Annotated in this window: 54 protein-coding genes and 1 pseudogene; 25 read left to right on the plus strand and 30 right to left on the minus strand. The window is 64.0% G+C overall.

Annotated features, from left to right (window positions below):
• Window positions 1-83 precede the first annotated feature (83 nt).
• A complete protein-coding gene (locus HYH07_RS15450; RefSeq protein WP_220003268.1) occupies window positions 84-1130 on the plus strand; it encodes an AraC family transcriptional regulator in 1047 nt (348 codons plus the stop codon).
• Between the two features lie 202 nt (window positions 1131-1332).
• On the opposite strand, the gene hemN is transcribed toward HYH07_RS15450, so the two are convergent.
• Window positions 1333-2685 (minus strand): oxygen-independent coproporphyrinogen III oxidase, encoded by a 1353-nt coding sequence (gene hemN, locus HYH07_RS15455; protein ID WP_220003269.1) that lies wholly within the window; start codon window positions 2683-2685, stop codon window positions 1333-1335.
• Window positions 2686-2842: 157 nt separating this feature from the next.
• Between hemN and HYH07_RS15460 the strand changes: the two genes are divergently transcribed.
• Together HYH07_RS15460 and HYH07_RS15465 are read left to right on the plus strand one after the other, a co-directional pair.
• The gene (locus HYH07_RS15460; RefSeq protein WP_220003270.1) at window positions 2843-3049 is read left to right on the plus strand and encodes a hypothetical protein; all 207 of its coding nucleotides are present in this window, start codon (window positions 2843-2845) and stop codon (window positions 3047-3049) included.
• A 146-nt stretch (window positions 3050-3195) separates the two neighbouring features.
• A pseudogene (locus HYH07_RS15465) lies at window positions 3196-3318 on the plus strand (nitrite reductase, copper-containing); the annotation flags it as partial.
• An 82-nt stretch (window positions 3319-3400) separates the two neighbouring features.
• Here the strand turns inward: HYH07_RS15465 and HYH07_RS15470 are convergent.
• The 3 genes from HYH07_RS15470 to HYH07_RS15480 form a co-directional block, all read right to left on the minus strand.
• Window positions 3401-3868: an N-acetyltransferase gene (locus HYH07_RS15470; RefSeq protein ID WP_228749560.1), complete on the minus strand. Its 468-nt coding sequence runs from the start codon at window positions 3866-3868 to the stop codon at window positions 3401-3403.
• Between the two features lie 190 nt (window positions 3869-4058).
• Window positions 4059-4709 carry a 3-oxoacid CoA-transferase subunit B gene (locus tag HYH07_RS15475; RefSeq protein ID WP_057757348.1) on the minus strand — a complete coding sequence of 217 codons (651 nt, stop codon included), beginning with the start codon at window positions 4707-4709 and terminating at the stop codon, window positions 4059-4061.
• A gap of 24 nt (window positions 4710-4733) precedes the next feature.
• Window positions 4734-5441, minus strand: a complete 708-nt coding sequence (locus tag HYH07_RS15480; RefSeq protein ID WP_057757346.1) for a CoA transferase subunit A — start codon at window positions 5439-5441, stop codon at window positions 4734-4736.
• 299 nt (window positions 5442-5740) lie between these two features.
• Between HYH07_RS15480 and HYH07_RS15485 the strand changes: the two genes are divergently transcribed.
• Window positions 5741-7630: an AsmA family protein gene (locus tag HYH07_RS15485; RefSeq protein ID WP_220003329.1), complete on the plus strand. Its 1890-nt coding sequence runs from the start codon at window positions 5741-5743 to the stop codon at window positions 7628-7630.
• 87 nt (window positions 7631-7717) lie between these two features.
• Here HYH07_RS15485 and dctA read toward each other — a convergent pair whose 3' ends face one another.
• Together dctA and HYH07_RS15495 are read right to left on the minus strand one after the other, a co-directional pair.
• Window positions 7718-9103: a C4-dicarboxylate transporter DctA gene (gene dctA / locus HYH07_RS15490; protein ID WP_220003271.1), complete on the minus strand. Its 1386-nt coding sequence runs from the start codon at window positions 9101-9103 to the stop codon at window positions 7718-7720.
• A gap of 50 nt (window positions 9104-9153) precedes the next feature.
• Window positions 9154-10227 (minus strand): 4-oxalomesaconate tautomerase, encoded by a 1074-nt coding sequence (locus HYH07_RS15495; RefSeq protein WP_220003272.1) that lies wholly within the window; start codon window positions 10225-10227, stop codon window positions 9154-9156.
• 119 nt (window positions 10228-10346) lie between these two features.
• On the opposite strand from HYH07_RS15495, the gene HYH07_RS15500 reads away from it, so the two are divergent.
• The 4 genes from HYH07_RS15500 to HYH07_RS15515 all read left to right on the plus strand — a co-directional run bounded on the left by HYH07_RS15500 (window position 10347) and on the right by HYH07_RS15515 (window position 14891).
• Window positions 10347-11321, plus strand: a complete 975-nt coding sequence (locus HYH07_RS15500; RefSeq protein WP_220003273.1) for a LysR family transcriptional regulator — start codon at window positions 10347-10349, stop codon at window positions 11319-11321.
• Window positions 11322-11688: 367 nt separating this feature from the next.
• Window positions 11689-13074: an ABC transporter substrate-binding protein gene (locus HYH07_RS15505; protein WP_220003274.1), complete on the plus strand. Its 1386-nt coding sequence runs from the start codon at window positions 11689-11691 to the stop codon at window positions 13072-13074.
• A gap of 96 nt (window positions 13075-13170) precedes the next feature.
• Window positions 13171-14043 carry a carbohydrate ABC transporter permease gene (locus tag HYH07_RS15510; protein ID WP_220003275.1) on the plus strand — a complete coding sequence of 291 codons (873 nt, stop codon included), beginning with the start codon at window positions 13171-13173 and terminating at the stop codon, window positions 14041-14043.
• Window positions 14040-14891: a carbohydrate ABC transporter permease gene (locus HYH07_RS15515; RefSeq protein WP_057757332.1), complete on the plus strand. Its 852-nt coding sequence runs from the start codon at window positions 14040-14042 to the stop codon at window positions 14889-14891. Before HYH07_RS15510 ends, HYH07_RS15515 begins: the two co-directional genes overlap by 4 nt.
• Here the strand turns inward: HYH07_RS15515 and HYH07_RS15520 are convergent.
• From HYH07_RS15520 to HYH07_RS15545, 6 genes are all read right to left on the minus strand, one after another.
• Entirely contained in the window at window positions 14888-15388 is a 501-nt protein-coding gene (locus HYH07_RS15520; protein WP_220003276.1) for a DUF6622 family protein, read from the minus strand. The genes HYH07_RS15515 and HYH07_RS15520 overlap by 4 nt on opposite strands.
• 13 nt (window positions 15389-15401) lie before the next feature.
• Window positions 15402-16214: an ABC transporter permease gene (locus HYH07_RS15525; RefSeq protein WP_220003277.1), complete on the minus strand. Its 813-nt coding sequence runs from the start codon at window positions 16212-16214 to the stop codon at window positions 15402-15404.
• A gap of 1 nt (window position 16215) precedes the next feature.
• The gene (locus HYH07_RS15530) at window positions 16216-17127 is read right to left on the minus strand and encodes an ABC transporter permease (protein WP_220003278.1); all 912 of its coding nucleotides are present in this window, start codon (window positions 17125-17127) and stop codon (window positions 16216-16218) included.
• Window positions 17124-18293: an ABC transporter ATP-binding protein gene (locus HYH07_RS15535; RefSeq protein WP_220003279.1), complete on the minus strand. Its 1170-nt coding sequence runs from the start codon at window positions 18291-18293 to the stop codon at window positions 17124-17126. The genes HYH07_RS15530 and HYH07_RS15535 overlap by 4 nt, the downstream gene beginning before the upstream one ends.
• Window positions 18294-18464: 171 nt before the next feature.
• Complete coding sequence (locus HYH07_RS15540) at window positions 18465-19934, minus strand: glycerol-3-phosphate dehydrogenase (protein WP_220003280.1); 1470 nt, start codon at window positions 19932-19934, stop codon at window positions 18465-18467.
• 38 nt (window positions 19935-19972) lie between these two features.
• Window positions 19973-22651, minus strand: a complete 2679-nt coding sequence (locus tag HYH07_RS15545) for an EAL domain-containing protein (protein ID WP_220003281.1) — start codon at window positions 22649-22651, stop codon at window positions 19973-19975.
• Window positions 22652-22859: 208 nt separating this feature from the next.
• Here HYH07_RS15545 and HYH07_RS15550 point away from each other — a divergent pair, with 208 nt between their 5' ends.
• Window positions 22860-23963 carry an NAD(P)/FAD-dependent oxidoreductase gene (locus HYH07_RS15550; protein ID WP_220003282.1) on the plus strand — a complete coding sequence of 368 codons (1104 nt, stop codon included), beginning with the start codon at window positions 22860-22862 and terminating at the stop codon, window positions 23961-23963.
• 300 nt (window positions 23964-24263) lie between these two features.
• Here HYH07_RS15550 and HYH07_RS15555 read toward each other — a convergent pair whose 3' ends face one another.
• Window positions 24264-24446 (minus strand): YdcH family protein, encoded by a 183-nt coding sequence (locus HYH07_RS15555; RefSeq protein ID WP_057757317.1) that lies wholly within the window; start codon window positions 24444-24446, stop codon window positions 24264-24266.
• Window positions 24447-24775: 329 nt separating this feature from the next.
• On the opposite strand from HYH07_RS15555, the gene HYH07_RS15560 reads away from it, so the two are divergent.
• The 3 genes from HYH07_RS15560 (at window position 24776) to HYH07_RS15570 (ending at window position 25634) form a co-directional block, all read left to right on the plus strand.
• A complete protein-coding gene (locus HYH07_RS15560) occupies window positions 24776-24982 on the plus strand; it encodes a YdcH family protein (protein WP_018641547.1) in 207 nt (68 codons plus the stop codon).
• A 170-nt stretch (window positions 24983-25152) separates the two neighbouring features.
• Window positions 25153-25359: a hypothetical protein gene (locus HYH07_RS15565; protein ID WP_057757315.1), complete on the plus strand. Its 207-nt coding sequence runs from the start codon at window positions 25153-25155 to the stop codon at window positions 25357-25359.
• A 23-nt stretch (window positions 25360-25382) separates the two neighbouring features.
• On the plus strand, window positions 25383-25634 hold the full coding sequence (locus HYH07_RS15570; RefSeq protein WP_220003283.1) for a hypothetical protein: 252 nt from the start codon (window positions 25383-25385) through the stop codon (window positions 25632-25634).
• A gap of 81 nt (window positions 25635-25715) precedes the next feature.
• On the opposite strand, the gene HYH07_RS15575 is transcribed toward HYH07_RS15570, so the two are convergent.
• Window positions 25716-26426 carry a GGDEF domain-containing protein gene (locus HYH07_RS15575; RefSeq protein ID WP_220003284.1) on the minus strand — a complete coding sequence of 237 codons (711 nt, stop codon included), beginning with the start codon at window positions 26424-26426 and terminating at the stop codon, window positions 25716-25718.
• Window positions 26427-26567: 141 nt separating this feature from the next.
• On the opposite strand from HYH07_RS15575, the gene purE reads away from it, so the two are divergent.
• Both purE and HYH07_RS15585 read left to right on the plus strand, forming a co-directional pair.
• Window positions 26568-27056, plus strand: coding sequence for a 5-(carboxyamino)imidazole ribonucleotide mutase (gene purE / locus HYH07_RS15580; protein ID WP_057757311.1), 489 nt, complete (start codon window positions 26568-26570; stop codon window positions 27054-27056).
• The gene (locus tag HYH07_RS15585; protein WP_057757309.1) at window positions 27053-28159 is read left to right on the plus strand and encodes a 5-(carboxyamino)imidazole ribonucleotide synthase; all 1107 of its coding nucleotides are present in this window, start codon (window positions 27053-27055) and stop codon (window positions 28157-28159) included. The genes purE and HYH07_RS15585 overlap by 4 nt, the downstream gene beginning before the upstream one ends.
• A 30-nt stretch (window positions 28160-28189) precedes the next feature.
• Here HYH07_RS15585 and aqpZ read toward each other — a convergent pair whose 3' ends face one another.
• Window positions 28190-28912, minus strand: a complete 723-nt coding sequence (gene aqpZ, locus HYH07_RS15590; protein ID WP_220003285.1) for an aquaporin Z — start codon at window positions 28910-28912, stop codon at window positions 28190-28192.
• Window positions 28913-29173: 261 nt separating this feature from the next.
• Here aqpZ and rpsU point away from each other — a divergent pair, with 261 nt between their 5' ends.
• Together rpsU and HYH07_RS15600 are read left to right on the plus strand one after the other, a co-directional pair.
• Window positions 29174-29470: a 30S ribosomal protein S21 gene (gene rpsU / locus HYH07_RS15595; protein ID WP_027545547.1), complete on the plus strand. Its 297-nt coding sequence runs from the start codon at window positions 29174-29176 to the stop codon at window positions 29468-29470.
• A 226-nt stretch (window positions 29471-29696) separates the two neighbouring features.
• Window positions 29697-30347 carry a tetratricopeptide repeat protein gene (locus tag HYH07_RS15600; protein WP_220003286.1) on the plus strand — a complete coding sequence of 217 codons (651 nt, stop codon included), beginning with the start codon at window positions 29697-29699 and terminating at the stop codon, window positions 30345-30347.
• Between the two features lie 132 nt (window positions 30348-30479).
• Here HYH07_RS15600 and HYH07_RS15605 read toward each other — a convergent pair whose 3' ends face one another.
• From HYH07_RS15605 to HYH07_RS15650, 10 genes are all read right to left on the minus strand, one after another.
• Window positions 30480-31445: a hypothetical protein gene (locus HYH07_RS15605; RefSeq protein WP_220003287.1), complete on the minus strand. Its 966-nt coding sequence runs from the start codon at window positions 31443-31445 to the stop codon at window positions 30480-30482.
• 93 nt (window positions 31446-31538) lie between these two features.
• The gene (locus tag HYH07_RS15610; RefSeq protein ID WP_220003288.1) at window positions 31539-31823 is read right to left on the minus strand and encodes a cupin domain-containing protein; all 285 of its coding nucleotides are present in this window, start codon (window positions 31821-31823) and stop codon (window positions 31539-31541) included.
• A 27-nt stretch (window positions 31824-31850) separates the two neighbouring features.
• Complete coding sequence (locus HYH07_RS15615) at window positions 31851-32948, minus strand: calcium:proton antiporter (RefSeq protein WP_220003289.1); 1098 nt, start codon at window positions 32946-32948, stop codon at window positions 31851-31853.
• Window positions 32949-33009: 61 nt separating this feature from the next.
• Complete coding sequence (locus HYH07_RS15620; protein ID WP_220003290.1) at window positions 33010-33810, minus strand: alpha/beta hydrolase; 801 nt, start codon at window positions 33808-33810, stop codon at window positions 33010-33012.
• Window positions 33811-33832: 22 nt separating this feature from the next.
• Window positions 33833-34003, minus strand: a complete 171-nt coding sequence (locus HYH07_RS15625) for a hypothetical protein (RefSeq protein ID WP_220003291.1) — start codon at window positions 34001-34003, stop codon at window positions 33833-33835.
• Between the two features lie 14 nt (window positions 34004-34017).
• Window positions 34018-35415: an NAD(P)(+) transhydrogenase (Re/Si-specific) subunit beta gene (locus tag HYH07_RS15630; protein ID WP_220003292.1), complete on the minus strand. Its 1398-nt coding sequence runs from the start codon at window positions 35413-35415 to the stop codon at window positions 34018-34020.
• A 39-nt stretch (window positions 35416-35454) separates the two neighbouring features.
• The gene (locus tag HYH07_RS15635; RefSeq protein ID WP_014492434.1) at window positions 35455-35772 is read right to left on the minus strand and encodes a proton-translocating transhydrogenase family protein; all 318 of its coding nucleotides are present in this window, start codon (window positions 35770-35772) and stop codon (window positions 35455-35457) included.
• An 11-nt stretch (window positions 35773-35783) separates the two neighbouring features.
• Window positions 35784-36911 carry a Re/Si-specific NAD(P)(+) transhydrogenase subunit alpha gene (locus HYH07_RS15640; RefSeq protein WP_220003293.1) on the minus strand — a complete coding sequence of 376 codons (1128 nt, stop codon included), beginning with the start codon at window positions 36909-36911 and terminating at the stop codon, window positions 35784-35786.
• A 137-nt stretch (window positions 36912-37048) separates the two neighbouring features.
• Window positions 37049-37201 (minus strand): aa3-type cytochrome c oxidase subunit IV, encoded by a 153-nt coding sequence (locus tag HYH07_RS15645; RefSeq protein WP_018317799.1) that lies wholly within the window; start codon window positions 37199-37201, stop codon window positions 37049-37051.
• 137 nt (window positions 37202-37338) lie between these two features.
• Window positions 37339-39249, minus strand: a complete 1911-nt coding sequence (locus HYH07_RS15650; RefSeq protein ID WP_220003294.1) for a M3 family oligoendopeptidase — start codon at window positions 39247-39249, stop codon at window positions 37339-37341.
• A 127-nt stretch (window positions 39250-39376) separates the two neighbouring features.
• On the opposite strand from HYH07_RS15650, the gene HYH07_RS15655 reads away from it, so the two are divergent.
• The 3 genes from HYH07_RS15655 to HYH07_RS15665 all read left to right on the plus strand — a co-directional run bounded on the left by HYH07_RS15655 (window position 39377) and on the right by HYH07_RS15665 (window position 45307).
• A complete protein-coding gene (locus HYH07_RS15655; protein WP_220003295.1) occupies window positions 39377-40873 on the plus strand; it encodes a sigma-54 dependent transcriptional regulator in 1497 nt (498 codons plus the stop codon).
• 347 nt (window positions 40874-41220) lie between these two features.
• Window positions 41221-43416: a murein L,D-transpeptidase gene (locus tag HYH07_RS15660; RefSeq protein ID WP_220003296.1), complete on the plus strand. Its 2196-nt coding sequence runs from the start codon at window positions 41221-41223 to the stop codon at window positions 43414-43416.
• Between the two features lie 271 nt (window positions 43417-43687).
• The gene (locus HYH07_RS15665) at window positions 43688-45307 is read left to right on the plus strand and encodes a DUF882 domain-containing protein (RefSeq protein ID WP_220003297.1); all 1620 of its coding nucleotides are present in this window, start codon (window positions 43688-43690) and stop codon (window positions 45305-45307) included.
• A gap of 128 nt (window positions 45308-45435) precedes the next feature.
• Here the strand turns inward: HYH07_RS15665 and HYH07_RS15670 are convergent, their stop codons facing one another.
• Both HYH07_RS15670 and HYH07_RS15675 read right to left on the minus strand, forming a co-directional pair.
• Window positions 45436-45708, minus strand: a complete 273-nt coding sequence (locus tag HYH07_RS15670; RefSeq protein ID WP_008546273.1) for a DUF2312 domain-containing protein — start codon at window positions 45706-45708, stop codon at window positions 45436-45438.
• Between the two features lie 198 nt (window positions 45709-45906).
• Entirely contained in the window at window positions 45907-46212 is a 306-nt protein-coding gene (locus HYH07_RS15675) for a DUF1244 domain-containing protein (RefSeq protein WP_220003298.1), read from the minus strand.
• A gap of 166 nt (window positions 46213-46378) precedes the next feature.
• On the opposite strand from HYH07_RS15675, the gene HYH07_RS15680 reads away from it, so the two are divergent.
• Together HYH07_RS15680 and pyk are read left to right on the plus strand one after the other, a co-directional pair.
• Window positions 46379-46978, plus strand: a complete 600-nt coding sequence (locus HYH07_RS15680) for a DUF1036 domain-containing protein (RefSeq protein ID WP_220003299.1) — start codon at window positions 46379-46381, stop codon at window positions 46976-46978.
• Window positions 46975-48411 (plus strand): pyruvate kinase, encoded by a 1437-nt coding sequence (gene pyk, locus HYH07_RS15685; protein ID WP_220003300.1) that lies wholly within the window; start codon window positions 46975-46977, stop codon window positions 48409-48411. Before HYH07_RS15680 ends, pyk begins: the two co-directional genes overlap by 4 nt.
• A gap of 130 nt (window positions 48412-48541) precedes the next feature.
• Here the strand turns inward: pyk and HYH07_RS15690 are convergent, their stop codons facing one another.
• Window positions 48542-49222, minus strand: a complete 681-nt coding sequence (locus tag HYH07_RS15690) for a TetR/AcrR family transcriptional regulator (RefSeq protein ID WP_200469738.1) — start codon at window positions 49220-49222, stop codon at window positions 48542-48544.
• 256 nt (window positions 49223-49478) lie between these two features.
• Between HYH07_RS15690 and HYH07_RS15695 the strand changes: the two genes are divergently transcribed.
• Window positions 49479-50453, plus strand: coding sequence for a phosphatase PAP2 family protein (locus HYH07_RS15695; protein WP_220003301.1), 975 nt, complete (start codon window positions 49479-49481; stop codon window positions 50451-50453).
• A gap of 463 nt (window positions 50454-50916) precedes the next feature.
• Here the strand turns inward: HYH07_RS15695 and HYH07_RS15700 are convergent, their stop codons facing one another.
• A complete protein-coding gene (locus HYH07_RS15700) occupies window positions 50917-51081 on the minus strand; it encodes a Flp family type IVb pilin (protein WP_194466236.1) in 165 nt (54 codons plus the stop codon).
• A 311-nt stretch (window positions 51082-51392) separates the two neighbouring features.
• Between HYH07_RS15700 and HYH07_RS15705 the strand changes: the two genes are divergently transcribed.
• The 3 genes from HYH07_RS15705 to HYH07_RS15715 all read left to right on the plus strand — a co-directional run bounded on the left by HYH07_RS15705 (window position 51393) and on the right by HYH07_RS15715 (window position 54921).
• Window positions 51393-52892, plus strand: coding sequence for a hypothetical protein (locus tag HYH07_RS15705; protein WP_220003302.1), 1500 nt, complete (start codon window positions 51393-51395; stop codon window positions 52890-52892).
• Window positions 52893-52902: 10 nt separating this feature from the next.
• On the plus strand, window positions 52903-54369 hold the full coding sequence (locus HYH07_RS15710; protein ID WP_220003303.1) for a hypothetical protein: 1467 nt from the start codon (window positions 52903-52905) through the stop codon (window positions 54367-54369).
• Between the two features lie 228 nt (window positions 54370-54597).
• A complete protein-coding gene (locus HYH07_RS15715) occupies window positions 54598-54921 on the plus strand; it encodes a hypothetical protein (RefSeq protein WP_220003304.1) in 324 nt (107 codons plus the stop codon).
• An 11-nt stretch (window positions 54922-54932) separates the two neighbouring features.
• Here HYH07_RS15715 and HYH07_RS15720 read toward each other — a convergent pair whose 3' ends face one another.
• Window positions 54933-56138 (minus strand): ABC transporter substrate-binding protein, encoded by a 1206-nt coding sequence (locus HYH07_RS15720; RefSeq protein ID WP_220003305.1) that lies wholly within the window; start codon window positions 56136-56138, stop codon window positions 54933-54935.
• Between the last annotated feature and the right edge of the window lie 28 nt (window positions 56139-56166).

A 56166-nucleotide genomic window follows, 5' to 3' on the forward strand; every position in this document is an offset into this window, starting at 1 on the left:
ATTCGGTTCCCGGATTTGACGGATAGGGACAGAAACTTTACATTTCGGGACATCCGCGGGAATGGCTGACAGGACACGGTCGCATGACCGACCTCATTCGCAGCGCAGGCTTGAGCTGTTACCCGGAGGTGGCCCGGTCGGTCGGGCTCGACCCCAGGCAGATGATGCGGAAGGTCAGGTTGCCGCTGGCCATCCTGGACGAGCCCGATACACCCATTGCGGTCCCGGCCCTGCGTCGCCTGCTCGAGATATCGGCAGCGGAATCCGGTGCTGAAGATTTCGGCTTACGGCTGGCCGAGCGCGGCGGCCTCACCAATTTCGGCGCGGTCGGCCTGATCGTGCGCGAACAGGCGACGGTCGGCGAGGCGATCGAGGCTCTCTCCCGCTTCATCCCTATCCATCACGACGGCATGAAGCTCGAAATCGTCACGGACGAGCAGACCCTGACGATCATCTTGCATCTGCGCGGGCGGCAGCCGACCGCGCCGCGCCAATCGATCGACATGGCGCTCGGCAGCGTCCATCGCATCATTCAGTCGCTGTTCGGCAGCGATTGGCAGCCGCAGGAAGTGCATCTGCGCTACCCGCCGCCGCATGACCGCAAGCGCTACCGCGACTTCTTCGGCTGCCGCGTGATCTTCAACGCGGACGAGGACGCGATCGTGATGTCGGCGCACGACATGGAGCGCCGGATCCCGAGCGCGCATCCCCTCGTCGCCAGCTACTTGCGCAAGCGAATCGAGGCGATGGAAAGCCGGCCCGCAGGCTGGGAGGAGAAAGTCGACGAGGTCGTGCGCGGCCTGCTCGCGAGCGGCGACTGCACGGTCGAACGCGTCGCCGAGCATCTGGCCTGCACCCGCCGCACCATCCACCGCCACCTCGCCGCATCAGGCACCAGCTTCTCTGCCATCCTTGATGCGCAACGCGCCGACCTCGTGATCAAGCTGATCGAGGACTCCGGCCGGCCGCTGGCGGATATCGCCGCGCAACTGGGCTTCTCCGCGCAGAGCGCCATGGCACGCTGGTTTCGCGGTCGCTTCGGCTGCACCATCACCGAGTGGCGCAAGGGCGTGCGGCCGCCAATGAAGCCGGCCGATGGACCGTCAGCCGGATCGATCGGAAGGGCATGACAGCCTCCGTTCCGATCGAACGATAGCGGAGCGCGCGGCGGTCTCTTTGTTGAAGCACAAGCTGACGCAAGGTCCATCAGACCGTCATTCCGTGGCGCGCCCCTTGGCGCGAGCCCGGGATCCATTTTTCCACGTCACGCGCTGCTGCGATGGATTCCGGGCTCGCGCTTCGCGCGCACCGGAATGACGAGAGGAGAGACGCTTACACCGCCCGGCTGTGCAGCTGCTTGCCCGGATCCAGGTAGGCATCGAATGCGGCCGCGACGCTGCGGACCAGAAAGCGCGAATCGTTCGCGACCGCGAGACGGTCGCCATCCATTCTCACCACGCCGTCCGAGATCAGCGACTTCAACCGCGACGCCGATCGCAGCATCGCCTTTGGCTCAGCGCCATGGCGCGCGCAGATGTCGCCGAGATCGGCGCCGAACTCGCACATGATGCGCTCGATGATGTCAGCACGCAGCCGGTCGTCGTCGTTGAGTCCATAGCCCTTCGCGGTGGCGAGGCGACCGCTGGCGATGCTCTGCTGATAGGCGCCGATCTGCACCTCGTTCTGGACGTAACCCTGTGGCAGATGTCCGATGGCGCTGGCGCCGAAGCCGAGCAGCACCTCGCCCTGGTCGGTGGTATAGCCTTGGAAGTTGCGCCGCAGCGTCCCCTGCTCGTAGGCCACGGCCATGGCATCGCCAGGTTTCGCGAAATGGTCGAGGCCGATCTGCACATAGCCGGCCTCGTTCAGCGCGTTGGCGATGGCGCAGGCCTGGTCGTGGCGTGCGAGGCCATCAGGCAAATGGGTCTCGTTGATCATGCGCTGGTGCCTCTTGAAGCCCGGCACATGTGCATAGCCGAACACCGAAAAGCGGTCGGGGGCGAGCGCGAGCGCGCGACGCACCGTATCCAGGCAGGATGCGATGGTCTGGTGCGGCAGGCCGTAGATCAGATCGAAATTGATTCCCCCGATACCGGCCTGCCGGAGCATGTCGACGACGGAGGCGGTCTGCTCATAACTCTGCCCACGGTTGATCGCGCGCTGCACGACGGGATCAAAGCTCTGCACGCCGAGGCTGACGCGGTTGACGCCGGAGAGCCGCATGGCCTCGACCATCTCTGACGTCAGCGTCCGCGGGTCGACCTCGACCGCGATCTCGGCCGAGGGCAGCACGAAGAAGGCGTGGCGCATCGCCGCCATCAATTCCGCGAGGGCCTCCGGTGCCATGATCGTCGGCGTACCACCGCCGAAATGAATGTGCTCGACCTTGATGCGGCGGCCGATGCTATCGGCGACCAGGGCGACCTCGCCGAGGAGTGTCCGTTGATAGGCCGCGAGGAGCTCGTCGCGGCGGACGATCTGGGTATGGCAACCGCAATACCAGCACATCTCGCGGCAGAACGGCACGTGCAGATACAGCGATGCACTGGCGCCCGAGGGGACCTCGGACAGCCATCGCGCGTAGGTGTCGGCACCGATCTCCGCCGAGAAGTGCGGCGCGGTCGGGTAGCTCGTGTAGCGCGGCAATCGCTCTTCGCCATAGCTCGCCGCGAGGTCGGTCCTCATGTTTTACCCATTGGTAGATTAATGCTGCACGCGGTCGCGGCAGACCTGGATGGTAAAGAATGACCCGTTTTCCACGAGACCACCTTGCGCTCGCTCAAAGTCACGGCGCCGGATCGCAGTCATTGTGGCATTGATCATCACTCCTGGGAGACTGGCCATGGCGTCGTTTACGCTCGATCTCGTTCTCTGGCTCGCCGGTATCCGCCGCCACATCCCGCGCTTCGACGATTTCCGTCCCGTCCCCGTCGCGCCCGCCGCTGGCGCAAATCGTCTCGTGCCCATGCTGGTCATCATAGCAGCCGTGCTCGCCGCGCTGTCGCTCGCAGTCTGGGGCACCGTCTGGATCGCAATCGAGCTTCTCTAATCCATGCATCCGGCTACGCGGTTCGGCTCCGTTAAGGGATTCACCGGAGCCGAATCCGGCAAAAGCTTGTCGCAGCACAAACACGTGCCGCAACAGGCGCACACTGCATCCGTCATCAAACGCTTTTCAGATGAAGGATGCTTCCGATGTTTACCCGCAGAGCCGCATTGATCAGCGCCGCCGCGACCGCCCTGATGCTGGCAACTCCCGCCTTCGCCGCCAGCGATCTCAACCTGCCCCGGCAGAAGGTAGAGCTGGTCCCCCCGCCCTCCGACTCGCCGGGCGAAGCCTTCACCGACACCGAAGAAGTGATGAAGAAGCTCATCCCCTCGCACGTCGTGCGCGGCTTGCTCAAATCATCCGCGCTAACATCCGAAAGCCCGGCGCACCAATGATCGCCTCGAAAGCGGGATCGCGCTTCTCGTCCGCGAACGCAAAGCCTGCCTTGGTGTAAGCGCGCTCGGCCGGTTCATTGCCGATCAGGAACGATATCGTCGCGCGGCGGAAGCCGGCTGCCTTTCCCTTTGCCAGCGCGGATTCGATCAATGCCTGGACGAGGCCGCGGCCGCGATAGGCGGGATCGGTCGCGACGTGCTCGATCATCCAATCGCCTTCGCCGCCCTGGACCCAGCAATTGCGGATATAGACGCCGCGTCGGCGGATCGCCTCCAGCTCCGGCGCGGTTAGCCCGGTCGCCGCGCCGACCTCCTCGATTGCAGCCCACGCCGCAGGGCCGGTGCCGGCCGCAGGCACGGCACAGAGCGCAGCGGCAGCTTGGCCATCGCATTCAGCGACGAGAAAATTTGAATAGTGCCACATTGACACGGCCTGCGCGGTCGCGATGCGCGCGATGAAATCGCGGCACTGCTGCTCCGGCCAGCCGAGGGCAATATCGAACCAGCCGCGCGGCCGGTAGCCGCGCTGCGATAGCAGGATAGTTCTGGCGATGAAATCGGCGTCGTCGGGACGCGCAGACCGGATCGTCAGGCGCGCCCCCTTCGCGAAGACCTTACGTGTTCGTCAGCGCGACGCGGAATTCGGCTTCGGTCTTGGCCTTGACCTCGTCGAGCGTGACGCCGTCGGCGAGCTCGATCAGCGCCATGCCGCCGTCACCGTGCTTGTCGATGGTGAAGACGGCCAAGTCAGTCACGACCATGTCTACGACGCGCTCGCCGGTCAGCGGCAGATTGCACTTCTTCAAGAGCTTCGGGCCATCCTTGGCGGAATGCTCCATCACCACGACGACGCGCTTGACGCCGGCGACGAGGTCCATCGCGCCGCCCATGCCCTTGACCATCTTGCCGGGGATCATCCAGTTGGCGAGATCGCCGTTCTGGGCCACCTGCATGGCGCCGAGGATCGACAGATCCATGTGGCCGCCGCGGATCATGCCGAAGGAATCCGCGCTCGAGAAATACGAGGTCGAAGGCAGCTCGCTCACGGTCTGCTTGCCGGCGTTGATGAGATCGGCGTCCACCTCGTCCTCATAGGGGAACGGGCCCATGCCGAGCATGCCGTTCTCGCTCTGCAGGCTGACGTCGACGCCATCAGGAATGTAGTTCGAGACCAGCGTCGGGATGCCGATGCCGAGATTGACGTAATAACCGTCGCGCAACTCCTTGGCGGCACGAGCGGCCATCTGTTCACGGGTCCAGGCCATATGACTCTCCTAAGGGGTTGCGAGTTAAGCCGCGGGCCGCGGACGGGTGTTGCGGAATTCGATGCGCTTCTTGGCCGTGCCGACCTCGACGATGCGCTTCACGAAAATGCCGGGCGTGTGGATGTGATCGGGGTTGAGTTCACCGGCGGGAACCAGGTGCTCGACCTCGGCCACGGTAATCTTCGCGGCGGTCGCCATCATCGGGTTAAAATTGCGCGCGGTCTTGCGATAGATCAGGTTGCCGGCGGTGTCGCCCTTCCAGGCGTGCACGATGGCGAGGTCGGCGAACAGGCCGCGCTCCATCAGATACTTCTCGCCGTCGAACTCCTTTACTTCCTTGCCTTCGGCGATCAGCGTGCCGACGCCGGTCTTGGTGTAGAACGCCGGGATGCCGGCGCCGCCGGCGCGGATGCGCTCGGCAAGCGTGCCCTGCGGGTTGAATTCGAGTTCCAGCTCGCCCGCGAGGAATTGCTGAGCGAACAGCTTGTTCTCGCCGACATAGGACGAGATCATCTTCTTGATCTGGCGGGTCTCCAGCAGGCGAGAGAGTCCGATGCCGTCGACGCCGGCATTGTTCGAGACGACCGTCAGACCCTTCACGCCGGAGTCGCGGATCGCATCCGACAGCGATTCGGCGATGCCGCAGAGGCCGAAGCCGCCGGACATGATCATCATGTTGTCCTTGAGAACGCCCTCGAGCGCCGACTTAGCGTCGGGATAGACCTTGTTCATGCAAAACCCTCGACTTAAACCTGAGAGGCGTCGCGCCCGCCCTTGTTGGTGGCGATTATTAGGCGAAATCGTCCGAAGCCGTCAATGATACGGGGTTCTCCGTTCCGAGAGGCGGTGCTAGAAGCTGCCCACGCCGTGGGCAGAACCGTCCGCGGCCTTGAAAGCGACAAGAAAACCCATCAAGTTGCGGCACTTAACATAACAGGACTTGGACAGGATCTTGGGCGCGGGGCGCGCAGGTTTCCCGGCCCGCCTTAACTAGCTCAAACGACCAACCCGATCAGGACATGCCATTGACCATGGCCCAAGGAATGAAGCGCCTCGGGACGCCGATTGCGGCGCTGCTCGGCGTCGTGCTGGTCGCCCTGATCGCGACCTCCTGGCTCATCAACCGCGACGCGCTGCGCAAGGCGGTCGAAGCGCAGATCCGCGACGTCACCGGGCTCGAGCTCAGCGTGGCGGGTAACATCGACATTTCCGTGCTGCCGGCGAGCTACATCTCCTTCCATGACGTCGGCCTCAAGGGCGGCGGCACCACCGATCCCGCGCTCCATGTCGACGTGCTCACCGCCAACCTTCGGCTGCTGCCGCTGCTGCTGCAACGGTTCGAGATCGCCGACTTGACGCTGCTGCGGCCGCATATCCATGTCAGCCTGAAGCCGGACGGCGAGAGCAACTGGACACCGTTCATCCAGACCATTGCGCGGACGATGAAGCCCGGCGTCGACAACAAGGTCTCATTTTCCGAGATCAGGATCCAGGATGGCCTGCTCGACTATCTGGACGTCGCCACCAATGCCACCGAGAAGTTTGAGGACATCGACCTGTCGCTGGCCTGGCCCTCGATCTCGCGCTCCTTCGCCGCAACCGGGCAGTTCGACTGGCGCGGCGAACGCGTCGACGGCTCGATCAGCTTTGCCGATTTCGTCGCGGCGCTCTCGGGCGAGCGCTCCGGCCTGAGGGCGCGGATCGCAAGTAACCCGCTCAAGCTCGCTTTCGACGGCAGCGTCGCCAATCGCACCAGCCCGATGATGGAGGGCACGCTCACCATCGACAGCCCGTCCTTGCGCAACGCGCTGCGCTGGACCGGCCAGCCGCAGCCCGGCAGCGGGGGCTTCGGCCGCTTCGCGCTGAAGGCCCGCGCCAATGTCGTTGGCGCCTCAATCGCGCTGACCAACGTCAATGTCGAGCTCGACGGCAACGCCGCCGAAGGCGTCATGACCTATGTCAATAACGGCCGGCAGACTCTGCAGGCGACGCTCGCTGCCGACGCGCTCGACTTCACGCCTTATATCTCCACCTTCCGCCTGCTCGCGAGCGGCGCGCGCGATTGGAACAGGCAGCTGTTCGATCTCAACGGATTGTCGAGCACCGACCTCGACATGCGCCTCTCGGCGGCGAAGCTGACGGTCGGCCCGACCAAGCTCGGCCGCACCGCGATCGGTGCCAATTTGCGCAACGGCACGCTGGCGCTCTCGGTCGGCGAGGCCCAGGTCTATGGCGGCATCGCCAAGGGCTCGTTCGGCATCTCGCGCGCTGACACGGTTGCCGACATCAAGGCGCAATTCCAGTTCACCGACGTCGACCTTCAGGCCTGCGCTACCGAACTGTTCGGCCTCAACAAGCTGTCCGGCCGCGGCAACGTCAACGTGTCTCTCGTCGCCTCCGGCTCGAGCCCGTTTGGCCTCGTGCAGTCGCTCGACGGCACCGCCAGCGTGACCGGGCACGACGGCGCCATCTCCGGCTTCAACGCCGAGCAGCTCCTGAAGCGGCTCGAGCGCCGGCCGCTGTCCGGCGGCGGCAATTTCCGCAACGGCTCGACGCCTTACGACAACCTCACCATCGCAGTGAAATTCGCCGACGGGATCGCCACGGCCGAGGACATCCGCATCGAGGGACCTGCGGCGAAGATCACGCTGACCGGCACCGCGTCGGTGCCGACGCGCGAATACGATATGAAGGGTGTGGCGAGCCTGAACACGACATCGGGCTTTCAACTGCCCTTCATGGTGCAGGGTCCGTGGGACGATCCGCTGATCTTCCCCGACCCCGAAGCCCTGATCCGGCAGTCGCCAGCGGCATCTCCGTTCCTCGACCTCCTGAAGCAACGCATCACCGGCGGCAAGCGGCAGGCGCCGGAGGGTTCGCCGACGGCGGAGAACGCCAAGGAAAACGCGAAGTCCAACTAAAGCGCGATGCGATCGGGATGAATCGTGATCGCGCTTTACGCCGCCGGGCTGCCTTTGAACAGGACGACCGGTTCATCCGAGGCGACATCAAGCGGCGGATTTCGCCGTCGAAATCCAACTCTCGTTCTCCTGTATCCCTTTTGCTCCCCCCATCGCGGAGCCGACCGCGACGTCGAGAGTGCCGCGCTGCCCGAGTTCACGGGCCAACACCTCACGATCACAGGCGTTTTCCCACAGCGAAACGGTGATGGCCGCGACGCAGTTGCTGATCATGCTTGTCAGTGCCCGCGCCTCCGACATGAAGCGGTCGATGCCGACGAGCAGCGCTACGCCGGTCACAGGCAAATCCGGCATGACGGTGAGAGTTGCGACAAGCGCGACGAAGCCACTGCCGGTGACGCCGGCCGCCCCTTTGGACGTCAGCAGCATCAGTCCGAGCATCGCCGCGATCTGTCCCCAGGACAGATGGATGTCGCAGGCCTGCGCGATGAAGATCGACGCCAGGGTGAGATAAATGGCGCTGCCGTCCAGATTGAAGGAGTAGCCCATCGGCAGCACAAGCCCCGACACCCCTTTCCGGCACCCGAGCTGCTCCAGCTTGCGCAACGCGCCAGGCAGCGCTGGCTCCGACGATGACGTGCCGAGCACGATCAGCAGCTCTTCCTTGAAGTAGCGGATGGTCCTCCACAGGCTGAAGCCATTCAGCCGCGCCAGCGTCCCGAGCACGACGACCACGAAGACGGAGCAGGCGACATAGAATGTCAGGATCAGCAGCCCAAGTGAGCCGATCGAGCGGATGCCATAGCGGCCCACCGTGAACGCCATGGCGCCAAAAGCACCGAGCGGAGCGAGCTTCATGATGAAGCCGAAGGAGACAAACAGAACCTGTGAGAACGATTCAATCGCCTTCGTCACGACGGCACCGCCGTCGCCGGCACGGCTCAGGCCAAAGGCGATCAGGATGGAGACCAGCAGGACCGGCAGCACTTCGCCGTCGGCGAAGGCGCCAAAGAACGAATGCGGGATGATGTGCAGCATGAAATCGGCGAACCCGGTCGCGGTTGCCTGCTTGGTGAATTTCGCAGCCACCGACGGATCCAGCGTATTGACGGACACATGCATGCCCGTGCCAGGCTGGATCAGCAACACCGCGATCAGCCCTGCGAGCAAGGCGAGCACGGTCAGCAGGTAGAACAGCGCCATGGATTTCACCAGGGTGCGGCCGACCTCCCGGGAATCGCTGATGCTGTTGATGCCGCTCACGATGGTGCAGAATACGATCGGCGCGATCATCATCTTGACGAGCTTGACGAAGCCGTCTCCGAGGGGCTTCAGCGCGGCACCAAATTCAGGCCAGAGATGGCCCGTGAGCACGCCCAGCGTCAGGCCGATCAGCACCTGGACATAGAGAATCCGGTAGAATGGCTTTCGCGGCTCGGCGTTCGCGGGCTCAGCCAGCGCTTGCATCTGCATTCTCGTTTCTCCCTTGGTCTGATTCTTGAAGTTCTAAGAGCAGTCCGGCGTCAGGCCGCCAGCACCGACTGAGGCAGGTGCGCTCGGCGGGCGAAGACGTGCCCCTCGAAAATTCGCCGGGCCGTCCGCTGCACCCGCGCCACCGGCCCGGGCTCCAGCCGAACCACGAGTTGGCCGGAAGGATGGGCCAGCGTGATCGGCACCGGCGGCGCGAGCGATCCCACCATGTCTGCGGCGAGCGTTCCGGGCGTGACACAGGCGGTCGCGATCGCGACGGCGCCGGTCACCGCCAGCGCGCTATGGCAGTCCTGCGGCATGAAGTACCTGACGTTCAGCGTCGCCTCGCTTGCGGGCGCGATCAGGACAGGTTTCGGAATCACCATTGCCGCTGAATTTGCAAAACCCATCAGGCGACCGGCCTCGATGCGCAAGTTCTCGAGACGTGCGCGGAAGCGGCTGTCGGTGAAATCCGAAGGTGCCTCCCGGCCGCTGCAGCCCAAATCCGCCGCGCGGACCAGCATGACCGGCATGGCCGCATCGATGCAGGTCACGTCGATGCCGTCGATGCGATCGACCGGTCGTCCCGTCGGCAGGAGGCGACCGGTGCGTGCGCCGGCCGCGTTGGGGAATGACAATTCGATGGGCGCAGCCGTTCCCGGTACACCGTCGATCCGCGCCTCGCCCTCGTAGGTCACCTGCCCTCGGGGCGTGGCAACCGTCGCATCGATCAGCTTGCCGGTGTTGACATTGTGGATACGCACATGGGTGCGCTCTGAGGCGGCGGTCACCAGGCCCGCTTCAATCGCGAACGGTCCCACCGCAGCCAGCATGTTTCCGCAATTGGGTGAGGTATCGACGATCCCCTCGCGAACCCGCACCTGGGCAAACAAATAATCGACGTCGGCACCGGGCACCGACCCCGGCCCGATGATCGCGACCTTGTTGATGACGGCATTGCCGCCGCCGATCCCATCGATTCCAAGATCGTGCCCGCCCCCCATGACCGATAGCAGGACCGCATCTCGCGCCCTCGGATCGGCGGGGAGATCCCTTGCCAGAAAGAACGGCCCGCGCGAGGTGCCGCCGCGCATGACCACACAGGGGATGGCAATCTGATCATTCATGAAGCTGTTCCGTTCGACGACGTCTTTGCCGCGAACCGACCATCCTCCTTTGCAACTCTTCTGTAAAATGCAAATATATGAACAATTAATGCGTTAATCGGTATAATAGGAGACCGGCCATGAATGCGGAGCTGCTCGACCTCAAGGCCTTCATCACCGTCGCCGAGACGGGGAGCTTCGTGCGGACTGCCAAGGCGCTGAACCTGTCTCAGCCGGCGCTCAGCCGACGCATTCAGAAGCTGGAAGAAAGCCTCGGTGCGCCCTTGCTCGAACGCTCGACGCGTCACGTCAATCTCACCATGACCGGCCGCGACCTCCTTCCGAAGGTTCGCCGCCTCATCGACGAGTTCGAGACCTCCGTACTCGCCATCCATGATATCGGCGCACGAAGTTCGGGCCTGGTCTCGGTGGCTGCGGTGCCGACGGCGGTGTTCTACTTCCTGCCACGTGCGATCGGCCGGTTTGCCGAAGCGTATCCGCGCATTCGCATCCGGATTCTGGACATCGGTGCCAATGAGGGATTGGAGGCGGTCGCGCGCGGGGAAGTCGACTTCGGCATCAATTTCATCGGAGCTTCGCATGCCGAAATCGAATTTGAGAAACTCCTCGAGGATCCTTTCGTCCTGGCCTGCCGTCATGATCATCCGCTGGCATCACGCAAACAGGTAAGCTGGTCGGAGATTGTTTCGCACCGGGTCATCACCGTTGGCCGCAACAGCGGCAATCGCGCATTGATCGACAATGCGCTGGCGCGACAGGGTCTGCAGCTGAATTGGTCCTATGAGGTCGCTCACCTCTCCGGTTCGCTCGGCCTGGTCGAAGAGGGACTGGGTATCGCCGTGTTGCCGAGGCTCGCGACACCCGCCGCCGGTCATCCGATCATTCGCACCATCAGGCTGATCGAGCCGGAGGTGTTGCGGACGATCGGTATTGTGCGCAGGCGCGGCGCGACGCTGTCACCTCATGCCAGCCAATTTCTCAAGATGCTCCTCGAGGCGTGGCGCTCACCGTCCCGGACGAGTGGACACGACAAGCCCCGCTCCACCGAGGCACGCTCGAATGCCGCTTCGACCGGCCCGAAAGGAAAGCGCTGAGTGCAGCGACGCACGATCGGCCCCTCGGACCAGGGTTCCGCGATCGATTCCCTGTTTCTTAACCTCCCTCGGCGCGGTGCGCCGGCCGGCCGTCGCGTTGCGCCGAGTGCTGACAACGAATACAAGCCGGCAGGTCTTTCCTGGCAGCTTCTGTGTCGCGCGCGGATGGTCCGTCGAGGCCGGAGCGCATCAGGCGAATTGATCGGGGCAAATTGATGCAGCGATTGGATCGATGCGGCGTTAAGCATCTCCGAGCGCCCGGCACCCATCGACCTAGGTCTGACAACATGCCGCTAGATCGGATAGCGGCCATGGGCTAGTGTTTTATCCGACCGGTTAAAACACCGGCCGTTTGAGGGAGAAAAACGTGAGATCCAAGGTTATTGGCGCAGTGTCACTCGCGGTCGCTGCAGTTGGGCTGTTTGCAGCCGCCGCACCCGCCTTTGCGCAGCAGAAGGCGATTACGGTTTGGTGGGTCAAGGGCTTTTACAAGTCCGAGGACGAAGCGCTCGCCGAGACGATCAAGAAATTCGAAGCAAAGACCGGCATCAAGGTCGAATTGTCGCAGTACGCGATCCAGGACATGATTCCGAAGACCGTCGCGGCGCTCGATGCCGGCACCGTGCCCGACGTCGCCTATTCCGACAGCTACGACGTGCAGGTGCAGGGCAAGTGGGCCTATGAGGGCAAGCTCGAGGACCTCACCGACGTCATGGAGCCGATCAAGGATCGGTTCGTGCAGAATACGCTGGATGCGTCGATCCTCTATAACGACGTCGCCAAGAAGAAGGCCTATTACGGCTTCCCGCTGAAGCAGCAGAGCATGCACGTCCAGATCTGGAACGACATGCTGGAGAAGGCCGGTTTCAAGCAGAGCGACATTCCGAATGACTGGGAAGGCTATTGGAGCTTCTGGTGCGACAAGGTGCAGCCGGCGATCCGCAAGGCTACCGGCCAGCGCATCTATGCCGTCGGCCAGCCGATGGGCGTTGAATCCACCGACGCTTTCCAGTCGTTCTACACCTTCATGGACGCCTATCACGTCAAGCTGGTCGACGATGACGGCAAGCTCACCGTCGATGATCCCAAGGTTCGCGAGAACCTGATCAAGGCGATGAAGGACTACACCGACACCTACATTAAGGGCTGCACGCCGCCGTCCTCGACGACCTGGAAGGATCCGGACAACAACGTCGCCTTCCACAACAAGACCATCGTGATGACCCATAACTTCACGATCTCGATTGCGGCGAAATGGTACGAGGATTCGCAGAATCAGGCTCTCACTCAGGAGCAGCGCGACGCCGGCAAGAAGGCCTATGAGCAGGACATCATCACGGCGTCCTTCCCGAAGGCGCCTGACGGTTCGACCATCCGCTACCGCTCCGACGTCAAGACCGGGCTGGTCTTCACCGCGGCCAAGAACAAGGCCGAGGCCAAGCAGTTCATCAGCTTCCTGCTCCAGGAAGAGAACGTCCGTCCGTATATCGAGGGTGCTCTGGGCCGCTGGTTCCCGGTCACCAAGGCGAGCCAGGAAAGCCCGTTCTGGCAGGCTGACAAGCACCGCAAGGCCGTGCACGCGCAGTTCACCGGCGGCACTGCGCCGTTCGACTTCACCAAAAACTGGAAGTTCACGATCCTCAACAACGAGAACGTGTGGGCCAAGGCGATGAACCGGGTGGTCAGCGAGAAGGTGCCGGTCGACAAGGCGGTCGACGAACTGATCGCCCGCATCAAGCAGGTCGCGGGTTAAGTCCTGCAGGTCCCTCTCCCCGCTTTGCGAGGAGAGGTGTAAGAACAACACCGGTCGCGTTTCGCGGCCGGCTTCTCTTTTAAGAGTCCGAAAAGAATGGCGATTACGCTCTCTGGCGATCAGGCGATCCCCGCCCCACCCCTGACGTCGCGGCTGACCACCGCGCAGGTCTGGGGCATCGTGCTGCTCGCGCCCTATCTGCTCGTCTTCCTCGCCTTCGTCGTCTATCCCGTCTGCTACGGGCTGTGGCTGGCGCGGGCGCCGTCGAATTATGTCGCGCTCTACAACGATCCGATCTTCGCGCGCGCCGCGGTCAACACGCTGATCTTCCTGGTCATCGGCATCAACATCAAGATGCTGATCGCGCTGTTCCTGTCCGGCTTCTTCGCGCAGCAGCGCACCTGGATCAAATGGCTCTCGGTGATCTTCATCCTGCCCTGGGCGGTGCCGTCGATTCCGACCATCCTGTCGGTGCGCTTCATGCTCAACCCCGAATGGGGTATCATCAATCACTACATCTTCGCCTTCACCGGCGATGACGGCCCGAACTGGCTGAACGACCCGACCGTGGCGCTGACCATGGCGATCGGCGTGCACATCTGGAAGTCGCTGCCGTTCTGGACGCTGATCCTCATCACCGGGCGCCTTGCGATCGCGCAGGACCTGTTCGAGGCCGCCGAAGTCGACGGCGCGAACTGGTGGCAGAAATTCCGCTTCATCACCTGGCCGTCGATGCAGACGCTCTACGTCACCTGCACGCTGCTCTCGATGATCTGGACGCTGGGCGATTTCAACAGCGTCTATCTGCTCACCGGCGGTGGTCCGGCCGACCTCACGCACGTGCTGTCGACGCTCGGTATCCGCTATCTCCGGCTCGACCAGCTCTCGCTCGCGATGGCCTCCATCGTCTGCGCGATGCCGTTCGTCCTGCCGCTCGTCTACTTCATGATGAAACGGTTGTCGCGATGAAGCTTCCCTCCCTCCGTGACGTCGCGACGGAAGCGCGGCTGCTGCTGATCGGCATTCCCGTCTTCCTCTGGACGATGATTCCGATCTATCACATGTTCCTGTTCGCGATCTCGCCGAAGGAAGACGCGTTCTCGGGCAAGCTGTGGCCGGATCATCCGACGCTGCACAATTTCGAAATCGTGTTCAGGCAGCAGCACTATTTCCTGCGCGACTTCTACGTCCAGTTCTGGAATTCGACGCTGATCGCGGCCGCTGTGGGGGTGCTGACGCTGTTCATCGCCACGGCTGCGGCGTTCTCGATCTCGCGGCTGAAAGTGCCTGGCGGGCGCATAGTGCTGAACCTTGCGCTGTTCACCTACTTCATTCCCGCGGCGTTCCTCGCCGTGCCGATGTATCGCACCATGGGCAATTACGGCCTGCTCAACAATCACTGGGCGCTGATCCTGGCGATGGTGACGATCGCCTCGCCTTACGCGATCTGGGTGCTGAAACAGGCTTCCGACAAGCTCCCGGTCGAGCTGGACGAAGCCGCGGTGATGGACGGCGCGACAACGCTGCAGATCTTCCGCCTGGTCTATCTGCCGCTGATGATGCCCTCGCTGGTCGCGATCGGCACCTATGCGGTGCTGCTGGCCTGGAACGAATATCTCTACGCGTTCCTGCTGCTCTCGAACGACCGCGAGATCACGCTCCCCGTCGCGCTCGGCAACTTCCTCGCCGCAGACGATTCGCCCTGGGAGCTGCTGATGACCACCGGCTTCATCTACGCGCTGCCGCCGGCCGCGGTCTATTACGCCTTCCGCCGCTACATGGTGGGCGGGCTGACGGCGGGTGCGGTGAAGTCCTAGACATCCTGGGCGCGCTTGCCGCGATAGGCGAGCAGCAGCGCGATCATGGAACCGAAGAAATAGCCGGCGGTCGCGCCAGAGATGGCGCGGCCGACGACGATTGCGAGCGCCCGGTCGCCTGCGTCGATGGCGGAGATCACGCTCACCGTGTATTGCAGGGTGAACACGACGAGATTGCGAATCAGCGCGAACGCGCTGCCTGGACGGATGATCTCTCCCGTCTTGTGATCGACATCGAACGGACGCGGTGTCAGCACGCCGAGCGGCAGCAGCACGATCGCTGCGACGACCCACGCGACCAGCGGCCATTGGCTGTCCTGATGTCCGAAACCGATCCTCGAAACGCCCCAGACGATGAAGACGGCGGGGACGATCAATGCACGCCAGATCGGCGCCTTGCGCGGCTGCATCGACTTGATGCCCTGCCAGACCAGATAGGCCAGCAGGATCCACACCCAAAGCGGGGTGTGGATCAGGATTTGGTAGGCGAACATCATGACCAATATCCTTCTACAGAGGCGCAGCGCTCTCGCCCTGCGAGCTCGACAGTTTTGAAGCGAGCGAGGCGAGGACGATGACGACCGCGATCAGGGCGATCACCAGCGTGCAGATCGCATTGACCTCCGGTTTCACACCAAGTCGCACCTCGGAATAGATCCGGATCGGCAGCGTCGCCGAGCCGGGGCCGGTGGTGAAGCTCGCGATCACGAGGTCGTCGAGCGAGAGCGTGAAGGCGAGCATCCATCCGGCGACGATCGCAGGCGCGATCAGCGGCAGCGTCACCGACAGGAAGGCGCGCACGGGCGCGCAACCGAGGTCCATCGCCGCCTCCTCCAGCGAGCGGTCGAGCGAGCCGAGGCGCGACTGCACGACGACGGCGACGAAACACATCGTCAGTGTGGTGTGCGCGATCGTCACGGTCCAGAAGCCGCGCTCGGCGTCCAGCGCCACGAACAGCAGCAGCAGCGACAATCCCGTGATCACCTCCGGCATCACCAGCGGCGCATAGAGCATGCCGGAGAACAGCGTGCGGCCGCGAAAGCGCTCGCCGCGCGACAGCGCCACCGCGGCCAGCGTGCCGAGCAGCGTGGCGATGGTCGCGGAGGCGACCGCGACGCGCAGGCTCATCCAGGACGCCTCGATCATGGCGCGGTCGGCGAAGAACTCGCGATACCAGCGCAGCGACCAGCCGCCCCACACCGTCACCAGGCGCGAGGCGTTGAAGGAATAGATGACGAGGATGAGGATCGGCAGATAGAGGAAGGCGAGCCCCAGCGCGAGCGAGGCGATATTGAAGCGGGACAGGCGGGTGAATTTGCGCATCTCACCGCTCCTCAAGCTGCCGACGCTGCAGCCGCTCATAGAGCAGAAGCGGCAGCAGCAGCACGACGAGCAGCACGATCGCCGCGGCTGAGGCCACCGGCCAATCCTTGTTGGTGAAGAATTCGAGCCACAGCGTCTGCCCGATCATCAGCGAGCTGGAGCCGGCGAGCAGATCCGGGATCACGAACTCGCCGACCACAGGGATGAAGCAGAGCAGCACGCCGGCGCCGACGCCGGGCAGCGACAGCGGGAAGGTCACGAGCCAGAACACCTGCCAGGGCGGCGCACCGAGATCCCCCGCCGCTTCCTCAAGCACCGGCTCCATCTTGGCGAGCGTGGCATAGAGCGGCAGGATCATAAACGGCAGGTAGGAATAGACGATGCCGATATACATCGCGGTGTCGGTGGAGAGCCACACCACCGGCTGATGGACCAGGTGCAGCGCAAGCAGGATCTGATTGAGCAGGCCGTCGTGCTGAAGGATGTTGATCCAGGCATAGATGCGGATCAGGAACGAGGTCCAGAACGGCACGATCACCAGCACCATCGCCACCGCCTGCCAGCGTTTTGGCAGTCGCGCCATGCCATAGGCGATGGGATAGCCGATCAGGAGCAGCAATGCGGTCGCCGCCACGGCAACGGTCAGGCTGCGCAGATAGGCGAACACATAGATGTCGTCGGAGGCGAGCAGCTTGAAATTGTCGATCGAGAGCGCAGCAAAGGCTGCATGAATGGCGGTCCACCCTGCCGTCAGGTCGAACACCGGCTCATAAGGCGGCTGCGCGATCGCGGTCTGCGACAGGCTGATCTTCAGCACGAAGCCGAAGGGCACCAGGAAGAACAGCACCATCCAGACATAAGGCGCGATCGCGGCGAAGCGCGCCGGCCGCGCGAAAATCCGGCGCGCGCTCATGACGGCAGCACCACGCAGTCATCGGGCGTGAACCAGGCGACGATTTGCTGGTTCAGGCTATAGGCATCGACATCGAGGCGCGCACTGTTGGCGACCGAGGCCTGCAGCATTCCACCGGTATCAAGCTTCACCTTGTAGGTGGTGGTGCCGCCAAGATAGCAGACGTCGGCGATCACGCCGTCGAGCCGGTTGATCGCCGTTGCGTGGCCGGCCTCGCTCACCGGGCCGCGACGCGACAGCTTGACCTTCTCGGGACGGATCGCGACCGAGAACTTTCCTTCGCCGACCGGTTCACGCGGCTCGGCGACAACCAGCGCGCCGGCATCGCGCGTGCCGACGACGAGGCGATGACCGTCGCGCAATTTGGACTCGGCGTCGAACAGATTGATGTCGCCGACGAACTCCGCGATCCAGCGCGAACGCGGCGCCTCGTAGAGATCGCGCGGGGCGCCGACCTGCGCAAGCTTGCCTGACTTCATCACGCCGATCCGGCTGGCCATCGTCATCGCCTCTTCCTGGTCGTGGGTGACAATGATGAAGGTCATGCCGAGCCGACGCTGCAGCTCCATGAGCTCGCCTTGCGTGTTTTCGCGCAGCTTCTTGTCGAGGGCTGCGAGCGGCTCGTCGAGTAGCAGAAGCTGCGGCCGGCGCGCCAGCGCCCGGGCCAGCGCGACGCGCTGGCGCTGGCCGCCGGAGAGCTGGTCCGGCTTGCGCTTCTCCAGCCCCTCGAGCTTGACCAGCGCGACCATCTCCGCGACGCGCGTCGCGATGCCGGACCGCGCCATATTGGCGCGCTTGAGACCGAAGGCGATGTTGTCGCGCACCGACAGATGCGGAAACAGCGCGTAGTTCTGGAACATCATGTTGATCGGACGCTCATGCGGCAGCGCCTGCGCGATGTCCTTGCCGCCGAGCAGGATGCGCCCTTCGTCCGGGGCCTCGAAGCCCGCGAGCATGCGCAGCAGCGTGGTCTTGCCGCAGCCGCTGGGGCCGAGCAGCGCAAAGAACTCGCCGGCCTTGATCTCGAGCGACACGCCGTCGACCGCACGGAATGTCCCGAACGTCTTGGCCACGTCCTCGATGCGCAGCAGCGGCTCGCCCGCGGCCGGATGCGCATCTCCTGCCGTTTTCGCCCCGGCATCCCTTCTCGGCAATTCGTCAGTCATAGGCCCTGCCAACCCCAATGCCGCCGCACGCTAGCGGCGGATCGTCCTTTGCTCAACCGGTTCGGGCGGTAACTTCCATTGATGCCCCGTAGCCCGGATGGAGCGCCAGCGGGGCAGTTCATCGGCTCGGAGACTTTCCCGGATTGCGCTTCGCTCCATCCGGGCTACCGCTCAACCGGTTCGAGGTGGGTTCGCCATGAACGCAGCCAGCGCATCACGGTCCGCGGCAGGCATGGTCAGGCCGAGCTTGGAGCGGCGCCACAGGATGTCCTCGGGAAAGCGCGCCCATTCCGCGGCCATGAGATAGCGCACCTCGGCGCCGGTCAGGTCGGGGCCGAAGCTTGGGCCGAGCTCTTCGCGTGTCTTCGCCTCGCCCAGCACATCAGGCAATCGCGAGCCGTAGGCGGCAACCATGCGCCGGGCTTGCGGCTCCGATAGGAAGCGCCAGCGGTGGCACGCGAGATCGACCTCGGTCTCGAAGCGATCCCAGGCGAAATCGCCGCCCGGCAAGGCTGCGCCGGAAGTCCAGGGCCGCGACATCGGATAGAACGGCGTCATCAGCGCCACCGCCCGTTCGGCGCGGAAGCGCGAGGTCGTGATCGCGCCGCCGAACATCGTGAGCAGCGGTGCCTTGCGCCGGCGCGCGTGGAACAACGTCGTGCCGTCGCGTCGCCGCGCCGACGCAGGCACCAAATTGACGCCGGTGACCGTGCGCACCACGTCGGTCGGCGCGATGCGCTCGCGGAAATAGCGGTTGACGGCCTCGCAGAGATAGCTGACATCGGCGCCCGGCATCGCGACGATGGCGGGATCGCCGGTGAAATCATGGGTGACGGTGCCGACCAGCGTGAAGTCGCGCTCGAATGGGCTGGCAAAGATCAGCCGGCCATCGTTGTTCTGGAACACATAGACATTGTCGGACTCGAACAACCTGGGCACGATGATCTGGCTCATCTGCACGGCCGCCATGGCCGGCTGCGGCAGCCGCAGCACGGTCTCCGCGACCATCGACGTCCAGGCGCCGCTGGTGTTGGCCAGCGCGCGGGCCGTGATCGTGCGGCGATGACCGCGATCGACGACAGCGAGCCGCCAAGTATCGGTCCTGTCGGCCCGGACACAACGCGCCCCGGTCCGGATCGCGGCGCCACGTTCGGCGGCATCCAGTGCCGTGAGCACCACCAGGCGCGAATCGTCGACGACGCAATCGGCGTATGCGAAGGCAATGCCGAACGGCCGCTTCAGCGCGTTACCGACCGGATGATGCGTGATGTCGAGCGTCGTCGATGCCGGAAGGCCGTCGCGGTTCGCCAGGGCGTCATAAACATACAGGCCCGCCCGCAGCAGCCAGGGCGGACGCTCGTCGGCATGGGCCGGGATCACAAAACTCATCGGCCGCACCAGATGCGGCGCGATCCGCAGCCAGATCCGGCGCTCGGCCAGTGCCCGGCGGACGCGCCACAAGCCGCGCCGCTCCAGCACCGACAGATCGCCATGGATCAACCGAGGGGTCGCCGATGAGGCCGCACCGCCGAGATCACCCTGCTCGATCAGGATCACCCGCAGCCCGCGGCCGGCGGCATCACGGGCAAGGCTGACACCGTTCAGGCCACCACCGATGATCGCGAGGTCGTAATCCGCCATGAAACCGTGAAAGGGAGCGAGCCAAGTACCCGCCACCACTAGCCGGTCTTGAGCGCAAGCTCCATGGCCTCGCCGCGGCCGACGAGGTCGGCATATTTTCCGATGGGCAGCGGCTTGCCGAGCAGATAACCCTGCACACCGTCGCAGCCCTCCTTGGCAAGGAAAGCGAGCTGATCGAGCGTCTCGACGCCCTCGGCGATGATTGACATTTCGAGGCCGTGGCCGAGATCGATCACGGCGCGAACGATCGCCGCCGATTGCGGGTTGCGGCCGAGATTCATGATGAAGGCGCGATCGATCTTGATCTTGTCGAACGGGAAGGCCTGGAGATAGCTCAGCGAGGAATAACCGCTGCCGAAATCGTCCATCGAGATACGAACGCCCAGCGCCTTCAGACGGCGCAGCAGCGCCAGGCCGCGATCAAAGTCCTCGATCAGCACGCCTTCGGTGATTTCCAGCTCGAGCCGGCCGGGCGCAAGCCCCGTCTCGATCAGGATCGAATGGACGAGACCGACCACGTCACCGTGCATGAACTGCGCCGGCGACAGATTGACCGCGACCTGCATTGGCTTCGGCCACGACGCCGCCTCGCGGCAGACCTCGCGCAGGATCCATTCGCCCATCTCGACGATCAGGCCGCTTTCTTCCGCGATCGGGATGAATTCGGCCGGCGAGACCTGGCCGCGCACCGGGTGCTGCCAGCGCGCCAAGGCCTCGAAGCCGATGATCTCGCTCTCGGCAACGCTGTTGCGCGCGATGCCCTGCGGCTGGAACGCCAGCGAAAGCTCGCCATTCTTGATCGCCTTTGACAGGTCCTGGTGCAGCACGCGGCGGTCGCGGATCTGCTGGTCCATCTCGGGCTGGTAGAGGCTGATCGTGCCGCGCGATTTCTGCTTGGCGCGGAACAGAGCTGCGCCGGCATTGGCGAGCAGCGAGGCACCATCGGGACCATTGTGCGGAAAGACCGACATGCCGGTGGTGATACCGGCGCGGACCGCGCGGCCGTCGATGTGGAATTCCGGCGCGAGCGCCTCGTCAAGCTGCTGCGCCAGCGTGAGGCCCGCGTCGGGCTGCTTGCCGTCGATGATCAGGCCGAACTCGTCGCCGGACAGGCGCGCCACCAGGCCGCCGCGTGCTGTGTCCTGCAGCCGCTGCGCCACCTCGATCAACAGCTTGTCGCCAAGCGCATGGCCGAACACGTCGTTGACCTCCTTGAGGCCGTCGAGATCGACGCACAGGACCGCGAACTCCTCGTCGGTGCCTTCGCAGGCTTCGATCATCTGGGTCAGCGCCTGAAGGAAGGCAGCGCGGTTCGGCAAATCGGTGAGGCCGTCGTGGTAGGCCATGTGCGCCATCCGCGACTCGGTCTGCCGGCGGTTGGTGACATCCTCATGGGTCTTGATCAGATATTGCGGCTCACCGGAATCGTTGAGCACGGTGGCACGCCGGGTCAGGAACAGGCGCAAGCCGTCCTTGGTGGAGATCGGATGCTCCTCGGTGATCATCCCGCGTTTTTTGATGGCGGCCTCGTCGCGCGCGATGATCAGCTTGGCTTCCTTGGCATTGAAGATGTCGGAGGCAGTCAGGCCGGTGGCTTCCTCGCGCCGGCGGTTCAGAATCGTCTCGGCGCTGCGGTTGGCGAGCAGGTAGCGGCCGTCCTTGACCTGCTCCACGATCAACGCCACCGGAATGTTGTCGACCACAAGCTCGAGGAACTTCTTGGTGCTTTCCAGCTCCATCGACAGCGATTGCCGATCGGTGATGTTCTCGAACACGATCAGCAGGAACTCCGGCTTGTTGCTCTCGTTGCGGACCACGATCCGGATCGAGGCCACCTTGCGCCGGGCCGCGTCGACCTCGACCTCGAATTCGTTGCGATATTGTCCTCCGGGCGCCAGCAATGCGGCCCGATCGGTCGCCTCGATGCTGTCAGCCGATTTCAGGCCGAACAGCTCGCGCGCATTCTTGCCGACGACCTGGTCCCGCGAAAAGCCCCAGAAGTGCTCATAGGCCCGGTTGGCGAAGATATAACGACCGTCCTCGATGTTCTTCGCGGCGACGCAAGCCGGAACGTTGTCCAGCACCGTTTCCAGGAACTGCTTGGTCGAGGCGAGCTGCCGCGAGAGTGCGCGCTGCTCGCTGACGTCGAGATGGGTCGCCACCGAGCCGCCATTGGGCAGCACGAAGTACTTAACCAGAATGGCGCGGCCATCGGACAGTTCCGTGACCAGGCCATTAGGACTCGCCGCCTTCTCGTAGAACTCATCGTCAGAAACGCCAAGAACGCCGCGTTTGCGGCGCAACCCGAGGATGTCGTAGCCGGTCATGCCGGTCCACAGGTCCGAGCGCGCAAGACCGTAGATTTCGAGATAGCGGTCGTTGCAGAAGATGATGCGCCGCTGCGCATCCGTCATCACCACGCCCTGGTTGAGATTGTTCATGGCGGAGGAGATGAAGGCGTTGCGCCGCAACTGCGAACGGTTGCTCCGGCGCTGGGCGGAGTGGATCCACAGCGCGATAGCAACCAGGAACGCGCAGACGACAACGCCGCCGATCAGGGCTTCCCAGACCAGAATGGGATCGACATCGCCAAGCTGGTTGAGCGAAACGAATCCGTTGGCATAGGCACGCGAAGGCGCGACCGCGCTGGTCAGGCACACGAGGGCCTGTACAGCAATCGGAAGCATGCTGCCTTCCTGCCAGTTCTTCTCAGCCATCGGCCACCCGCAATTTCAACTGCGGATTGTCTGGCTTCACGGGTTTGGATCGGGTAAACGCCTGTAGGCCCAACAGAAAAATGTGACGTGAAATACGGCAATTGCCCTGACATGATAAATGCTTTCTTAACGGATAACGCCCGCGCAGCGCGTTTCCCAGGCAAACCGGAACCATCGGCACCACCTTCGTCGGGACTTCTGCATCGCCATGGATAGGGTGGATTGCGTCGTCGTCGGAGCCGGCGTGATCGGGCTCGCGGTGGCAAGGAGGCTCGCACAGGCCGGGCGCGAGGTGATCGTGCTCGAGGAAGCCGAGGCCATCGGCACCGTGACCTCCTCACGCAACAGCGAAGTGATCCATGCCGGGATCTACTACCGTGCCGGAAGCTGGATGGCGCGCATGTGCGTCAGCGGCAAGCATGCGCTGTATCGCTATTGCGACGAGCGCGGCATTCCGCACAAGAACTGCGGCAAGCTGATCGTCGCGACCAATGCGAATGAAACCGAGAAGCTGCAATCGATCAAGGCGCATGCCGAGGCCAATGGCGTGCTCGACATGCAGTTGCTGTCCGGCGAGGCCGCGCGCGCGCTGGAGCCGGCTCTGGCCTGCGACGCCGCCCTGCTGTCGCCGTCGACAGGCATCATCGACAGCCATGCCTATATGCTCTCACTGCGGGGTGAGGCCGAGGAGGCGGGCGCGGCCTTTGCGTTTCACACGCCGCTGATCCGCGCCAAGGCGGAGGCGGGCGTGATCGAGCTCGAAGCCGGCGGCGAAGCGCCGATGACGTTGCAATGCGACCTGCTCGTCAATGCCGCGGGATTGTCGGCGACATCAGTAGCGCGCCACATCGACGGCATGCCGATCGACCGGATTCCGCCGGCCTATCTCGCCAAGGGCAATTATTTCAGCTGCAATGCGCGCGCGCCGTTCTCGCGCCTGATCTATCCGGTGCCCGAACCCGGCGGGCTTGGGGTGCATCTGACGCTGGACATGGCAGGACAGGCGCGATTCGGCCCCGATGTCGAATGGATCGAGACGATCGACTATGAGGTCGATCCGTCGCGCGCCGAGCGGTTCTATCCTGCAATCCGCAAATACTGGCCGACGCTGCCCGATGGCGCGTTGATGCCGAGTTATTCGGGCATCCGCCCCAAGATCGTACCGCCGGCGGTGGCAACGCAGGATTTTCTCATGCAGGGTCCGCGCGACCATGGTGTCGCAGGACTGATCAATCTGTTCGGCATCGAATCGCCGGGACTGACGTCGTCGCTCGCGATCGCGGACCACGTCGCAGAGCTCGCGGAAATCTAGAGCACGATCCGGAATAGCGTGAAGCGGTTTTCCCTCGCGACATCAGCGGAACGCGTTTGCGCGGAGATCATGCTCAAACAAAGAGCTAAAGCGCGATGACGATTCAACCCAATCTCATCGCGCTTGAGAGAGCGCTTGCGCGCGAAGTGAAAATCGGTTCGCGTCAAGAAAACGCGTCCAAATAAAACCCGCTGCACGACGATGATCGCGCGGGTGCGCACCTTGCCGCAGGGACGAGCGCAAAGGCTTTCGTCCCTGCCTGAAAGGATACGATCAAACTTGACGCTGTTACGGGGGTTACTAGTGAAGCGTGTCGCCGGTCTGCTTCAGTCGTTCAATCTGGTCCTTGACCATCAGTTTGCGGCGCTTCAACTCAACAATTTGCAGGTCGTCTGTTGAAAGGTGCACGAGCGCTTCGTGCAATTCGTTTTCGAGAGTTTTGTGCTTCCGTTCCAATTCAACCAGATGTGCCTGAATTGTCATTCGAAACCTCCTCGGTAGGGGTGAACCTTGGATTCGATCCGGACGCGCAAGTGTACATCAGCGATTCGTTCTGTCGATATGTATCCGTCGTTAGACGGTCATTTTTGAAAATTCATATGTAATGAAGCGTGAGTAAGGAACCGCGCGTCGAAAAATCCATGATATCAATGTGCTTGCGCCGCGCGCTTCCCGAATCGTCGAAATATCTTGCGGGAGAGGGGTGCAGGAGGGCCGCAGATCGCTTGCGATCACGCCGCGCAAGGACGATAATTTCCACAGGGCATCCACAGCCTTGATCTCAAGCCTTTCGGTTTTCGGCCACCGCAGACATGACCCATGAAGACGAGCGTGAACTCGAAGCCGAGCTCACCCGGTTGCAGCAGGAACACCGAGATCTCGACGCGGCGATCGATGCACTGCATCAATCGCCTGCCCCCGACCTGTTGCGGTTGCAGCGGTTGAAGAAACGCAAGCTGTTGTTGCGGGACCGTATCGCGTTCATCGAAGACCAGATTACCCCTGACATCATTGCCTGATCCGTGAGCGGTCGCGGATTTGCCGCCACGTGAATCCACTTGACTCAAAAAGAACAAAAGAAGAACATCAATCCCACCGCCCCAAGAACACCTAAGGCTAACGCCCAAGGCTAACACCCAAGGCTAACGCCCACAGCTAATACCCAAGGACACCCGCAAGGACACCGCCGATGTCAGTCCCAGCCCTTCTCGACCACAGCCACTATGAACAGGCCTGCGATCAGGCGATCGCGATGTGCGACGGCAACCTGCGCAGCACCATCAAAGCGCTGATCATGGCCAACGAATATCTGGAAGCCGAGCTGGAAGAATTGCAGGCGGCGATTTCCGCCGGCTGCATTCCGGAGGCTTCGCGCAGCAGGAGCAGCGCCGCCTAAGACCCCACCATTGGAGCAACGCCATGTCAGATGTGACCTACTACGTTGCAATGCCCTTCCTGATCGATGCCGACGGATCGCCTGTCGCGGGCGCGGCAGAAGAATGCCAGAGCCCTACGGCCGCGCTGCGGCGCGCCGAAGCCTTAGCACGCGGCACCGGCCATATCGGCGCAGTCGCGTTCAGTCGCAGCGGCGATCCCATGACCGGTGAATTCGGCGATGCCACGCTGCTGCGCAAATTCGGCAACGTGCCGGAAGATCTCGCAACACTGTAGAGTCTTATTGTTTGAGCATGATCTCTTCGGAAAACCGCTGCACACTTTGCGCTAAAGCGGCCCTTCGGGTCGGATCATGCGCTAGCTGATCCCCGGCTCGTGGCGCCGGTGCGCCTTGCGCACATACATGGCGGCATCGGCCTCCTCCAGCGCACGAGCAGCATCTGAGTGCGCACCGAGCAGCGCGACACCGGCGGAGGCGCCCGCGGTCACGTGCTGCCCGCGAAAGGTGAACGACAAATCGTCGATCGCCTGCTCCAGGATGGCAGCCTTCGCCTTGGCGTCGGTCTCGCTGAGATTCCACAACAGCAGAGCAAACTCATCGCCACCGCGACGGCCGACCACATCCGACGCGCGGATCTGTCGCGTCAGCGTGTTCGCAATCGCCTTGAGCACCTCGTCGCCGGCAGCATGGCCGAAGGAATCATTGATCGGCTTCAGCCGGTCGACGTCGAGCACGATCAGCGCACCGCTGGCACGGTAGCGCTTCATGTAAGCGATGGCGCGCTGGAGCTCGCGCTCGAAGCCGCGCCGGTTGGGAATGTCGAGCAGGAAATCGGTGTCCGCTGCAGCCTCGAGCTCGGCGATGCGTCGAAGCGCCTGCGCGAGCTTGGTCCGCAGGTTGCGGATGGTCGCCTTGCTGCTGTCCTTGCCGGCCTCCTTGGCGCCGATAGCGGTCACGCGACGCGGCGCGGCAGCCGCAGCCCGCTTGGCTGCAGCTTTCGTTCGGCGCCCGCTGGTTTTCCGGCCCTTTTTGGCCTTCACAGCGGTCGCCCTTTTCGGTTTCTTCATGGGCATCCTGCTCAATGAAGGCTTGCGGGGATTCACCAAGACAGGATAGTGCATTCCCTTCTCCTTGCCACCGCCTTGCGAGCCGCCGGCCGGAACCGTTAATCTGGCCTATCTTTCTGTTTTCCGAGCACAATTGATGTCATGACCGCGCCGATCGCCATCATCATGGGAAGCCAGTCGGACTGGGAGACGATGCGGCATGCCGCCGACACGCTCGCAGCGCTCGGTGTCGCCTCCGACACCCGCATCGTTTCGGCTCACCGCACCCCCGACCGGCTGTTTACCTTCGCCAAGGGCGCCAAGGCTGAAGGCTTCAAGGTCATCATCGCCGGCGCCGGCGGGGCCGCGCATCTGCCCGGCATGGCCGCGGCGCTGACGGAACTGCCTGTGTTCGGCGTCCCCGTCGAGTCCAGGACGCTCAAGGGCATCGATTCGCTCTATTCGATCGTTCAGATGCCTGCCGGCATTCCGGTCGGTACGCTCGCGATCGGCAAGGCCGGCGCGATCAACGCGGCGCTGCTGGCGGCGTCCGTGCTGGCGCTGTCCGATCCCGCACTGTCCGATCGCCTCGCGGCCTGGCGCAAGGCGCAGACCGAGGCGGTTGCCGAGCGCCCGGAGGGCAAGGCGTGACTGACGCAAAGCAGGTGAAGCTGAAGCCCGGCGACACCATCGGAATCCTCGGCGGCGGACAACTCGGTCGAATGCTGGCCATGGCCGCGGCCCGGCTCGGCCTGCGCTGCCAGGTGTTTTCGCCCGATCCGGACTCGCCGGCTTTCGACGTGGTGCTGAACGCGACCTGCGCCGAATATGCCGACGTCGAGGCGCTCGAGCTGTTCGCCCACGACGTCGACGTCATCACCTATGAATTCGAGAATGTTCCATCCGCGGCGGCCCTGGTGCTGGATTCGCGCCGTCCGGTGCTGCCCAACCGCAAGATCCTCGAGACCACCCAGGACCGGCTCGCAGAAAAGGATTTTGTCACGCGGCTCGGTATCGGCACCGCCGCCTATGCCGACGTCACCTCGGTCGCATCGCTGCGCGAGGCGATCGTCAGAATTGGCCTTCCCGCGGTGCTGAAGACCCGCCGCTTCGGCTATGACGGCAAGGGCCAGGCCATCATCCGCGAGGGCGACGACATTGCGAAAGTGTGGACCAGCCTCGCCACCAAATCGGCGATCCTGGAAGCCTTCATCCCGTACGAGCGCGAGATCTCCGTCATCGCCGCGCGCGCTGCATCGGGCGAGGTCGAATGCTTCGACGTCACCGAGAACGAGCATCGCGACCACATTCTGAAGATCTCCCGCGCACCAGCGCCGATCCCGGATGCGCTGGCCGAAGAGGCGCGCAGCATTGCCGGCAAGATCGCAACCGCGCTCGACTATGTCGGTGTGCTCGCGGTGGAGATGTTCGTGCTGGCCAATGGCGGCGGATCGAAAGTGTTGGTCAACGAGATTGCCCCGCGCGTGCACAATTCCGGGCACTGGACGCTCGACGGCGCCTCCGTCTCGCAGTTCGAGCAGCACATCCGCGCCATCGCCGGCTGGCCGCTCGGCAAGCCCGTGCGCCACGGTGAGGTCGTCACCATGACCAATCTGATCGGCGACGAAATCAATGATTACGAGAAGTGGCTGAGCGTGCCCGGCGCGACTGTCCACATCTACGGCAAGGGCGCCCCGCGCCCCGGCCGCAAGATGGGCCACGTCACCGAGGTCAGGCCCTCGAAGAGCAAGTGAGGCGACCGTAGCCGCGATCCCACTTTTGAATTACGCCGTCTTCACGCCTGCGACGACACCCGAGGGCTCCTCGCTGAGCCAGCGATAGATCACGCCTCCCAGCGCGCCACCGATCAGCGGTGCGATCCAGAACAGCCAGAGCTGCGCCAGAGCCCAGCCGCCGACGAACAGCGCCGGGCCCGTGCTGCGCGCCGGATTCACGGACGTGTTGGTGACGGGGATGCTGACGAGATGGATCATCACCAGCGCCAGCCCGATCGCGAGCGGCGCGAAACCTGCCGGTGCGCGGCCATGGGTCGCGCCCATGATGACGAACAGGAACATCAGGGTCATCACCACCTCGGTGATGAAGCACGCGACCATGCTGTACTGGCCGGGCGAATGCGCGTCGTAACCGTTGGAGGCAAAGCCCTTGGTGACGTCGAAGCCCGGCGCACCGCTGGCGATCACGTAGAGCAGCTCGGCGGCGACGATGGCGCCGCAGACCTGCGCGATCACGTAAGGCAGGATCTGGCCTGCCGGAAAGCGCCCGCCGGCGGCAAGGCCGACCGTCACGGCCGGGTTGAGATGGCAGCCCGAGATGTGGCCGATCGCATAGGCCATGGTGACGACGCTGAGGCCAAAGGCCAGGGACACGCCGACGAGGCCAATGCCGACCTGCGGAAAGCCGGCGGCGATCACCGCGCTGCCGCAGCCTGCGAATGTGAGCCAGAACGTGCCGATGGCCTCGGCAGCGTATTTCTTCATGTCCATGTGGCGTCTCCCCTGATTTCTGATGTCCGGCGCAACCCGGCCGGGAACAGCCCGTCCTTGGCGCCAAAACCACCCAAATCGGGCCGCACGGGAGCATTTTCGCCGCATTTAATGGCTGAACTTGGTCCGAAAACCTGCTTGGCCGGTGGACATCTCAGGTTTTGTCTGATACATCCGCGCCCTCAAGGTTAAGGGCTTGCGCTTTTTGCCATCCCTTCGTCTTACCAGAATTCAAATCCGATCCACTGAAGAGGATGCCGCGTGCAGGTTCTCGTTCGCGATAACAATGTCGACCAAGCCCTCAAGGCGCTGAAGAAGAAGATGCAGCGCGAGGGCATTTTCCGCGAGATGAAGCTCCGCGGTCACTACGAGAAGCCCTCTGAGAAGAAGGCTCGTGAAAAGGCCGAAGCCGTGCGCCGCGCGCGCAAGCTGGCCCGCAAGAAGCTGCAGCGCGAAGGCCTGCTGCCGATGAAGCCGAAGCCGGTGTTCGGCGCTGGCCCCGGTGGCGAGCGTGGTGGCCGTGGCGGCCCCGGTGCAGGTCCGCGCGGACCGCGCTGATCTTGCCGATCATGCAGGACTGAGGTTTCGATAACGCGGGCTCCGAGCCCGCGTTATTGTTTTGTGAGCGGTGCCTTTCTGGGATGGGGCACTACAGATGCGGCGCCAAAGCGCGATGAGATCGGGATTGTTTGTCATCGCGCTTTAGGTTGTTGTTTGGGCATAATCTTTTCGGAAAACCGCTGCACGCTTTTCCGAATCATGCTCTAGCGCGAGCGAACCGTAGATGGCCTTCCCTTTCCCAGAGCCCAGCTTGGCGCGGCGACACCAGATCTGGCGCAAGCCGCTTGCGCTGACCTTGATCGGGATCGCCCTGTGCGGCTGCTCCTTCGATCTGGGCTCGCTGGGGCCGGAGAAGGACAAGCCGCAGGAAGCGCCGAAGGCCGCCGCCGCGCCCGAAAGCGCCGTCAGCGCTGCCAATGTCGCCGAGGCCCAGACCCATACGGCAAAAGCGCAAGCCCTCGCCAAGTCGGGCGAGACGCAGCCCGCGCTGGACGAGTTCAATCGCGCCGTTGGCCTCGATCCCTATAATGCGCAGGCGCTCTACGGCCGCGCCCTGCTCTATCAGGCCAATAACGAGCACGACTTCGCGATCGCCGATTTCGGCGCCGCCAGCGGGCTAAATCCGCAGAAGGCCGAGCCGCTGCTCGGCCGCGCCGTCAGCTATCTTGCCATCGGCAAGGTCAAGGAGGCGGCGGCCGATCTCGACGAGGCCTCCGAAGCCGATCCGCACAATGCTCAGGTCTGGACGACCCGGGGACAGGCCTATGAGCGGCTGGGCGAGAAGGCCAAGGCGGCGGCTTCCTACAACAAGGCCGTCGCGCTGCGCCCACGCGATGACGCCGCCCGCAGCGGCTTGGCCCGCGTCGGCGGCTGACAGTCATGGGACGGCGTAGAGCATGATCCGGAAAAGTGTGCAGCGGTTTTCCGAAAAGATCATGCTCAAACAAAGAGCTAAAACGCGATGACGATTCACCCCAATCTCATCGCGCTTTAGACGTCGTCCTGGTTAGTCGGGAGTGGCGCTCTTGGGCAGCACCGCGTGGAACATCGACTTCATGCCCGACAGCATGTCGTCGGCGACGTTGGTCTTGGGGCGCGGCATTGGCGCGCCGGCGTCGGCGCGCAGATCGAGCGGCGGGGCGATCACCGGGACCGGGATATCGGCCGGCGGCGTCAGCCGATTCGGATTGTCGTTGCCGACCGAGGCCGTGTAGGGCGGATTCGCCTGCGACGCGGCGCCATTGCCATAGGCCTCGGGCGACGGCGTCGACACATTGATCGGCGGCGGCAAGGGGCGCACCGTCGTCGGCACTGTAGTCACGACACGGGAAGCCTCAGGCGTGCGGGATGCTTCCTGCACGGCAGGCTCCGGCGTCCTCTCGGCCGCCTTGGCTTCGGCAGGCTTGGCTTCGGCAGGCTTGGTTTCGGTCGATTTGGCCTCGGCAGCCTTCTCGGCAACCTTGCCCTCAGGCGACTTGCGCAGGCGTTCGATGGCGGCCCGGGCGAGATCGTTGGCGTCGGGGGTCGCGGCCGGAGCGGCCGACGACGAACTGGCCTCAACCACCGGCGCAGCGGCGGGCGTCGCCGGAGTGGACGTGGCGGGGGAGGACTTGGCAACCGCCTTCTCATGGGCCGGGGTGCGGCCGCGCGAGGCAGCCTCGTCCGCAGCCTTGGTGTCAGCAGCCTTGGTGTCGGCAGCCTTGGTGTCAGCAGGCTTGTCGGCCGCCGGCTTGTCCGATCCGCTCTTGTCGGAAATGCTCTTCTCGGAAACGCCCTTGGCCTTCACGCCGGGGCCCGGGAGGTTGGCCACGCCAGCGGGCTTCTTGCCGGCGTCGGCAGGTGCCACGACTGCGGCTGGCGTATCCGCCGCCGGCCTCGCATTGATGTAGTGGTTAACGATGTAGGCCCCGATGATCGTCGCGAGCACCGAGGGGAAAATATCCATCGAGATTTTAGCGAGGTATTTCAGCATTTCTCGGCCACTCCCCGCGCGATCTGATGCGGGAACTTTGGGGCATTGTAAGGGATCAACTGCGACGGATCGATGGCAAAGGTTACGAGTGCCTTACGCCTTCAGCTCAATCTCAAGGAACACGATGTCGGTTGAGGTTTCGTTAAGTACATCATGTTGGACGCCGGCTTTGCGGAAGTAGGATTTTCCCGCCGCAAGCTGCGCCTTGGAACGCTCCCCGCCCGGCACCACGATGGTCATTTCGCCGGCGACGACGGGAACAATCACATAGTCCATTCCGTGAGTGTGATGCCCGGTGGCGCTGCCCGGGGCAAGCCGCCATTCGGTCACCCGGACCTCGTCATTGTCGATCTGAACCTCGGAGTTGGCGGCAAGCATCTAAAACCTCGCTTAAGGCGAATCGGCTCAGGGCACGAAGACCATGAACGCGTAGACGGCAAATACCACCATATGAACCAGTCCGAACAGGACATTGGTCCTGCCGGTACCGAAGGTCAGCATGCTCAGCAAGAATGTCAGGAACAGCAGCACCGAGCTCTGGGCATTGAGCCCCAGCACCAGCGGCTGGTCGATCACATAGGTGGCGAGCCCGACCGCCGGGATCGTCAGGCCGATGGTCGCCAGCGAGGATCCCAGCGCCAGGTTGATGCTCTTCTGAAGGTCGTTCTTGCGGGCCGCGGTGATCGCGGAAACGCCTTCCGGCATCAGGATCAGCAGCGCGACCAGGAGGCCCGCAAAGGCCGGCGGAGCGCCGATCCTGTCGGCGACGGCATCCACCACCAGCGAGAATTTCTTGGCCAGCAGCACGACGGCCAGGAGCGAGATCAGGAGCAGCACGATGCTCAGCGCAAGCATCTTGCCCGGCAGATGGGCCTCGCCGCCCTCGCCCTCCGTCCGCTCATGGACGAAATAGTCCTTGTGCAGGACGGTCTGGGTGTAGAGGAACACGCCATAGAGCACGATGGTCACGAGGTCGACGAAGCCGAGCTGAAGCGTCGAATAGACCGGCCCCGGCGTCGTCAGCGTGTAATTCGGCATGATCAGCGTCAGGGTCGCGAGCGCAATCAGCACGCTGAGATAGACGTTGGCGCCGGAGACCTGAAATCCCTGCTCGCGGTAGCGCAACCCGCCGATGAACACGCAGAGGCCGACGAGGCCATTGCAGACGATCATTACCACCGCGAACACGGTGTCGCGCGCAAGCTCCGGCGCAGGCTTGTCGCCAAGCATGATGGTGGTGATCAGCGCGACCTCGATGATGGTCACCGCAAGCGTGAGCAGCAGCGTGCCGAACGGCTCGCCGATCCGCTCCGCGATCACCTCGGAATGATGCACGGCCGCGAACACGGTGCCGAACAGGATCACCAGCAGGACGATCGCAAACACGGCGCCGCCGGCCGATAGCGTAAAGCTGTAGCCGGTCAGGGTGACGACCAGGAACAGCAGCACCGCCAGCGCGGGAAAGATCCAGGACGACCGCGGCATCGGTCCGTGTGCGCTCATGCAGGCTGTTCCTTGGTTTGACCGTCTCGATTATGCGCGAGAAGATCCCGCCCGTCAGCCCTCAGGAGCCGTTGATGAAGCGGCGCGCAATCTCGATCATGCCGAAATTGCCGAGATCGTCATGCCCGCCCGCGGGGACGCGAACGAACTGCTTCGGCTCGTGCGCCAGCGCGAACAGCTTCTCGCCAAATGCAATCGGGATGGTTTGATCCTGCGCACCGTGAACGACCAGCAGCGGCACCGTGACGCGTGCGATACGCGTGTCGGAATGGAGCGGATCCCGGATCAGGAGGCGGACCGGAACGAAGCGGAATTGCGCGGCCGCGACATCGGCGATTGACGAGTACGGCGCCTCCAGGATCAGCTTGCGGACCGGATGCTCGGACGCGATGGCAACGGCAACGCCTGTCCCCAGCGAAAAGCCCCAGGCGACGAGGCGCTGGGCATCATAGCGTTCCGCCGCGAATGCATACGTGGCTGCCCCGTCGCGCAGCAGGCCGTCCTCGCTCGGGCTACCTGTGGAGCCCGCATAGCCGCGAAAGGACAGGGCGACGAGGCCGGTGCCGTCAGCCGTAATCGCCTTGAAACGCCCGGCCAGGCCTGCGAGAAAATCGCCATTGCCGTGGAAGAACAGCACGACGTTGCGGCCCGGCTTTGGCGGCACGTGCCAGACAATCACCTTCTCGCCATCGGACGTGGTGAGGACGTGCTCCTTGGCCTGCGGAAATCCCGCGGCGGCAGGCGTGGTGCGCTCTGAGGTCGGGATTGGAAACAGCATGCTGCGCTGCTTCACAAACAGCAGGACGAGGCCGGCGCAATAGCCGGCCGCGAGGATGATGGCGACCCATTTCAGGAATGTCATCGCAGCCCTGTGATTGCGGAGTTCAGGGCTTGCGACGGCTCTTGAGCAATTTGAGGACGTCGGGCCGGATGCTCGGCGGGATCTCGCGGCAGCCGCACGCCGCGGCATGAGCAGCGTGCCAGGCGATGCGCTGCTCGCGCGTCGCCTTCGACGGCATGCGATGGGACCGGTGCCACTCCTTGTTCAGGGCCACGGTCCCCTCGCTGGTTACATCGCCTTGACGATGTTCTCGGTGACCTTCTTGGCGTCGCCGAGCAGCATCATGGTGTTGTCGCGGTAGAACAGCGGGTTGTCGATGCCGGCGTAACCCGACGCCAGCGAGCGCTTGATGAACATCACCGTGCCCGCTTTCCAGACCTGGAGCACCGGCATGCCGTAGATCGGCGAGGTCTTGTCCTCTTCCGCCGCCGGATTGGTGACGTCGTTGGCGCCGATCACGAAGGCGATGTCGGCCTGCGCGAATTCGGAGTTGATGTCCTCGAGCTCGAACACCTCGTCGTAAGGAACGTTGGCCTCGGCCAGCAGCACGTTCATGTGGCCGGGCATGCGCCCCGCGACCGGGTGAATGGCGTATTTCACCTCGACGCCTTCCTTCTTCAGCATGTCGGCCATTTCGCGCAGCGCGTGCTGGGCCTGCGCCACCGCCATGCCGTAGCCGGGCACGATGATGACCTTGGAGGCGTTCTTCATGATGAAGGCGGCATCGTCCGCCGAGCCGAGCTTTGCCGGCTTCTGCTCGCCGGTAGCCCCGCCGGCCGCCGCGGTCTCGCCGCCGAAGCCGCCAAGGATGACCGAGATGAAGGACCGGTTCATTGCGTGGCACATGATGTAGGACAGGATCGCGCCCGACGAGCCGACCAGCGCGCCGGTGATGATCAGCGCCGAATTGCCGAGCGTGAAGCCGATGCCGGCCGCGGCCCAGCCGGAGTAGGAGTTCAGCATCGAAATCACGACCGGCATGTCGGCGCCGCCGATCGGGATGATCATGAGCACGCCGAGCGTCAGCGCGAGAATGACGTTGAGCCAGAAGAACACCGGGCTGCCGGTGACGACGAGCCCGACAATACAGGCGACCAGCGCGACCGCGAGCGCGACGTTGATCACGTGCCGCGCCGGCAGGATGATCGGCGCACCGCTCATGCGGGCCGACAGCTTCAGGAACGCGATCACCGAGCCGGTGAAGGTCAAGGCGCCGATGGCGACGCCGAGCGACATTTCGACCAGGCTCTGGGTGTGGATGTTGCCGGGGGTGCCGATGTCGAAGGCCTCCGGCGCATAGAATGCACCCGCCGCGACCAGCACCGCGGCCATGCCGACCAGCGAGTGGAAGGCGGCGACCAGTTCCGGCATCGAGGTCATCGGCACGCGGCGGGCGATGACGGCGCCGATCGCCCCGCCGATGGCGATGCCGACAATCACCAGCACCCAGGCGAGGCCGTCGGCCGGCGGATGGTTGGCAAGCGTCGTCGCAACCGCGATCGCCATGCCGATCATGCCGAGCAGATTGCCCTGGCGCGAAGAGGCCGGGCTCGACAGCCCGCGCAGCGACAGGATGAACAGCACCCCCGCCACGAGATACAAGAATGCAGAGAGATTGGCGCTCATCTCAGGTCCCCATTGATCCCATCAGCCCGAGGTGGCCGCTTACTTCGACTTCTTCTTGTACATCGCCAGCATGCGCTGGGTGACAAGGAAGCCGCCGAAGATGTTGATGCAGGCAAAGATCAGCGCGACGAAGCCGAAGGCGCGCGCCCAGCCCGAACCGCTCGAGACATTGGCGACCCCGCCGGCAAGCAGCGCGCCGACCACGATCACCGAGGAGATCGCATTGGTGACGCTCATCAGCGGCGTATGCAGCGCCGGCGTCACCGACCACACCACGAAATAGCCGACGAAGACGGCGAGGACGAAGATCGACAGCCGGAAGATGAAGGGGTCGACGACCTGTGCAGCATGCTCCATGACGGATCTCCTTACACCTTCGGCTGGAAGTTCGGGTGGATGACGGCGCCATCTTTGGTCAGCGCAGTGGCCTTGACCAGCTCGTCGTCCCAGTTGACGGCGAGCTTCTTCTCTTTCTTGTCGACCATGGTCTCGATGAAGGAGAACAGATTGCGGGCATAGAGGCTGGAGGCCGAGGCCGCGACGCGGCCCGCGACATTGGTGTAGCCGACGATCTTGATGCCGTCGATGTCGACGACCTCACCCGCCTTGGCCCCCTCGACATTGCCGCCGCGCTCGACGGCGAGATCGACCAGCACCGAGCCCGGCTTCATCGACTTGACCATCTCGCCCGAGACGAGTTTCGGCGCCGGACGGCCCGGGATCAGCGCGGTGGTGATGACGATGTCCTGCTTCTTGATGTGCTCGGCGGTCAGCGCGGCCTGCTTGGCCTGGTACTCTTTCGACATTTCCTTGGCGTAGCCGCCTGCGGTCTGCGCGTTCTTGAACTCCTCGTCCTCGACGGCGAGGAATTTTGCGCCGAGCGATTCCACCTGCTCCTTCGTCGCAGGTCGCACGTCGGTCGCGGTGACGACGGCGCCGAGACGGCGCGCGGTTGCGATCGCCTGGAGGCCGGCCACGCCAACGCCCATCACGAACACTTTCGCGGCGGGCACGGTGCCGGCCGCGGTCATCATCATCGGGAAGGCGCGGCCGAAGGCCTCGGCGCCCTCGATCACGGCGCGATAGCCGGCAAGGTTCGCCTGCGAGGACAGCACGTCCATGACCTGTGCACGGGTGATGCGCGGCATCAGTTCCATCGCGAAGGCGCAGACGCCGGCTTCGGCCATCGCCTTCAGCGCAGCTTCATTGCCGTAGGGATCCATGATGGCGATGACCAGCGCGCCGCGCTTGTATTGCGACAGTTCGGAAGCCTCGGGACGCTTCACCTTGATGATGATGTCAGCATCTTTCAACGCGTCGGCGCTGACGGTGGCGCCGACGGCGGTGAATTCGGAATCGGGAAGACCCGACTTGACGCCGGCGCCCGGCTCGACGGCGATCTCGGCGCCCAGCGCCTTGAACTTCTTCACCGTATCAGGCGAAGCGGCAACGCGCGGCTCCGACGGATCGATTTCCTTGGCAACGGCGATCTTCATAGGTCCTCCGGCGACGCGGGACAAAGCGCGCACGCGAACTTAGCGTCACTCCCGCAACGTTAGATACCGGTTTTGGTACCGGCTTGTATGCAAATCTTGTGAGCACCGCCGGCATTGGCGGTGTAGCAGGTGATGGATCAGGTCAGAAAGATCGCCATCAGGATGACGATGAGCGCGACCGAGGCGGTGCCGTACTTCACCAGCTTGATGAAGCCCTCATAGGTCTGCTCGTGGGCGACGTAGTCGTTGCCGTCGGCGGTGCTGTACGCCACTTCGCTATGGTCAGCCATGGAATGTCCCCAGTCGAAAGCCGAATTCTTCGGCTGGGATACCTTAAACCTTCGGGCAGGGCAACGGCACCGAGGCGCGGTTTTCCCGCAAATCGGTTCATTTGGATTCCCAATCGGTTAGGAAGCCCGCTTCGCCCTCAGCCCATCGCCTCCAGCTCGTCTATCATGCCGGCGATGACCGAGAGGCCGCCGTCCCAGAACTTCGGGTCCTTGGCATCGAGCCCGAACGGCCGCAGCAGCTCGGAATAGTGCTTGGTGCCGCCGGCGGCGAGCATGTCGAGATAGCGCTCGGCGAAGCCTTCCGCCGCATGCTCGTAAACCGCATAGAGCGAGTTCACGAGGCAATCGCCAAAGGCATAGGCGTAGACGTAGAACGGCGAATGGATGAAGTGCGGGATGTACATCCAGTAGTTCTCGTAACCCGCCTTGATCTCGATCGCGGGCCCCAGACTCTCGCCCTGCACCGACAGCCAGAGCTCGCCGAGCCGTGTCGCGGTGAGCTCGCCGTTCTTGCGCTCGGTATGAACGGCGCGCTCGAAGGAATAGAACGCAATTTGCCGCACCACGGTATTGATCATGTCCTCGACCTTGCCGGCGAGCAGCGCCTGGCGCTGTTTTGCGTTTTTGGTCTGGGCCAGCAGCCGCTTGAACGTGAGCATCTCGCCGAACACACTCGCGGTCTCCGCCAGCGTCAGCGGCGTCGGTGCCATCAGCGCGCCGTTCTTGGCCGCCAGCACCTGGTGCACGCCATGGCCGAGCTCATGGGCGAGCGTCATGACGTCGCGAGGCTTGCCCTGGTAGTTCATCAGCACATAAGGGTGTGCCGACGGCGTGGTCGGGTGCGAGAATGCGCCGGGCGCCTTGCCCGGGCGCACTGGCGCGTCGATCCAGCGATCGGTGAAGAAGCGCTCGGCAATGTCGGCCATTTTAGGCGAGAAGCCGCGATAGGCCGTCAGCACCATGTTGCGCGCATCGGGCCAGCCGATCACATCGGTCGCGGCGAAGGGCAGCGGCGCGTTGCGGTCCCAATAGGCCAGCTTCTTCTTGCCGAACCACTTGGCCTTCAGCGCGTAATAGCGATGCGAGAGCTTTGGATAGGCCGCGCGGACCGAGGCGACCAGCGCATCCACCACCTCGCGCTCGACGCGGTTGTTCAGATGGCGGGAATCCGCAACATCCTTGAAACCGCGCCAGCGGTCGGAGATATCCTTGTCCTTGGCGAGCGTGTTGGTGATCAGCGCAAAGGTGCGCTCATTGGCCTTGAAGGTTTTCGCCAGCGCTTCCGCCGCAGCCTTGCGCTTGGCGCCGTCGCGGTCCTGCAGGAAATTCAGCGTCGGCTCGATCGCCAGTTCCTTGGCGCCAACCTTGAAGCGGAGACTCGAGATGGTCTGGTCGAACAAACGGTTGAACGCCGAATAGCCGGTCTGCGCCTTTTCCAGGAACAGCTGCTCGAGCTTGTCGTCGAGCTGATACGGCTTCTCCTTGCGCAGATCCTCGATCCACGGACGATAGTGCGCCAGCTCGGGGGCTTGCAGCGCGCGGGTCAAAATATCGTCATCGATACGGTTGAGCTCGAGCGCGAAGAACAGGAGATGCGTCGAGGCCGCTGTCAGCCGCTCGGAGACATCGCCGTAAAACTTTGAAATCGCAGGGTCCACGCTGTCGCCGGCGTGAACGAGACCGGCATAGGAGCCGAGACGGCCGGCGAGATCGTCGATCGCCTCATAGCGCCGCACGGCTTCCGCGAGCCATTTTCCGCCATCTTCGTTTGCTGTGCCTGTTGCGAGCTTGCCCTTGTAGTCGGTCTCGAACGCGACGCAATCGGCATTCATCTTTTCGAGATCGCGCGCCACTTCCGGCGCGTCGATCCCGGAATAAAGATCGGCGAGGTTCCACTCCGGAAGCTTGCCCGTCTTGCTCACAGGCTTTGCGGAGGGTTTTGCCTTGGCAGCGGATTTCTTGGCAGCGGATCTCTTGGCGATGGATGTCTTGGCGGCGGATGTCTTGGCGGCTGGTTTGCGGACAGCAGTCTTGGAGCGCGACTTCATTGTGTGGGAAACCTGTGTTCAACGATCGCTGCGGCGGGCGGGGGCATCAAGGTTTAAGAGTGCGTTAATCGGCTTCGGCCAGAGTGACCCGATTCGAGACAGATAGTAGTAGCGTGCGGGGAGCACCATGGCTGCCAGTATTTTGATCGCCGACGACGACGCCGTAGCTCGCCGCCTGGTCGAGAACATGGTGCAGAAATGCGGCTATGAAACGGTCGTCGTCGAATCCGGCGACGCCGCGATCGCGACCCTCACCGGTGCCGACGCCCCCGCGATCGACGCGGTGATCCTCGATCTCGTGATGCCCGGCCTCGACGGCATGGGTGTGCTGGCAAGAATCCGCGAGGCGGGCCTCAGCGTGCCCGTCATCGTACAGACCGCCCATGGCGGCATCGACAACGTCATCTCGGCAATGCGCGCCGGTGCGGCCGACTTCGTGGTCAAGCCGGTCGGAATGGAGCGGCTTCAGGTCTCGCTTCGCAACGCGCTGAATGCCTCCGCGCTCAAGGGCGAATTACAGCGCATCCGTCACAGCCGCGAGGGCCGGCTGACCTTCTCCGACATCATCACGCGCGCCGAAGCGATGGCGCCGGTGATGCGCGCGGCCCAAAAGGCAGCAAATTCATCGATCCCCGTGCTGATCGAAGGCGAGTCCGGCGTCGGCAAGGAGATGTTCGCGCGCGCCATCCATGGCAGCGGCGAGCGCAAGGCCAAGCCCTTCGTCGCGGTCAATTGCGGCGCGATTCCCGACAATCTCGTCGAGTCGATCTTGTTCGGCCATGAGAAGGGCGCCTTCACCGGCGCTACCGAACGGCACACCGGCAAATTCCTCGAAGCCCATGGCGGCACGCTGTTTCTGGATGAGGTCAGCGAGCTGCCGCTGACTGCACAAGTCAAGCTCCTGCGCGCACTGCAGGAGGGCGCAGTCGAGGCCGTCGGCGGCCGCAAACCCGTCAAGGTCGACGTCCGCATCATCTCCGCGACCAATCGCAAGCTTCTGGACCGGGTCAAGCAAGGGCACTTCCGCGAAGACCTGTTCTATCGCCTGCACGTGCTGCCGCTGACGATCCCCTCGCTCAAGGCCCGCCGCGAGGACATCCCGCATCTGCTCAGGCATTTCCTGGCGCGCTTTGCCGCCGAGGAGAACCGCGCGATCTCCGGCGTCAGCGGCGAGGCCGTGGCGCATCTCACCCAGCTCGACTGGCCCGGCAACATCCGCCAGCTCGAGAATGCCGTCTACCGCGCGGTGGTGATGAGCGAGGGCGACCAGCTCGGTCTCGACGATTTCCCGCTGCTGGGCTCGCATCCGCATTCGGCGACGGAGATCCCGACCGCGCCGCTGATGATCGAGCCGATCGCAGCGCCCTCCGTGGTGTCGGGTAGCGAAATACCCATCGCGCCGCTGCCTCAGACAGGGTCGCTCTCGATGCTCACCCCGACCGGCGATGTTCGCCCGCTGGAGGAGATGGAGAGCGAGATCATCCGCTTTGCGATCTCGCACTACCGCGGACAGATGTCGGAGGTGGCGCGCCGACTCAAGATCGGCAGGTCCACGCTGTACCGCAAGCTCGACGAAGCCGGGGTTCCCGGACATGGCGGGAAAAGCGGCGAGGAGACGCACTGAACCTCATGCGAACGGGGGTTCGCGCGCCTCAGCGATGCACCTGCAACCCGTTGAATTACGGCAAAGTTCGGCTTCGGCCGAAACCGTGACTTGGAAGTGACAGACGGAAGGAAAAGCGAGCGGTGAAACCGCACAATCCGTTGCAAACGGTCTATCTTGAAGTCAGTTTGTGGTCAGTTTCCCGGGGTAGCGCTAGCTTCAAGAACGGGGCCTGTATATCGTCTGCGTAGGAATCGTTGCGTGCAGGCGTGCAAGTTTCGAGAGGCCGGCGCGATTTAGCCGAAGCTCAATTAGGCGAAAACGAAAGCTGTTCCACGAGGGACAGTTCACCCGAGGGGTGCGATACAATGCGTGACTGTTTGAACCACCGTGCAGGCTTTGACCGCGTTCTGGCAGCGGTTGCAGCGACCTTCCTCACGGTGTCGGCCGGCTCGGCGCTGGCACAGGATCAGGCACGCAGCAGCGCTGCTGAACTTGCGATCGAAGCCGCGATCCCGCGCCCCGAGCCCGCAAACGTTCCGCCCCCGACCGCATCCGACATCAAGCTCGACACCACCGCCACCGTTCAGGACGGCCCGAAGGACGTGGTCAAGGAGCCTGTGAAGGCCGAAGCCGCTCCGGCCGCGGAGAAGGTGGAGACCAAACCTGCCGACATCGCCACGACGCCCGCCGCCGACACACCGAAGAGCGAGACGGTCACCAACGAACCCGCCAAATCTGAACCGGCAAAGGCCGACACGGCCACCGTGCCGACTGTCGCTCCCGCTGCACCTGCGGCGGCAGCGGCAACCCCGGTCGCCGAGCCGGTCAAGGCCGCGAGCAACGTTCCTGCCGCCGACCAGCCGGTCGCCGACAAGATCAAGGACATCCTCGGTTCAAAGACCTCGCGCCATTTCGACCGCAAGAACGAACGTGCCGCTGCCGAGAAGTTTTATGGCGCCCGCGACTTTGCGCCGGTCTGGACGCAAGCCGGCAGCCTGACCGCCGCGGCCAAGGGCGTGATCGCGCGGCTGAAGGATGCGGCTTCCGACGGCCTCAATCCAGCCGACTATCCGGTGCCTGACTTCGCCGCCGCCACGACGCCTGATGCGCTCGCCGATGCCGAGCTGAAGCTCACCGCCAGCATGTTCGACTATGCGCGCCAGGCGCAGAGCGGCCGCATGCACTGGTCGCAGGTCAGCGCAGACATCCTCTATCCCGAGCATCCGATCGATCCGAGCGAGGTGATCACCAAGGTCACGACGGCGGCTGACGCGTCCGCCGCGCTCGACAGCTACAATCCGCCGCAGAAGCTCTACAAGGAGCTGAAGGCGCAGCTCGCCAAGCTGCGCGGCCAGGGCGACGGTCCGGTGATCGAGATCACCGACGGCCCAGCGCTGAAATACATCCCCGCCAAGGGTAAGAAGCAGGCTGAAATCGTCGTGCAGGACCCGCGCGTGCCACAGCTTCGCGCCAAGCTCGGCATCACCGAGAACGCCAGCGATGACCACTATGACGCAACGGTTGCCGAAGCCGTACGCAAATTCCAGGACGGTGCGGAGCTGAAGGCGACCGGCGTGCTCGACGCGCCGACCGTCAAGGCCCTGAACAGCCCGAAGCGCGACAAGCAGATCGACACCGTGGTGGTGAACATGGAGCGCTGGCGCTGGCTGCCGCGCGACCTCGGCGTGCCCTCGCTGGGCGATGCCTATGTCATCCTCAACATTCCCGACTATACGCTGAAGGTGATGCAGCACGGCCAGCAGGTCTGGACCACCCGCGTCGTCACCGGCAAGCCGGGCCAGCACGCTACGCCCCTGCTGACCGAGACGATGAAGTACATCACGGTCAACCCGACCTGGAACGTACCGCCGTCGATCGTCTATGGCGAATATCTGCCGGCGCTGCAGCAGGATCCGACTGTGCTTCAGCGCATGGGCCTGAGGCTCGAGCAGAACCGCGACGGCTCGGTGCACATTTCGCAGCCGCCCGGTGAAGCCAACGCGCTCGGCCGCATCCGCTTCAACTTCCCGAACAAGTTCCTGGTCTATCAGCACGACACCCCGGACAAGCACCTGTTCGCCAGGGAAGATCGCGCCTTCAGCCATGGCTGCATGCGCGTGCAAAATCCGGATCAGTACGCTTCGGTGCTGCTCAACATCACCATGCCGAACGAGCACTACACCCCGGAGCGCGTGCGCAGCATGTATGGCTCCGGTGAGATCGACCTGAAATTCCCGACGCCGATCCCGGTCAACATCACCTACCAGACCGCGTTCGTGGACGATGGCGGCAAGCTGCAATTCCGCAAGGACGTCTATGGCCGCGACGCCACCATGATCAGCATCCTGAAGAACGGCCGCGGCAAGGACCTCGAGAACGTCGTCGCCCATTCGCAGCCGAGCTATTCGCGCCCGGCAACGACGCTGCCGTCAGGCGTGGCGTTCGCCAATAATGGCGGCTCCTCGGGGCTGAATTTCTTCGAGCGGCTGTTCGGTGGAGGGGCCCCGACCCCACCGCCGGCTCCGGTCGGCCGTCGGCCGCAGCGGGTGTTTACCCGCTGAGATCAGGCCCCGCGCCTCGACTCCCTAATTTCTTCAATAAAATCAGCGACCCTTTCCTCTGGATAGGGTCGCTTAACGTTAACCATTGTCCGCCCGAGTTCCGGCCGCTGGCGTTTTTTTGCCACACTCAACCGCTTAGGATCGTAGTCTGACTTGGTTTGGGGGCGGGAAGGTCAACCTCGGATTAACCTTCTCGCTTTAAGAAAGCGTTCACCCTCTTTCGCGCGCTAACGGGGTTGGCGGGAGAGTCCATTGAACGCTCGTCGACTGGGTGGGCTCATACGTGCTGACTGGTTTCGCACGCAAATTCGCTGCGTTGTCGTTGTCCCATGCGGGAGTGAAGGTCGGATCTCGGATCGGCCTCGCCTCGCTGGTGCTGCTTGCGGCTGCCGGCTCGGTTCATAACGCCGCGGCGCTGAACGAAACCAAGACCCTCTCCTTCCACCACACCCATTCCGGCGAAGATCTCACCGTCACCTTCAAGCGCGACGGCCGCTACGACGAAGCCGCGCTGAAGACGCTGAACCATTTCCTGCGCGACTGGCGCACCCAGGACGAGACGGTGATGGACCGTCACCTGTTCGACATCCTCTGGGAAGTCTATCGCGACGTCGACGGCAAGCAGCCGATCCAGATCATCTCCTCCTATCGCTCGCCCGCCACCAACGCGATGCTCCGCCGCCGCTCCTCGGGCGTGGCGCGGTTCAGCCAGCACATGCTCGGCCATGCGATGGACTTCTACATTCCGGGCGTGCCGCTGGAGCAGATCCGCTTCGCCGGCCTGCGCCTGCAGCGGGGCGGCGTCGGCTTCTACCCGACGTCAGGCTCGCCCTTCGTGCATCTGGACACCGGCAGCATTCGGCACTGGCCGCGCATGACGCATGACCAGCTCGCCCGCGTCTTCCCGGACGGAAAGACGGTGCATCTGCCGACCGACGGGGTGCCGTTGAAGGGCTATGAGCTGGCCAAGGCCGAGATCGAGCGGCGCGGCGAGGGCGACGACGGCGCCAGCAAGCCAGGCTTCTTCGCCTCCCTGTTCAGCAGGGGCAAGCAGGCTCCCGCAGCCAGTGCCGATGAGGATGACGAGGGCGCTCCCGCCCCGACCGCCAAGCCGACCGTGGTCGCCGCCGCAAGCAAACCCGCCGATCCGGTGCCGACGCCGCGAGCCAAGCCGTCCGCCGCCTTCGCCATCCAGCTCGCCTCGGCCGATGCCCAGCTCGTTGCGCCGCCCAAACCGAAAGCCGAGCCGAAGCCCGAGCCCGTGGCTGACAAGCCGGCCGGCAAGTTCGAAACCCCGGCGGACATCATCAATGCCCGCGGCTTCTGGGATGCTCCGGCCGTGCCGCAGCAAGCGACGCCGGCGCAGATCGCCGCGTTGAAGGCGCGCCAGGCGCTTGCCGCCGCGACAGATCCGCAACCGACCGCGAGCGTCTCCAGTGCCGCCTATCAGGCACTGGCCTTTGCACCCGCTTCTGCCTCGCCCGTCGACCGTGCCCGCGTCGTCGCCGCCTCGGCGCCGATCCCCCGCGGCACGCGTCAGGTGTCCACGGCCCGCAACGGAGCGCCGGCCACCGAGATCAACAGCGTCGTCGGCAAGAGCACCGACGGCATGATCGCAACCGCAACCCGCCTCTCCGCCGCCAAGGGCGAGAGCGTCTGGCTCAAGATCGTGATGCTGTCGCCGAGCGCCAGCCGCGCGATGTCGGTGACGCTGATGGGCGAGCTCGATATGGCGGCGATGCGCGCCTATTTCGTCAAGCCGCAGGCCGTGGTCGCAATGGGCTTCACCGACGATCCGATGCAGGGCCTGTCCTGCGACAGTTTCTCGGGCAGCGCGACGACGAAGATCGAAACGACGTCGTTCGTCATGCGCACGGCCGCGCTGCGCTGAGGCTGATCGCCTTCACCCTCTCGTAGCCCGGATGGAGCGCAGCGCAATCCGCGCCACAAGCAATGACGGTCCCGGATTTCGCTGCGCTCCATCCGGGCTACGGCAATGGTGCTTAAAGCGCGAACGCCTCAGATCATTCCCAGCGCCTGCATGTAGGTCTCGAGGATCGTCTCGGCCTCGGCGCGCTCATTGGGGTCCTGCTTGCGCAGGCGCACGATGGTGCGCAGCGCCTTGACGTCGTAGCCGTTGCCCTTGCTCTCGGCATAGACGTCGCGGATGTCGTCGGAGATCGCCTTCTTCTCTTCCTCCAGCCGCTCGATGCGCTCGATGATGGATTTGAGCTGGTCCTTGGCAAATTTCGTTGCGGGCTCGTCGTCGCGGACGGCGGCGGAGGTGGCCATCTTGGTACTCCCAATGGAACTGGCAAAACGAGGTGACGCCGGCATCCTCACCGCGCGTGCTGGGTAGACCCTTAGGGTTGGCGCCTGCCGCGTTCAAGCAAGCATCGCGCTCGTCCACAGCGCGCCCACACCTTCCTGCAGGGATGCAAAGAAAGCTGTTGTGTGGTGCGACTCAGGCAGCGCCGCAGTCAGCCCCCCTCAGTGATTGTGGGGATGGACCTTCTTCATCCCCTCGAGCTGCTCGGGGCTCGCCGTGCCCTGGTACTTCGCCTTCCAGGTCTCGTAGGGCATGCCGTAGACGGCTTCCCGGCTCTCATCCTTGCTCAAGCTCACGCCCTGGGCATCCGCGGCGTCCTTGAGCCAGTTCGACAGGCAGTTGCGGCAGAATCCGGCCAGATTCATCAGATCAATGTTCTGGACGTCGGTCCGCGTCCTCAGATGATCGACCAGCCGCCGGAACGCGGCCGCCTCGAGCTCCGTTCTGGTTTTGTCGTCGATGGCCATGGCAGGAATCCTCGGCTGTACCTTGATAGCGGTCACCCTTACGGGATCAGGTGGGTGCTGTCACAGATTTTGCCATATCGCGGCGCAAACGGCGGCCGGGCCGGCAAACGGGCAGTTCCCCGGGCCTACGCCAAATCGTCAATCATCTGGTATACGTTCCGCGACAATGATCGCCGAATCTCCCCGCTCCCCCCCTCGCCTGCTCGCCCTGATAGTCCCGGTGCTGGCCGTTGCGCTGCTGTGCCTCTGGGCCAGCCCGGCCTCGGCCGACTTCCGCCTCTGCAACAACACCTCAAGCCGGGTCGGCATCGCGCTCGGCTACAAGGACGCCGACGGCTGGACCACCGAGGGCTGGTGGAACATCTCGTCCCGCTCCTGCGAGACCCTGCTGCGGGGAACGCTGGTCGCCCGCTACTATTACATCTACGCCATCGACTATGACCGCGGCGGCGAATGGTCGGGGCAGGCCTTCATGTGCTCGCGCGACAAGGAATTCACCATCCGCGGCACCGAGGACTGCCTGGCGCGCGGCTATGACCGGACCGGCTATTTCGAGGTCGACACCGGCGAGCAGCGGGCCTGGACGGTGCAGCTCACCGACGCCAACGAGCAGCCTTCGACGCAGCAGCGTGTCCCCGGCATGCCCGGCCCTGTCGGCCCTGGTGGCGGCGTCCCGGGTTTGCCCAATAGTCCGCCCGGTGGTACGCCCCCCGCCGCACCTGGCCTTCCGCCAGCCCCCTCGCCACCGTCTGGAAATAAGCCATGAGGCGTCTTCGCCGTATCAAGATTCTCGCGACCCTCGGACCTGCCTCGTCGGACCTCGCGATGATCCGCCGGCTGTTCGAGGCCGGCGCCGACGTGTTCCGCATCAACATGAGCCACACACCGCACGACAAGATGCGGGAGCTGGTGGCGACGATCCGCAATGTCGAGAGCAGCTACGGGCGCCCGATCGGCATCCTGGTCGATCTCCAGGGCCCGAAGCTCCGCCTCGGCGCCTTCGCTGAAGGCGCGGTGCAGCTTCAGAACGGGCAGACCTTCACGCTGGATTCCGACAAGGCGCCGGGCGATGCCAGCCGCGTCAACCTTCCCCATCCGGAGATCCTGGCCGCGCTGCGGCCCGGCCATGCGCTGCTGCTCGACGACGGCAAGGTGCGGCTGATCGCCGAGGAGACCACCAAGGAGCACGCTGTCACGCGCGTCGTGGTCGGCGGCAAGATGAGCGACCGCAAGGGCGTCAGCCTGCCCGACACCGACCTGCCGGTCTCGGCGATGACGCCGAAGGACCGCGCCGACCTCGAGGCGGCGCTGGTCACCGGCGTGGACTGGATCGCGCTGTCCTTCGTGCAGCGCGCCGACGACGTGATCGAGGCCAAGAAGATGATCCGCGGCCGCGCCGCCGTGATGGCCAAGATCGAGAAGCCGCAGGCGATCGACCGCCTCGCCGACATCATCGAGGCGTCCGACGCGCTGATGGTGGCGCGCGGCGACCTCGGCGTCGAATTGCCGCTCGAGCGCGTGCCGAGCCTGCAGAAGCAGATGACGCGCATGGCGCGCCGCGCCGGCAAGCCGGTGGTGATCGCGACGCAGATGCTGGAATCGATGATCCAATCGCCGGTGCCGACCCGCGCCGAGGTCTCCGACGTCGCCACCGCCGTCTATGAGGGTGCCGACGCCATCATGCTGTCGGCGGAATCGGCGGCCGGCAAATTCCCGGTCGAGGCCGTCTCGACCATGAACCGCATCGGCGAAGAGGTCGAGCGCGACCCGACTTACCGGTCGGTGATCACCGCCCAGCGGCCCGCGCCGGAATCCACCGCAGGCGATGCCATCGCCGACGCCGCGCGGCAGATCGCCGAGACGCTCGACCTGCCCGCCTTGATCTGCTGGACCTCATCCGGCTCGACCGCGGTGCGCGTGGCGCGCGAGCGGCCGAAGCCGCCGATCGTGGCGATCACGCCCAACATCACCGCCGGCCGCCGGCTTGCCGCCGTATGGGGCGTGCACTGCGTGGTGGCCGAAGATGCACGCGACCAGGACGACATGGTGAGCCGCGCCGGCCAGATCGCCTTCCGCGACGGTTTCGTCCGCGCCGGTCAGCGCGTGATCATCGTCGCCGGCGTGCCGCTCGGCATTCCCGGCACCACCAACATGGTGCGCATCGCCTCCGTCGGCCCCGAGGGCGACGCCAATATCTGAGGCGGCCGCCGGCCGGCCAAGCCAAACTGCGAAAACAACCCCATGCACAGTAGCCGGCTGAATCCGGCTGCCTTGCGCAGGCTTGGGAAAAGGCCAACTCAGGCAATTGCCTGGGCGCGGCCGGGTCTCCTCAGGCCCCGACCAGCGCCTTGGTCGTGGGCAGCAAGGTCTGCTGCACCACCAGACCCCTGGCGCGGGCGTCCATGACGCCGACGGCGCGCAGCGCCAGCAGCGTCACGGTCTGGACGGCGTCGCGCATCTTGACGGGATCTTCGAGATTATCGGGCGCGAGCGGACCGACCAGGGCCTCATGCAGCGCACCCAGCAGCGCAGTTGCGGCGAGCGCCGTGTCCTGCGCCGGCAGATGGCCGGCGCGCACCGCGGCGTCGATCCGCGCGGCGATCTCGCCCGCGATCTCCCGGCGGCTGGCCAGCCTGGAGGCGCTGACATCGACATCGACAGGTTCAGCCAAAATGCCCCAGGCGAGGCGGCGCTGCGACAGCGTATGGACCGCCACGGTGGTCACGGCCGCCGCCAGCGCCGAGGACGGCCCCGGCGCGGCATCAGCCGCCCGGCGGATGGCCGCAAGCTCGTCGCGGGAGACTTCGGAAATCAGTTCGGAGATCAGCTCGGCCTTGGAGGGGAAGTAGCGGTAGACGGTGCCGGCCGCCACATTGGCCCTGACGGCGACCGGCGCGATCTGCACCGCCGCCATGCCGCCTTCGGCTGCGGCTTCCCTTGCCGCCGCCAGGATGGCGCTGCGCCGAGCCGCAAGGCGCTTAACCACTTGATGCGTCCGCCGATAAACCATGGCGCGCTTCCTGTCCCACCACGCCTGCCGCACGCCCGCGGCCGAACGCTTCGTCACTGAATTCGCTGCAAATCGCCCCGCAAGGACTGAACAACTATTCAGGGGGGATGACAAGCAGCAAAAGCGCTCACACGCGAAACGCTGCATTGCAAACCGCTCAAAGTGCGGGGAATCTATTGGTGAACGGCTAACCACACTTTTTACCGCAGTCTTAAAGGCGGTCGGTGACTGTCGCTGCGATCCAACCCGGTGCAGCATGCTCGACACGGACGCCAAGACCGCCTGGCAGCTCTTCCATTTGAACTGGCTTCCCATCGCGATCATGGGCGGCCTGCTGGCGCTCGGCCTATCCGTCACCGGCCTCAGGCTCGAGCCTGTCGCCTATGGTGTAACGCTGGCAATCGCCGCACTTTTCGTCGGCATCGCCTATCGCCACCGCATCGCCAAAGGCGATCTTGCCGATCCGAAGCTGATCTTCTCGCTTGGTACGATCGGCCAGGTGATCATCACCTGCGCGATCGTCGGGCCGCTCAGCTACGTCGCCGGCATCCTGGGCTTTCCGCTGCAGGACCAGGCGCTGCTCGCGATCGATCGCGCACTCGGCCTCGATCCCGAGCCGATCGCGCGCTTCGTCAACGATCACCCCTGGCTCGCCGACATCCTGTCGCGCAGCTACGGCCTGATCAAATGGCCCCTGCTGTTCGTCCCCGTCGTGCTGACGCTGACGGCGCGTTATGTGCGGCTGCAATTGTTCATGCTGGCAATGAGTCTTGGGCTTGCCGTCACCATCGCGATCTCGGCACTCGTGCCGGCGATCGGCACCTATTACGGATTGCAATTGCCCGCGGCCCACGTCCCCGACATCAACACCGCGATCTACGCCGGACAGTTGCGCGATATCCTGGGCTTACGCGACGGCAGCCTGCACGAGCTGCGACTGTTCTTCCTGTCCGGCATCGTCTCGTTTCCGAGCTTCCACGCCGCATCCGCCGTGTTCTACATGTGGGCGCTGTGGCCGGTGCGGCGCATCGGCGGTCTTGCGGCGGCCCTCAACCTCATGATGATCGCGGCAACGCCTGTCATCGGCGCCCATTACATCGTCGACGTCGCTGGTGGTGTCGCGCTGGCGACAGCTTCGATCTGGGCGGCGAAGGCGTATCTGGCGTGGATGAACCGCACCGCGCGGGTCCCGGCAACAGCGGCTGTGTGGCAGCCGAGTCTCGCGGAATAAAAGCGCGCGCGGCTGTGCGTCATGCCGCTATCAATCACAACAGCAGCTCTTGTAGGGTGGGCAAAGGCGCGCAGCGCCGTGCCCACCATCTCTCTGCAATTACATAAGTGGCTGCCGCTGGGGGTTACACCGTGCGCACCATCTACGTGGCGTGGGCACGCTTCCGCCTTCGCGCTGCGAGCTTCGGCGGACAAGTCGCTTTGCCCACCCTACGAGAGCTGTTCAACTACACGGTCTTCAGTTCCGTCATCCTGAGGCGCGAGTGGCGCGATGCGAAGCATCGCGCCGGGAGCCTCGAAGGATGAACGATGCAGCCGGGCTGTCGCCCTTCGAGGCTCGTCGGAGAGGCGAGCACCTCAGGGTGACGGTATCAACGGTCGAACTTCGCGGTGATCCCGCACGCCCAAACGAAAAGAGCCCCGTCCGGGGACGGGGCTCTCTGAACTCTGAATTCGTCTCTGGCTTACTTGAGGCTGGACGAGATCGAGCCGAACTTGGTGTTCAGGGTCGTACCGAGGTTGTTGACGACGGTGATGATGGCCAGCGCAATGCCCGCGGCGATCAGGCCGTATTCGATGGCGGTGGCGCCGGATTCGTCCTTAACGAAACGCGAAACGAGGTTCTTCATAGACTGCTCCAAAAAGTACACGAGGCTTCAACTGGTCTGGTCTGGTTTCTTCGGCTTCCCAGCGCCGCCTGACCATGGAACTGAACGTAGAGGCAAAGACTTGCGTCGCAGTTAATTCGACTGCGTAAACCGGGAACAAATGGCATGTATTGGCCGATGGTAAACCGAAATTGAAAACAACCGGTTAAATTGCGCCGACGCAAAAATAGTGATTGAGACCATTTACTCGAAAGTTATGACCGCCATGGTCCAATGCCGCCCGCTCGGCCAAGAGATCCAAGAAAACACACCCAAGAACAAGACGAGGCGGCATGTCGCTTTCCTTCACCAACAGCATCGCCGTGCAGAGCCGCGCACGGGTGCTGGTGCCGCTGTGTGTCGGCGCGGGCGCCTATCTCTTCTTCCTTTATGTCGGCGACACGCTGCTTCAGGACTCCGACTCGTTCTGGCAGATCAAGATCGGGCAGTGGATCCTCGATCACCACGCCCTGCCCACTACCGACCTCTATTCCTTCACGCGGCCAGGCGAGCCCTGGATCTCGACGTCCTGGCTGTCGCAAATCCTGTACGCCATCACTTTCGCGCAATGGGACTGGGCCGGACCTGTCATCCTCACCGCGCTTGCGATTGCGGCGTCAGTTGCGATCTTTGTCCATCTGCTCGACGCCCATCTCGAAATTCCGCGCTCGGTGCTGTTCGCGATGCTGGCGGTGCTGCTGTCGCTGCATCACATCCTGACGCGGCCCCATATGCTGGCGCTGCCGGTGATGATCGCCTGGGTCGGCATTCTCATGAATGCGGCCGACCGCAAGGTCACGCCGTCCTGGGCGTGGCTGCCGCTGATGTCGCTGTGGGCGAATCTGCATGGCGGCTTCGTGCTGGGCCTCGTGCTGATCGGCCCGATGGCGTTAGAGGCGATCTGGACGCTGGATTCGGCCAGGCAGATCCGCCTGCTCGCGCGCTGGTTCCTGTTCGGCGTCGCCGCGATGATCGCCGCCTGCGTCACGCCCTATGGCTGGCGCACGCTGCTGGGCGCGACCAACATCCTCAATCTCGGCGAGTTGCTGTCGGTCATCTCGGAATGGATGCCGGCGAATTTCGCCTCGTTCTCCGCATTCGAAGGCGCGATCCTCGGCCTGATCGCGATCGGCCTGTTTCGCGGCCTGACGCTGTCGCCGCCGCGCATTCTCCTGGTCCTGCTGTTCACCTGGATGGGGCTGACCCATGTCAGGAGCATCGAGGCCTTTGCCTTCCTGGTGCCGCTGGCGCTGGCAAAGCCGCTCGGAGAAAAGTCGCCGCTGCCGCAAGCCGCGCAAGATACTGAGCAAGGCAACGAGAGCCCGGCGGCGCGCTATGTCACTGTCATGGGCGCGCTGATGATCGCAGCCGCGGCCTGGACCTCGACCTCGGTCTACATGTCGCATCACCGCTTCACCTTCACGATGGACCAGACGCCTGTCGCAGCCGTCGATCTGCTGCAGCAGCGCAAGGCGCAGCGCATCTTCAATGCCTACCAGTTCGGCGGTTATTTGATCTCGCGCGACATCCCTGTTTTTGTCGACGGCCGCGCCGAGCTCTATGGCGAGAAGTTCGTGATGGACTTCTTCAAGGCGATCGAGGTCAAGAAGCTCGATAATTTGACGCGGCTACTCGACGAGTACAAGATCGACGCCACACTGCTGGTCGCCGACAGCCCCGCCGCCCAGGTGCTCGATCATATCAAGGGCTGGAAACGGCTGTATGCCGACAACATCGCCGTGATCCACGTGCGGGATGACGAGGCGGGCGCGGCCGCGCCTGCCAAACCATGAGCATCGCCGCATGACTATCGCGGCCAGTGTCCCGATTGCGCGCGCCCAACGCAACCTGGCGCCGCTCTGCATCGCGGCCGCGAGCTTCCTGTTGCTGCTGGTCAGCGGCGACAGCCTGCTGCGTGATCCCGATACGCTTTGGCAGATCAGGGTCGGCCAGTGGATCCTCGATCATCGCGCCGTGCCGTGGACCGACCTCTATTCGCTGACGCGCCGGGGCGAGGTCTGGCTCTCGACCTCGTGGCTATCGCAGGTGCTGTTCGCGTCCGCTTATGCGCACTGGGGATGGACCGGGCCCGTGGTGCTGACCGCAGCCGCGATCGCGCTGGCGATGGCATTACTGCTGGCTTTCCTGCAACGGCATCTCGACCTTCCCTACGCGCTGGTGTTCTGCCTGCTTGCGATGACGCTGGCGGCACCGCATCTGCTGGCCCGCCCGCATGTGCTGGCGCTGCCCGTCATGGTCGCGTGGACCGGCGCCCTCATGGCCGCGGCCGATCGCGGCCGGGCGCCCTCCTTCCTGTTGCTCCCGCTGATGGCACTGTGGGCGAACCTTCACGGCGGCTTCGTGCTCGGGCTCGCGCTGATCGGCGCAATCGGCGTCGAGGCGCTCTGGCGCGCAAGCGCGTCGCGCCGGATGGTCCTCGCGATGCAATGGGCCGCTTTCGGGCTTGGCGCGCTGGCGGCGAGCTGCTGCACGCCTTATGGCCTCGACACTTTGCTCGGCGCAGCCCGCATCCTCAGCCTCGGCAAATCCTTTTCCGTCATCGCCGAATGGCGCCCGGCCGATTTCAGCTCGTTCAGCCCGTTCGCGGGCGCCCTGCTCGGACTGCTTGGCCTCGCGCTCACGCGCGGCCTGACGCTGTCGCCGCCGCGCGTGCTGCTGATCCTTGGGCTGACCTGGATGGCGCTGGCGCATGTCCGCAGCATCGAGACCTTTGGCGTGCTCGTGCCTGTCGTGCTGGCGCAGCCGCTGAGCGGCTGGTTCAAACCGGCGTCGGATACGCCACGCGGCCTTCGTCTGGCGCCCGGCGCCCCCGCAGCACTGGTCGCGGTCGCAATCGTGCTCGCGAGCGCGACCGTGACCTTTGCCGCCCATCACGCCTTCGAATTCTCCACAGTGCAAACGCCCGTTGCGGCGGTCGATGTGCTGGCGGAGCGCAAAGCCGTGCGTATCTTCAATTCCTACGGTTTTGGCGGCTACCTCATCGTTCGCGACGTCAGGCCTTATGTCGACGGACGGTCGGAACTCTACGGCGAAAAGTTCCTGATGGATTATTTCGCCGCCGAAGACGGCCGCGACATTTCGGGTCTGCTGCGCATCCTCGACGAGAACAGGATCGACGCGACGCTGCTGACCATCGATTCACCCGCGGCTCAGATTTTGAACCATATCAAGGGCTGGAAGCAGGTTTTTGCGGACAAAATTGCGGTGGTGCACGTGCGGGACGATCAGGACGCCGTGCCGTCGAAGTGAGAACGGCAAGCAGACTTGTCACCTGGTGCCTGACACAGTCCGTACCAAAACGGGCTCCCCTAGCCCGGATGGAGCGAAGCGCAATCCGGGACCTCTCACCCAGCGGACGAATCCCGGATTTCGCTGCGCTTCATCCGGGCTACGAAGCTACCTTGTCTCCTCGTGCCTGACGCAGTTCAATACAGCCGGATCGAGGCGAAGCAAAATGGCCTCGAAGCAGACCGCGTGATGAAAAATCCGGACGCAATCGCTGTCATCGTATCGGCACTCCGCCACGTCCATGGCGACGACATCGCGCGCCTGATGCTGGTCGAGGGCATGAGCCTCGCCAATCTGATCGATGCGATGTTTTCGGCGCCACTGACGCACCGGGAGGCCGTTCGGGCGATCACCGACGGGCTCGACGATTTCGTCATCACGCCGGACCTGGGGCTGATCTGGCACCTCAAATACATTTACGGGCCGGGCTCCCTGCACGTTGTGGATCTGGAGATCGCGACGCCTGATGGTACGCTGGCCAGCAAAGATGTATGGCTTCGTCTCGCCTCCTGAGGCACTGGCCCTCAATTCCCCGTCTGCAACTCGCCAAAACGCTCCCAGGTCTTGCCGTTGAAGCGCATGAACTGCATCTGGTCGACCGGGACGTGGTCGGTCGCGCTGGTGTTGATCTTGATGCCGGGGAGCAGCATCGGCAGTTCGAGGTCGTGAATCGAAAATGCCTGCTTCAGGATGTTCTCGGTCGACAGATCGTCGCCGCAGGCTTTCAGCACGGCCTCCAGCGCCATCGCGCTGTTATAGGCATTGACGTAGTTGGTATCGTGCTGGTCGGCTTCAGGCACATACTTCGTCATGAAGTCGCGCCAGGCCTTGACGCCGGAATCGTCCTTCCAGGCGGGATCATCGGGGTCCTTCACATAGGCCGTGGAGAGAATGCCGGTGCCGGCTTCGACGCCGGCAGGCTCCATCACGGTCGAGATCCAGACCGCGACGTTGGACAGGAAGGTCATGGGACGCCAGCCGATCTCGAAGGACTTGCGGATCGCTTGCGCCGCGAATTTCGGCGTCGCCGCGATCACGAACACGTCGGCGCCAGAGGCTTTCAGCTTGACGATCTGGGAATCGATGGTCGGATCCTGGATTTCATAGGTCGCGACGGTGACGACGGAATCGTATTTCTCGCCAAGCACGTCCTTGAGGCCGGCGAGATAGTCGCGGCCATAATCGTCGTTCTGCGAGATCACGGCAAATTTAGCGTTCGGGTTTTTCGCCAACGCATAGCGCGCATAGAGCCGCGCCTCGTAGCGGAACGGCGCCTGCACGCCCATCGTCGCCTGCGGATATAGCGCGATGTCGGCGAATTTCGAGGCCCCGGACGCGAGGAAAAGCTGCGGCACGTTCTTTGACTGGAGGTACTTTGCTATCGCGGTGTTATGCGCAGTGCCGATCGAGGAGAAGATCAGCGCGACCTCGTCGCTCTCCACCAGCCTTCGGGTCTGCTCGACCGATTTCGGCGGTGCGTAGCTGTCGTCGAGCGAGATCAGATTGACCTTGCGGCCGTTGATGCCGCCCTTCTCGTTCAGCATCTTGAAATAGCCGACCTCGCCCTTGCCGAGCGCGCCAAAGGCAGAGACCGGCCCGCTATAGGGCATGGTCTGGCCGATCCTGATCTCGGTTGCGGTGACGCCGCGCATCTCGGCGGCGAGCGAGAAGGTTGGCGATAGCAGGATTGAAACGGCGCCAAGCGCGCCCAACGCAGCCACGAAGCGCATCGGTCTCCCCTCCCCTTTGTCGGCGCGA

The sequence above is a fragment of the Bradyrhizobium sp. BR 10261 genome, from assembly GCF_019455395.1.
GTDB lineage: Bacteria > Pseudomonadota > Alphaproteobacteria > Rhizobiales > Xanthobacteraceae > Bradyrhizobium > Bradyrhizobium manausense.

Coding starts and splice junctions, on each gene's coding strand:
- HYH07_RS15450 (WP_220003268.1), top strand. CDS start 84: ATGACCGACCTCATTCGCAGCGCAGGCTTGAGCTGTTACCCGGAGGTG.
- hemN (WP_220003269.1), bottom strand. CDS start 2,685: ATGAGGACCGACCTCGCGGCGAGCTATGGCGAAGAGCGATTGCCGCGC.
- HYH07_RS15460 (WP_220003270.1), top strand. CDS start 2,843: ATGGCGTCGTTTACGCTCGATCTCGTTCTCTGGCTCGCCGGTATCCGC.
- HYH07_RS15470 (WP_228749560.1), bottom strand. CDS start 3,868: ATGTGGCACTATTCAAATTTTCTCGTCGCTGAATGCGATGGCCAAGCT.
- HYH07_RS15475 (WP_057757348.1), bottom strand. CDS start 4,709: ATGGCCTGGACCCGTGAACAGATGGCCGCTCGTGCCGCCAAGGAGTTG.
- HYH07_RS15480 (WP_057757346.1), bottom strand. CDS start 5,441: ATGAACAAGGTCTATCCCGACGCTAAGTCGGCGCTCGAGGGCGTTCTC.
- HYH07_RS15485 (WP_220003329.1), top strand. CDS start 5,741: ATGGCCCAAGGAATGAAGCGCCTCGGGACGCCGATTGCGGCGCTGCTC.
- dctA (WP_220003271.1), bottom strand. CDS start 9,103: ATGCAGATGCAAGCGCTGGCTGAGCCCGCGAACGCCGAGCCGCGAAAG.
- HYH07_RS15495 (WP_220003272.1), bottom strand. CDS start 10,227: ATGAATGATCAGATTGCCATCCCCTGTGTGGTCATGCGCGGCGGCACC.
- HYH07_RS15500 (WP_220003273.1), top strand. CDS start 10,347: ATGAATGCGGAGCTGCTCGACCTCAAGGCCTTCATCACCGTCGCCGAG.
- HYH07_RS15510 (WP_220003275.1), top strand. CDS start 13,171: ATGGCGATTACGCTCTCTGGCGATCAGGCGATCCCCGCCCCACCCCTG.
- HYH07_RS15515 (WP_057757332.1), top strand. CDS start 14,040: ATGAAGCTTCCCTCCCTCCGTGACGTCGCGACGGAAGCGCGGCTGCTG.
- HYH07_RS15520 (WP_220003276.1), bottom strand. CDS start 15,388: ATGATGTTCGCCTACCAAATCCTGATCCACACCCCGCTTTGGGTGTGG.
- HYH07_RS15525 (WP_220003277.1), bottom strand. CDS start 16,214: ATGCGCAAATTCACCCGCCTGTCCCGCTTCAATATCGCCTCGCTCGCG.
- HYH07_RS15530 (WP_220003278.1), bottom strand. CDS start 17,127: ATGAGCGCGCGCCGGATTTTCGCGCGGCCGGCGCGCTTCGCCGCGATC.
- HYH07_RS15535 (WP_220003279.1), bottom strand. CDS start 18,293: ATGACTGACGAATTGCCGAGAAGGGATGCCGGGGCGAAAACGGCAGGA.
- HYH07_RS15540 (WP_220003280.1), bottom strand. CDS start 19,934: ATGGCGGATTACGACCTCGCGATCATCGGTGGTGGCCTGAACGGTGTC.
- HYH07_RS15545 (WP_220003281.1), bottom strand. CDS start 22,651: ATGGCTGAGAAGAACTGGCAGGAAGGCAGCATGCTTCCGATTGCTGTA.
- HYH07_RS15550 (WP_220003282.1), top strand. CDS start 22,860: ATGGATAGGGTGGATTGCGTCGTCGTCGGAGCCGGCGTGATCGGGCTC.
- HYH07_RS15555 (WP_057757317.1), bottom strand. CDS start 24,446: ATGACAATTCAGGCACATCTGGTTGAATTGGAACGGAAGCACAAAACT.
- HYH07_RS15560 (WP_018641547.1), top strand. CDS start 24,776: ATGACCCATGAAGACGAGCGTGAACTCGAAGCCGAGCTCACCCGGTTG.
- HYH07_RS15565 (WP_057757315.1), top strand. CDS start 25,153: ATGTCAGTCCCAGCCCTTCTCGACCACAGCCACTATGAACAGGCCTGC.
- HYH07_RS15570 (WP_220003283.1), top strand. CDS start 25,383: ATGTCAGATGTGACCTACTACGTTGCAATGCCCTTCCTGATCGATGCC.
- HYH07_RS15575 (WP_220003284.1), bottom strand. CDS start 26,426: ATGAAGAAACCGAAAAGGGCGACCGCTGTGAAGGCCAAAAAGGGCCGG.
- purE (WP_057757311.1), top strand. CDS start 26,568: ATGACCGCGCCGATCGCCATCATCATGGGAAGCCAGTCGGACTGGGAG.
- aqpZ (WP_220003285.1), bottom strand. CDS start 28,912: ATGGACATGAAGAAATACGCTGCCGAGGCCATCGGCACGTTCTGGCTC.
- HYH07_RS15600 (WP_220003286.1), top strand. CDS start 29,697: ATGGCCTTCCCTTTCCCAGAGCCCAGCTTGGCGCGGCGACACCAGATC.
- HYH07_RS15605 (WP_220003287.1), bottom strand. CDS start 31,445: ATGCTGAAATACCTCGCTAAAATCTCGATGGATATTTTCCCCTCGGTG.
- HYH07_RS15610 (WP_220003288.1), bottom strand. CDS start 31,823: ATGCTTGCCGCCAACTCCGAGGTTCAGATCGACAATGACGAGGTCCGG.
- HYH07_RS15615 (WP_220003289.1), bottom strand. CDS start 32,948: ATGAGCGCACACGGACCGATGCCGCGGTCGTCCTGGATCTTTCCCGCG.
- HYH07_RS15620 (WP_220003290.1), bottom strand. CDS start 33,810: ATGACATTCCTGAAATGGGTCGCCATCATCCTCGCGGCCGGCTATTGC.
- HYH07_RS15630 (WP_220003292.1), bottom strand. CDS start 35,415: ATGAGCGCCAATCTCTCTGCATTCTTGTATCTCGTGGCGGGGGTGCTG.
- HYH07_RS15635 (WP_014492434.1), bottom strand. CDS start 35,772: ATGGAGCATGCTGCACAGGTCGTCGACCCCTTCATCTTCCGGCTGTCG.
- HYH07_RS15640 (WP_220003293.1), bottom strand. CDS start 36,911: ATGAAGATCGCCGTTGCCAAGGAAATCGATCCGTCGGAGCCGCGCGTT.
- HYH07_RS15645 (WP_018317799.1), bottom strand. CDS start 37,201: ATGGCTGACCATAGCGAAGTGGCGTACAGCACCGCCGACGGCAACGAC.
- HYH07_RS15650 (WP_220003294.1), bottom strand. CDS start 39,249: ATGAAGTCGCGCTCCAAGACTGCTGTCCGCAAACCAGCCGCCAAGACA.
- HYH07_RS15655 (WP_220003295.1), top strand. CDS start 39,377: ATGGCTGCCAGTATTTTGATCGCCGACGACGACGCCGTAGCTCGCCGC.
- HYH07_RS15660 (WP_220003296.1), top strand. CDS start 41,221: ATGCGTGACTGTTTGAACCACCGTGCAGGCTTTGACCGCGTTCTGGCA.
- HYH07_RS15670 (WP_008546273.1), bottom strand. CDS start 45,708: ATGGCCACCTCCGCCGCCGTCCGCGACGACGAGCCCGCAACGAAATTT.
- HYH07_RS15675 (WP_220003298.1), bottom strand. CDS start 46,212: ATGGCCATCGACGACAAAACCAGAACGGAGCTCGAGGCGGCCGCGTTC.
- HYH07_RS15680 (WP_220003299.1), top strand. CDS start 46,379: ATGATCGCCGAATCTCCCCGCTCCCCCCCTCGCCTGCTCGCCCTGATA.
- pyk (WP_220003300.1), top strand. CDS start 46,975: ATGAGGCGTCTTCGCCGTATCAAGATTCTCGCGACCCTCGGACCTGCC.
- HYH07_RS15690 (WP_200469738.1), bottom strand. CDS start 49,222: ATGGTTTATCGGCGGACGCATCAAGTGGTTAAGCGCCTTGCGGCTCGG.
- HYH07_RS15695 (WP_220003301.1), top strand. CDS start 49,479: ATGCTCGACACGGACGCCAAGACCGCCTGGCAGCTCTTCCATTTGAAC.
- HYH07_RS15700 (WP_194466236.1), bottom strand. CDS start 51,081: ATGAAGAACCTCGTTTCGCGTTTCGTTAAGGACGAATCCGGCGCCACC.
- HYH07_RS15705 (WP_220003302.1), top strand. CDS start 51,393: ATGTCGCTTTCCTTCACCAACAGCATCGCCGTGCAGAGCCGCGCACGG.
- HYH07_RS15710 (WP_220003303.1), top strand. CDS start 52,903: ATGACTATCGCGGCCAGTGTCCCGATTGCGCGCGCCCAACGCAACCTG.
- HYH07_RS15715 (WP_220003304.1), top strand. CDS start 54,598: ATGAAAAATCCGGACGCAATCGCTGTCATCGTATCGGCACTCCGCCAC.
- HYH07_RS15720 (WP_220003305.1), bottom strand. CDS start 56,138: ATGCGCTTCGTGGCTGCGTTGGGCGCGCTTGGCGCCGTTTCAATCCTG.